58 protein-coding genes and 1 pseudogene (2 of these 59 only partly in view) are annotated in these 54,035 nt (G+C 65.0%); 35 read left to right on the forward strand and 24 right to left on the reverse strand.

Going from position 1 to position 54,035, the window contains the following annotated elements; genetic code table 11:
- The 8 genes from AB4099_RS02465 to leuD all read left to right on the forward strand — a co-directional run.
- On the forward strand, positions 1 to 146 hold the end of the coding sequence (locus tag AB4099_RS02465; protein ID WP_441476915.1) for a hypothetical protein. Its footprint begins 241 nt before the window's first position; only the last 146 of its 387 coding nucleotides appear in the window; its start codon lies beyond the left edge, outside the window; the stop codon is at positions 144 to 146.
- 125 nt (positions 147 to 271) lie between these two features.
- Entirely contained in the window at positions 272 to 667 is a 396-nt protein-coding gene (rplS, locus tag AB4099_RS02470; protein ID WP_043233560.1) for a 50S ribosomal protein L19, read from the forward strand.
- Between the two features lie 115 nt (positions 668 to 782).
- Positions 783 to 959: a hypothetical protein gene (locus AB4099_RS02475; protein ID WP_441476916.1), complete on the forward strand. Its 177-nt coding sequence runs from the start codon at positions 783 to 785 to the stop codon at positions 957 to 959.
- 93 nt (positions 960 to 1,052) lie between these two features.
- Positions 1,053 to 2,471, forward strand: coding sequence for a 3-isopropylmalate dehydratase large subunit (gene leuC, locus AB4099_RS02480; RefSeq protein ID WP_441476917.1), 1,419 nt, complete (start codon positions 1,053 to 1,055; stop codon positions 2,469 to 2,471).
- 22 nt (positions 2,472 to 2,493) lie between these two features.
- Entirely contained in the window at positions 2,494 to 2,739 is a 246-nt protein-coding gene (locus tag AB4099_RS02485; RefSeq protein ID WP_441476918.1) for a hypothetical protein, read from the forward strand.
- Positions 2,739 to 3,212, forward strand: coding sequence for a metallopeptidase family protein (locus AB4099_RS02490; protein ID WP_113512192.1), 474 nt, complete (start codon positions 2,739 to 2,741; stop codon positions 3,210 to 3,212). The genes AB4099_RS02485 and AB4099_RS02490 overlap by 1 nt, the downstream gene beginning before the upstream one ends.
- Positions 3,213 to 3,218: 6 nt before the next feature.
- Positions 3,219 to 3,848 (forward strand): LysE family translocator, encoded by a 630-nt coding sequence (locus tag AB4099_RS02495; RefSeq protein WP_113512194.1) that lies wholly within the window; start codon positions 3,219 to 3,221, stop codon positions 3,846 to 3,848.
- A 59-nt stretch (positions 3,849 to 3,907) separates the two neighbouring features.
- Positions 3,908 to 4,510: a 3-isopropylmalate dehydratase small subunit gene (gene leuD, locus AB4099_RS02500; protein ID WP_043233564.1), complete on the forward strand. Its 603-nt coding sequence runs from the start codon at positions 3,908 to 3,910 to the stop codon at positions 4,508 to 4,510.
- Between the two features lie 6 nt (positions 4,511 to 4,516).
- Here the strand turns inward: leuD and AB4099_RS02505 are convergent, their stop codons facing one another.
- From AB4099_RS02505 to AB4099_RS02515, 3 genes are all read right to left on the reverse strand, one after another.
- Positions 4,517 to 5,779, reverse strand: a complete 1,263-nt coding sequence (locus AB4099_RS02505) for a DUF1501 domain-containing protein (protein WP_441476919.1) — start codon at positions 5,777 to 5,779, stop codon at positions 4,517 to 4,519.
- Positions 5,780 to 5,784: 5 nt separating this feature from the next.
- Positions 5,785 to 7,206, reverse strand: a complete 1,422-nt coding sequence (locus AB4099_RS02510) for a DUF1800 domain-containing protein (RefSeq protein WP_113512196.1) — start codon at positions 7,204 to 7,206, stop codon at positions 5,785 to 5,787.
- A gap of 155 nt (positions 7,207 to 7,361) precedes the next feature.
- Positions 7,362 to 8,165, reverse strand: a complete 804-nt coding sequence (locus tag AB4099_RS02515; protein WP_441476920.1) for a DUF4394 domain-containing protein — start codon at positions 8,163 to 8,165, stop codon at positions 7,362 to 7,364.
- Between the two features lie 201 nt (positions 8,166 to 8,366).
- On the opposite strand from AB4099_RS02515, the gene AB4099_RS02520 reads away from it, so the two are divergent.
- Both AB4099_RS02520 and AB4099_RS02525 read left to right on the forward strand, forming a co-directional pair.
- Entirely contained in the window at positions 8,367 to 8,930 is a 564-nt protein-coding gene (locus AB4099_RS02520) for a sigma-70 family RNA polymerase sigma factor (RefSeq protein WP_113512200.1), read from the forward strand.
- Positions 8,927 to 9,703: an anti-sigma factor gene (locus AB4099_RS02525; RefSeq protein ID WP_113512202.1), complete on the forward strand. Its 777-nt coding sequence runs from the start codon at positions 8,927 to 8,929 to the stop codon at positions 9,701 to 9,703. The genes AB4099_RS02520 and AB4099_RS02525 overlap by 4 nt, the downstream gene beginning before the upstream one ends.
- Before the next feature lie 18 nt (positions 9,704 to 9,721).
- Here AB4099_RS02525 and AB4099_RS02530 read toward each other — a convergent pair whose 3' ends face one another.
- From AB4099_RS02530 to dapB, 3 genes are all read right to left on the reverse strand, one after another.
- Positions 9,722 to 10,813 (reverse strand): ATP-dependent DNA helicase, encoded by a 1,092-nt coding sequence (locus AB4099_RS02530; protein ID WP_043233569.1) that lies wholly within the window; start codon positions 10,811 to 10,813, stop codon positions 9,722 to 9,724.
- An 80-nt stretch (positions 10,814 to 10,893) separates the two neighbouring features.
- Positions 10,894 to 12,570 (reverse strand): methyl-accepting chemotaxis protein, encoded by a 1,677-nt coding sequence (locus AB4099_RS02535; RefSeq protein ID WP_113512204.1) that lies wholly within the window; start codon positions 12,568 to 12,570, stop codon positions 10,894 to 10,896.
- A gap of 161 nt (positions 12,571 to 12,731) precedes the next feature.
- A complete protein-coding gene (gene dapB / locus AB4099_RS02540; RefSeq protein ID WP_441476921.1) occupies positions 12,732 to 13,535 on the reverse strand; it encodes a 4-hydroxy-tetrahydrodipicolinate reductase in 804 nt (267 codons plus the stop codon).
- Between the two features lie 92 nt (positions 13,536 to 13,627).
- On the opposite strand from dapB, the gene AB4099_RS02545 reads away from it, so the two are divergent.
- Positions 13,628 to 14,488, forward strand: a complete 861-nt coding sequence (locus AB4099_RS02545; protein ID WP_441476922.1) for an alpha/beta fold hydrolase — start codon at positions 13,628 to 13,630, stop codon at positions 14,486 to 14,488.
- Positions 14,489 to 14,494: 6 nt separating this feature from the next.
- On the opposite strand, the gene AB4099_RS02550 is transcribed toward AB4099_RS02545, so the two are convergent.
- On the reverse strand, positions 14,495 to 15,079 hold the full coding sequence (locus AB4099_RS02550) for a GNAT family N-acetyltransferase (RefSeq protein WP_441476923.1): 585 nt from the start codon (positions 15,077 to 15,079) through the stop codon (positions 14,495 to 14,497).
- 91 nt (positions 15,080 to 15,170) lie between these two features.
- On the opposite strand from AB4099_RS02550, the gene AB4099_RS02555 reads away from it, so the two are divergent.
- On the forward strand, positions 15,171 to 15,785 hold the full coding sequence (locus AB4099_RS02555) for a LysE family translocator (RefSeq protein ID WP_441476924.1): 615 nt from the start codon (positions 15,171 to 15,173) through the stop codon (positions 15,783 to 15,785).
- Between the two features lie 16 nt (positions 15,786 to 15,801).
- Here AB4099_RS02555 and AB4099_RS02560 read toward each other — a convergent pair whose 3' ends face one another.
- A complete protein-coding gene (locus AB4099_RS02560; RefSeq protein WP_441476925.1) occupies positions 15,802 to 16,497 on the reverse strand; it encodes an SDR family oxidoreductase in 696 nt (231 codons plus the stop codon).
- 33 nt (positions 16,498 to 16,530) lie between these two features.
- Entirely contained in the window at positions 16,531 to 20,130 is a 3,600-nt protein-coding gene (locus AB4099_RS02565) for a hydantoinase B/oxoprolinase family protein (RefSeq protein ID WP_441476926.1), read from the reverse strand.
- 232 nt (positions 20,131 to 20,362) lie between these two features.
- Between AB4099_RS02565 and AB4099_RS02570 the strand changes: the two genes are divergently transcribed.
- From AB4099_RS02570 to AB4099_RS02585, 4 genes are all read left to right on the forward strand, one after another.
- Positions 20,363 to 20,911, forward strand: coding sequence for a TRAP transporter small permease (locus tag AB4099_RS02570; protein WP_441476927.1), 549 nt, complete (start codon positions 20,363 to 20,365; stop codon positions 20,909 to 20,911).
- 4 nt (positions 20,912 to 20,915) lie between these two features.
- Positions 20,916 to 22,223 carry a TRAP transporter large permease gene (locus tag AB4099_RS02575; RefSeq protein ID WP_441476928.1) on the forward strand — a complete coding sequence of 436 codons (1,308 nt, stop codon included), beginning with the start codon at positions 20,916 to 20,918 and terminating at the stop codon, positions 22,221 to 22,223.
- Between the two features lie 35 nt (positions 22,224 to 22,258).
- Entirely contained in the window at positions 22,259 to 23,254 is a 996-nt protein-coding gene (locus tag AB4099_RS02580; RefSeq protein ID WP_441476929.1) for a TRAP transporter substrate-binding protein, read from the forward strand.
- A 96-nt stretch (positions 23,255 to 23,350) separates the two neighbouring features.
- Positions 23,351 to 23,908 carry a winged helix DNA-binding protein gene (locus AB4099_RS02585; protein ID WP_113512222.1) on the forward strand — a complete coding sequence of 186 codons (558 nt, stop codon included), beginning with the start codon at positions 23,351 to 23,353 and terminating at the stop codon, positions 23,906 to 23,908.
- A gap of 68 nt (positions 23,909 to 23,976) precedes the next feature.
- Here the strand turns inward: AB4099_RS02585 and AB4099_RS02590 are convergent, their stop codons facing one another.
- Complete coding sequence (locus AB4099_RS02590) at positions 23,977 to 24,597, reverse strand: NAD(P)H-dependent oxidoreductase (protein WP_441476930.1); 621 nt, start codon at positions 24,595 to 24,597, stop codon at positions 23,977 to 23,979.
- 80 nt (positions 24,598 to 24,677) lie between these two features.
- Between AB4099_RS02590 and AB4099_RS02595 the strand changes: the two genes are divergently transcribed.
- The gene (locus AB4099_RS02595) at positions 24,678 to 25,328 is read left to right on the forward strand and encodes a TetR/AcrR family transcriptional regulator (RefSeq protein WP_441476931.1); all 651 of its coding nucleotides are present in this window, start codon (positions 24,678 to 24,680) and stop codon (positions 25,326 to 25,328) included.
- Positions 25,329 to 25,617: 289 nt separating this feature from the next.
- On the opposite strand, the gene AB4099_RS02600 is transcribed toward AB4099_RS02595, so the two are convergent.
- Positions 25,618 to 26,160 (reverse strand): SRPBCC family protein, encoded by a 543-nt coding sequence (locus AB4099_RS02600; protein WP_441476932.1) that lies wholly within the window; start codon positions 26,158 to 26,160, stop codon positions 25,618 to 25,620.
- Entirely contained in the window at positions 26,153 to 26,485 is a 333-nt protein-coding gene (locus AB4099_RS02605) for an ArsR/SmtB family transcription factor (RefSeq protein WP_441476933.1), read from the reverse strand. The genes AB4099_RS02600 and AB4099_RS02605 overlap by 8 nt, the downstream gene beginning before the upstream one ends.
- A gap of 147 nt (positions 26,486 to 26,632) precedes the next feature.
- On the opposite strand from AB4099_RS02605, the gene AB4099_RS02610 reads away from it, so the two are divergent.
- The 6 genes and pseudogenes from AB4099_RS02610 to AB4099_RS02635 all read left to right on the forward strand — a co-directional run bounded on the left by AB4099_RS02610 (position 26,633) and on the right by AB4099_RS02635 (position 31,635).
- Positions 26,633 to 27,520, forward strand: a complete 888-nt coding sequence (locus AB4099_RS02610) for a DMT family transporter (protein WP_113512230.1) — start codon at positions 26,633 to 26,635, stop codon at positions 27,518 to 27,520.
- Between the two features lie 169 nt (positions 27,521 to 27,689).
- The gene (locus AB4099_RS02615) at positions 27,690 to 28,820 is read left to right on the forward strand and encodes an iron-containing alcohol dehydrogenase (RefSeq protein ID WP_441476934.1); all 1,131 of its coding nucleotides are present in this window, start codon (positions 27,690 to 27,692) and stop codon (positions 28,818 to 28,820) included.
- A gap of 146 nt (positions 28,821 to 28,966) precedes the next feature.
- A complete protein-coding gene (locus tag AB4099_RS02620) occupies positions 28,967 to 29,440 on the forward strand; it encodes a hypothetical protein (RefSeq protein ID WP_441476935.1) in 474 nt (157 codons plus the stop codon).
- Positions 29,441 to 29,497: 57 nt separating this feature from the next.
- Positions 29,498 to 30,120 (forward strand): annotated as a pseudogene (locus AB4099_RS02625) (ribonuclease T2 family protein).
- A 31-nt stretch (positions 30,121 to 30,151) separates the two neighbouring features.
- Positions 30,152 to 31,003 carry a 23S rRNA (adenine(2030)-N(6))-methyltransferase RlmJ gene (locus tag AB4099_RS02630; RefSeq protein ID WP_441476936.1) on the forward strand — a complete coding sequence of 284 codons (852 nt, stop codon included), beginning with the start codon at positions 30,152 to 30,154 and terminating at the stop codon, positions 31,001 to 31,003.
- A gap of 29 nt (positions 31,004 to 31,032) precedes the next feature.
- Positions 31,033 to 31,635 (forward strand): glutathione S-transferase, encoded by a 603-nt coding sequence (locus AB4099_RS02635; RefSeq protein WP_441476937.1) that lies wholly within the window; start codon positions 31,033 to 31,035, stop codon positions 31,633 to 31,635.
- A gap of 185 nt (positions 31,636 to 31,820) precedes the next feature.
- On the opposite strand, the gene AB4099_RS02640 is transcribed toward AB4099_RS02635, so the two are convergent.
- On the reverse strand, positions 31,821 to 32,516 hold the full coding sequence (locus tag AB4099_RS02640; protein ID WP_441476938.1) for an outer membrane protein: 696 nt from the start codon (positions 32,514 to 32,516) through the stop codon (positions 31,821 to 31,823).
- 375 nt (positions 32,517 to 32,891) lie between these two features.
- Between AB4099_RS02640 and AB4099_RS02645 the strand changes: the two genes are divergently transcribed.
- Positions 32,892 to 33,680 carry a glycosyltransferase family 2 protein gene (locus AB4099_RS02645; protein ID WP_441476939.1) on the forward strand — a complete coding sequence of 263 codons (789 nt, stop codon included), beginning with the start codon at positions 32,892 to 32,894 and terminating at the stop codon, positions 33,678 to 33,680.
- A complete protein-coding gene (locus tag AB4099_RS02650; protein WP_441476940.1) occupies positions 33,673 to 34,419 on the forward strand; it encodes an SDR family oxidoreductase in 747 nt (248 codons plus the stop codon). Before AB4099_RS02645 ends, AB4099_RS02650 begins: the two co-directional genes overlap by 8 nt.
- Positions 34,420 to 34,528: 109 nt before the next feature.
- Here AB4099_RS02650 and AB4099_RS02655 read toward each other — a convergent pair whose 3' ends face one another.
- From AB4099_RS02655 to AB4099_RS02675, 5 genes are all read right to left on the reverse strand, one after another.
- On the reverse strand, positions 34,529 to 34,816 hold the full coding sequence (locus AB4099_RS02655) for a hypothetical protein (RefSeq protein WP_441476941.1): 288 nt from the start codon (positions 34,814 to 34,816) through the stop codon (positions 34,529 to 34,531).
- A 90-nt stretch (positions 34,817 to 34,906) separates the two neighbouring features.
- Positions 34,907 to 35,680, reverse strand: coding sequence for a peptidoglycan editing factor PgeF (pgeF, locus tag AB4099_RS02660; protein ID WP_441476942.1), 774 nt, complete (start codon positions 35,678 to 35,680; stop codon positions 34,907 to 34,909).
- 20 nt (positions 35,681 to 35,700) lie between these two features.
- Positions 35,701 to 36,795 (reverse strand): class I SAM-dependent methyltransferase, encoded by a 1,095-nt coding sequence (locus AB4099_RS02665; RefSeq protein WP_441476943.1) that lies wholly within the window; start codon positions 36,793 to 36,795, stop codon positions 35,701 to 35,703.
- Positions 36,792 to 37,631 carry a prolipoprotein diacylglyceryl transferase gene (gene lgt, locus AB4099_RS02670; protein ID WP_441476944.1) on the reverse strand — a complete coding sequence of 280 codons (840 nt, stop codon included), beginning with the start codon at positions 37,629 to 37,631 and terminating at the stop codon, positions 36,792 to 36,794. The genes AB4099_RS02665 and lgt overlap by 4 nt, the downstream gene beginning before the upstream one ends.
- A 188-nt stretch (positions 37,632 to 37,819) precedes the next feature.
- Positions 37,820 to 38,836, reverse strand: a complete 1,017-nt coding sequence (locus tag AB4099_RS02675) for an NADP-dependent oxidoreductase (protein WP_113512267.1) — start codon at positions 38,834 to 38,836, stop codon at positions 37,820 to 37,822.
- A gap of 154 nt (positions 38,837 to 38,990) precedes the next feature.
- Between AB4099_RS02675 and uvrC the strand changes: the two genes are divergently transcribed.
- The 5 genes from uvrC (at position 38,991) to AB4099_RS02700 (ending at position 43,536) form a co-directional block, all read left to right on the forward strand.
- Positions 38,991 to 41,012, forward strand: coding sequence for an excinuclease ABC subunit UvrC (gene uvrC / locus AB4099_RS02680; RefSeq protein ID WP_113512272.1), 2,022 nt, complete (start codon positions 38,991 to 38,993; stop codon positions 41,010 to 41,012).
- Between the two features lie 66 nt (positions 41,013 to 41,078).
- Positions 41,079 to 41,690: a CDP-diacylglycerol--glycerol-3-phosphate 3-phosphatidyltransferase gene (gene pgsA, locus AB4099_RS02685; RefSeq protein ID WP_043232683.1), complete on the forward strand. Its 612-nt coding sequence runs from the start codon at positions 41,079 to 41,081 to the stop codon at positions 41,688 to 41,690.
- A gap of 26 nt (positions 41,691 to 41,716) precedes the next feature.
- A complete protein-coding gene (moaD, locus tag AB4099_RS02690; protein ID WP_113512320.1) occupies positions 41,717 to 41,968 on the forward strand; it encodes a molybdopterin converting factor subunit 1 in 252 nt (83 codons plus the stop codon).
- Between the two features lie 19 nt (positions 41,969 to 41,987).
- Complete coding sequence (locus AB4099_RS02695) at positions 41,988 to 42,443, forward strand: molybdenum cofactor biosynthesis protein MoaE (protein ID WP_441476945.1); 456 nt, start codon at positions 41,988 to 41,990, stop codon at positions 42,441 to 42,443.
- Positions 42,444 to 42,447: 4 nt separating this feature from the next.
- Positions 42,448 to 43,536: a DUF1176 domain-containing protein gene (locus tag AB4099_RS02700; protein WP_113512282.1), complete on the forward strand. Its 1,089-nt coding sequence runs from the start codon at positions 42,448 to 42,450 to the stop codon at positions 43,534 to 43,536.
- Between the two features lie 40 nt (positions 43,537 to 43,576).
- Here AB4099_RS02700 and AB4099_RS02705 read toward each other — a convergent pair whose 3' ends face one another.
- A complete protein-coding gene (locus tag AB4099_RS02705; RefSeq protein WP_441476946.1) occupies positions 43,577 to 44,464 on the reverse strand; it encodes a branched-chain amino acid aminotransferase in 888 nt (295 codons plus the stop codon).
- A 184-nt stretch (positions 44,465 to 44,648) separates the two neighbouring features.
- On the opposite strand from AB4099_RS02705, the gene AB4099_RS02710 reads away from it, so the two are divergent.
- The 3 genes from AB4099_RS02710 to AB4099_RS02720 all read left to right on the forward strand — a co-directional run bounded on the left by AB4099_RS02710 (position 44,649) and on the right by AB4099_RS02720 (position 47,444).
- Positions 44,649 to 45,155: a MarR family winged helix-turn-helix transcriptional regulator gene (locus tag AB4099_RS02710; protein ID WP_441476947.1), complete on the forward strand. Its 507-nt coding sequence runs from the start codon at positions 44,649 to 44,651 to the stop codon at positions 45,153 to 45,155.
- A 107-nt stretch (positions 45,156 to 45,262) separates the two neighbouring features.
- Positions 45,263 to 45,991, forward strand: a complete 729-nt coding sequence (locus AB4099_RS02715; RefSeq protein WP_113512290.1) for a response regulator — start codon at positions 45,263 to 45,265, stop codon at positions 45,989 to 45,991.
- Between the two features lie 106 nt (positions 45,992 to 46,097).
- Positions 46,098 to 47,444, forward strand: coding sequence for an ATP-binding protein (locus AB4099_RS02720; protein WP_441477656.1), 1,347 nt, complete (start codon positions 46,098 to 46,100; stop codon positions 47,442 to 47,444).
- Between the two features lie 108 nt (positions 47,445 to 47,552).
- Here the strand turns inward: AB4099_RS02720 and AB4099_RS02725 are convergent, their stop codons facing one another.
- Positions 47,553 to 48,461, reverse strand: a complete 909-nt coding sequence (locus tag AB4099_RS02725) for a LysR family transcriptional regulator (RefSeq protein WP_441476948.1) — start codon at positions 48,459 to 48,461, stop codon at positions 47,553 to 47,555.
- A gap of 99 nt (positions 48,462 to 48,560) precedes the next feature.
- On the opposite strand from AB4099_RS02725, the gene AB4099_RS02730 reads away from it, so the two are divergent.
- Together AB4099_RS02730 and AB4099_RS02735 are read left to right on the forward strand one after the other, a co-directional pair.
- Positions 48,561 to 49,184 carry a glutathione S-transferase gene (locus AB4099_RS02730; RefSeq protein ID WP_441476949.1) on the forward strand — a complete coding sequence of 208 codons (624 nt, stop codon included), beginning with the start codon at positions 48,561 to 48,563 and terminating at the stop codon, positions 49,182 to 49,184.
- A gap of 6 nt (positions 49,185 to 49,190) precedes the next feature.
- Positions 49,191 to 50,123, forward strand: coding sequence for a pyridoxamine 5'-phosphate oxidase family protein (locus AB4099_RS02735; RefSeq protein WP_441476950.1), 933 nt, complete (start codon positions 49,191 to 49,193; stop codon positions 50,121 to 50,123).
- 7 nt (positions 50,124 to 50,130) lie between these two features.
- Here the strand turns inward: AB4099_RS02735 and AB4099_RS02740 are convergent, their stop codons facing one another.
- The 4 genes from AB4099_RS02740 to proC all read right to left on the reverse strand — a co-directional run.
- A complete protein-coding gene (locus AB4099_RS02740) occupies positions 50,131 to 50,490 on the reverse strand; it encodes a tRNA-binding protein (protein ID WP_441476951.1) in 360 nt (119 codons plus the stop codon).
- Complete coding sequence (locus AB4099_RS02745; protein WP_441476952.1) at positions 50,487 to 52,463, reverse strand: methyl-accepting chemotaxis protein; 1,977 nt, start codon at positions 52,461 to 52,463, stop codon at positions 50,487 to 50,489. The genes AB4099_RS02740 and AB4099_RS02745 overlap by 4 nt, the downstream gene beginning before the upstream one ends.
- 101 nt (positions 52,464 to 52,564) lie before the next feature.
- The gene (locus AB4099_RS02750) at positions 52,565 to 53,314 is read right to left on the reverse strand and encodes a TetR/AcrR family transcriptional regulator (RefSeq protein ID WP_113510833.1); all 750 of its coding nucleotides are present in this window, start codon (positions 53,312 to 53,314) and stop codon (positions 52,565 to 52,567) included.
- Positions 53,315 to 53,380: 66 nt separating this feature from the next.
- On the reverse strand, positions 53,381 to 54,035 hold the 3' portion of the coding sequence (gene proC, locus AB4099_RS02755) for a pyrroline-5-carboxylate reductase (protein WP_441476953.1). Its footprint extends 167 nt past the window's final position; 655 of the gene's 822 nt are visible here — the last part of the coding sequence; its start codon lies off the right edge, out of view; its stop codon occupies positions 53,381 to 53,383.

Below are 54,035 nucleotides of genomic sequence, written 5' to 3' on the forward strand. Positions count from 1 at the left end.
TGACAGTTGGCGTGGCGCTGGTGCATTCCGGAAACGCGATTGGCGATCCGATCGCCGGCGTGGGAGCCCTCGCGGTACTGGCGGACATGGCTCTGTTCGGCTGGCTGGTCTTCAGGCAGGAGCAGGCGGGCATGGCAGCGAAATAGCGCGGCACCGGCGCCTCAATTCCCTCGACAAACTTCGCCCTCTCCTGTATCGCCAGCCCCTCAACTGAAAACAGCGAGCCGTAACGCCCGCGTGAACACACGCGACAACGGCCATGGAGAGACCCATGAATATCATCGAGCAGATCGACCAGGAACAGATCGCCAAGCTGAGCGCAGGCAAGGAGATCCCGCATTTCCAGCCCGGCGACACCGTGCAGGTCAACGTCAAGGTCAAGGAAGGCGAGCGCAGCCGCGTTCAGGCCTATGAAGGCGTCGTGATCGCCCGCAACGGCGGCGGCCTGAACGAAGCCTTCACCGTCCGCAAGATTTCCTATGGCGAAGGTGTCGAGCGCGTTTTCCCGCTCTATTCGCCGAATATCGATTCCATCAAGGTTGTGCGCAAGGGCAAGGTCCGTCGCGCCAAGCTGTATTACCTGCGCGATCGTCGCGGCAAGTCGGCCCGTATCGCCGAGCGCGTCGAGGCCCGGCCTGCCAAGGGCGACAAGTCGGCCGCCAAGTAAGCGCCACTGCGCTGTTGTGAATACCGGAACGCGGTCCCTTGGGGCCGCGTTTTGCGTTGGTCGGCCCGGCGTCGGCTTCGTTGCCGGCACAGTTTGGAACTGCTAGAACATCGTCATGAACACTGTCCTGCCCAGTGATGATGACTGCTGCCGCATCGTGCGCCGCGAGGCGAACCTGCGCCGCATCCCGACGACGCAGGATTTTGCGGCGCTGCATGACCACGCGCGCCTGCCCTGGCGCTTCTTCGGTCGTTTCACGACCTCGGCGGCAGCGGGCCTTAGGCGCGCCTGAGACCGGCCCGTTGGCCGGCGACAGGCTTTTTGCGTTGCGCCAGCCGGCCTTGAGCGCCGGCATCACAGATTTCCACGACCGAGGCTTATCGACATGACGTCGTCCACCGCCCCCCGCACGCTTTACGACAAAATTTTCGACGACCACATCGTCGACCGCCAGGAAGACGGCACCTGCCTGCTCTATATCGATCGGCATCTGGTGCATGAGGTCACGAGCCCGCAGGCCTTTGAGGGCCTGCGCATGACCGGCCGCAAGGTGCGCGCGCCGGAGAAGACTCTGGCCGTCGTCGACCACAATATCCCGACGACCGACCGCAAGGCCGGCATCGCCGAGGAGGAGAGCCGCATCCAGGTCGAGGCTCTCGCCAAGAACGCCAAGGACTTTGGCGTCGAGTATTTCAACGAGCTCGATATCCGCCAGGGCATCGTCCACATCGTCGGTCCCGAACAGGGCTTCACCCTGCCCGGCACGACGATCGTCTGTGGCGACAGCCACACCTCGACCCATGGCGCCTTCGGCGCGCTGGCGCATGGCATCGGTACGTCGGAGGTCGAGCATGTGCTCGCCACCCAGACGCTGATCCAGAAGAAGGCGAAGAACATGCTCGTCCAGGTGGACGGCACTCTGGCCAAAGGCGTCACCGCCAAGGACGTCACCCTCGCCATCATTGGCGAGATCGGGACGGCGGGCGGCACCGGCTCCGTCATCGAATATGCCGGCGAGGCCATTCGCGCCCTGTCGATGGAAGGCCGCATGACGGTCTGCAACATGTCGATCGAAGGCGGCGCGCGTGCCGGTATGATCGCGCCGGACGAGAAGGCTTTCGCTTATCTCAACGGCCGGCCGAAAGCCCCAAAGGGCACTGCCTGGGATGAGGCCATGCGCTACTGGGAGACGTTGCGCACGGACGAGGGCGCGCATTTCGACCGTATCGTCAAGCTCGATGCCGCCAACCTGCCGCCGATCGTCTCCTGGGGCACCAGCCCCGAGGACGTGATCTCGGTCGCGGGAAGCGTGCCGAACCCGGATGACATCGCCGACGAGACCAAGCGTTCGTCGAAATGGCGCGCGCTCGACTATATGGGCCTGAAGCCCGGCACCAGGATGACCGAGATCCCGCTCGACGTGATCTGGATCGGCTCCTGCACCAATGGCCGCATCGAGGATCTGCGCGCCGTCGCCAAGATCGTCGAAGGCAAGACGATCGCCGGCTCGCTCGACTATGCCATGATCGTCCCCGGCTCCGGCCTGGTTAAGCAGCAGGCCGAGGAAGAAGGTCTCGACAAGATCTTCCTCGCCGCCGGCTTCGAATGGCGCGAGCCCGGCTGCTCGATGTGCCTCGGCATGAACCCCGACCAGCTCAAGCCCGGCCAGCGCGCCGCCTCGACCTCGAACCGCAATTTCGAGGGCCGTCAGGGCTTCAAGGGCCGCACCCATCTGGTCTCGCCGCAAATGGCCGCAGCCGCTGCGCTCGTCGGTCATTTCGTCGATGTGAGGCAGATGGGCTGATGCGCGAGCGGGGACACAGGTCATGACCGGCGATCCCCGCGAAGCCGCCCGGGCCGCCAAAGCCAAGGCAGTGCTGGAGCGCGTCAAGCGCGACGAGGAGGGGCTGCTGAGCTCCTCTATGGGCCGCGCCGCCGATCACTTCTCCGGCCGGGACGCCCCTGAAGGCGACACTGTCGAACTCTGGGGCAGACGCATCGGTCGCGCGCTGTCGCTCGTCGGTGTCGTGCTGCTCGCCTGGTGGCTGGGGCATCAGCTCAAGATCTGGTGATGGGAACCGTGCCTTCGATCAAAGCATCCGCCAGCGCCTCGGCATCCGCCGAGGTGTCGTCCGCTGTTGCCTGGGACGACGTCAAGGCGCCCAGCGCCGCTGATTTCGAAAGCCTCGCACAGACCGCCTATGATCGCCTGCCGGACGAGTTCCGCGCGCTCTGCGCGGACCTGATCATCAACGTCACCGAGTTCCCCGAGGACGATGTGCTGAAGGAACTCGAGATCGAGAGCCCCTTCGACATCCTCGGCCTCTTCACCGGTGTCGGCCTGCCACAGCAGGGCTCGGGCCCGCAAACGGGCCAGATGCCCAACATGATCCATCTCTATCGCCGTCCGATCCTCGACTACTGGTCCGAACATGACGAGAGCCTGGGCACCATCGTCACCCACGTCCTGGTCCATGAGATCGGCCATCATTTCGGCTTTTCGGACGAAGACATGGAAGCGATCGAAGCCGGGGCGGAGCGATAGACGATGATGGACGATCTGATTCGGCATCTGCCGAGCCTGGCCCTGGTCTACTCCGCGTTCTTCCTCGCAGTTGCCAGCCCGGGCCCGAGCAATCTTGCCGTGATGGCGACGTCGATGGAGCGCGGTCGGCGCGCCGGAATGACGCTCGCACTCGGCGTCACAACCGGCTCCCTGACCTGGGGCATCCTGGCCGCCATTGGCGTCTCGGCCGTGATCGTGGCTCATCCCGGTGCGCTCTATGCCATCAAGATCGTCGGCGGCGTCTATCTGCTCTATCTGGCCTGGCGCTCGGCGCGTTCAGCGATGCGGGTAGACATGCCCCCGCCGAAAGCCACGGTTTCGGGGCGTCGCGTCTATTTGCGCGGCTATCTCATGCACCTGACCAACCCGAAGGCGATCTTGAGCTGGACCGCGATCATCGCGCTCGGCTTGCGACCGGAAACACCCGTGGTTGTGGTGCATGCCATCATCATCGGCTGCCTGCTGATCTCGCTTCTGATCAATCAGGGGTATGCCCTGCTGTTTTCGACCGCCTCCATGATCGCAGGCTATCGCAAGATCCGCCGTCGTGCAGAGGCCTGCCTTGCCGCCTTCTTCACCTTCGCCAGCTTCAAACTCCTGACGGCGCAGCTGTGAAGCGCGTTGTCGGCCACGTCACGATATCCTAGCCAGAAAGACCTGTTGGAGCCCTCGCCATGCAGCCCTTCACCACCCTGACCTCAACCCCGGCGCCGCTGAAGGTGATCAATGTCGACACCGATATGATCATCCCCAAGCAGTACCTGAAGACGATCAAGCGCACCGGGCTGGGCACCGCGCTGTTCGCCGAGATGCGCTACAACGAGGACGGCGCAGAGAACCCCGATTTCGTGCTGAACCAGCCAGCCTATCGCAAGTCGGAGATCCTGGTCGCCGGGGACAATTTCGGCTGCGGCTCGTCGCGCGAGCATGCTCCCTGGGCCCTGCTCGATTTCGGCATCCGCTGCGTGATCTCGACCTCGTTTGCCGATATTTTCTACAATAACTGCTTCAAGAACGGCATCCTGCCGATCGTGGTCTCGCCCGAAGACCTCGAGAAGCTCTTCGACGACGCCGATCGCGGCTCCAACGCGACGCTAACGGTCGATCTCGCAAAGCAGGAAATCAAGGGCCCCGATGGCGGCACGGTGACGTTCGACATCGACCCCTTCCGCAAGCACTGCCTGCTGAACGGGCTCGACGATATCGGCCTGACCATGGAGAAGGCGCCGAAGATCGACGCCTTCGAGGCCAAGCTCGCCAAGCGCGCCTGGGCCTGATCGAGATCAGACGACCAAGCCCGGCATCGGCGCAATATCGCCGGTGCCGGGAAATACCTTCTCGGCCAGAACCGGTCCCGACAGGCCGAACAGATCGGTCACGACACCCTTTGCGACCGCCCGGATATCCGTGGTCGGCCTCAGGTCGCGCTGCTCCCAGAGCTGCTCCGGTTTCAGCCCTGGCCAATCGGCGATCACACGGCCGCCCCTGACCGCCCCACCGACCAGGAACGCGACGGTACCGGTCCCATGATCGGTTCCGACCGTGCCGTTGACTCTGGCGGTTCGACCGAACTCCGTGACAACCATCACGACCGTGTCCTTCCAGACCCGCTTCAGCCCGGTCTCGAACACATTGAACGCACCATCGAGCCCACCGAGCAGCCCGGCAAGCCGCCCCTTGGCGCCGCCTTCATTGGCGTGGGTATCCCAGCCCTCGAAGGCCAGCGCCGCGATGCGAGGACCGTCATCGGCACCAACGAGCCGCGCCGCTCCCTCCGCGATCTGGACCATGCCCTGGGGATTGCCCGGGCCGCCACGTGCTCGCATCCTGTCGCCGCCCATGCCCTGGCCGAGCACGATCGTCTCGGTCTCGATCGCCCGCGCAAGCACGTTCGCCAGCATGGGGTCACGCTGCCCGTAAAGGTCGCCCAGTCGCTGGATCAGATCATCTCCGGCGCGCGGCATCACCGGCGGCGCCCAGCCCAGCACGGGGGCCTGGCCCCTGACGATCAATGGTGGCACCACACCAACCCCGAGCACGCCGTGACGCGCGATCGCCTCACCAGCCGGCAGCGCCGCAATCATGCGGTTGAGCCAGCCGCTATCGACGCGCCCCGGGCCTTGCTGACCGCTTTCCAGCACATCCTGCCCATCGAAATGCGAGCGCTCGCGATAACCCGTCGCTGCCGCGTGCACGATCGCGGCATACCCCTGGCCGTAGAGCCGGGCGAGGTTGGGCATGGCGGGGTGGAGGTGGAAGAAGCCATCGAGCGGCAAGGCCGCATCCGCTCCATCGCGCTGCAGCGCGATATCCTGACGCAGATCGGCATAATTCGGATCGCCGATCGGCGGAACGGCGGTGAGGCCGTCGAGCGCACCACGCAGCACCACGGTGATGAAGCGCGCATCCCGACTTCCGGCCGCCGCATGGGCGAATTTCGGCATGAATGACCAGGCGAAGAGCGCGCTCGCCGCCCCCAGCACGGACCGGCGTGATGGTGTCATCGCCTCGCAATCATCGTCATCGTCGCGGATTGCGTCTGACATCTGGCTCACCTCCGCTGGAATTCGGGCGACATCAGCAAGAGCGCGATCGCCTGCGGCTTGCTCTCGGCGCGGGCCACCGCCTGTTTGGTCTCGGCTGAAGCGAGCGGGCCGAGCACGGCCTCGAGCAGGGCCCGTGGATCACTGGCAGCGCCAGCCGCCTGACGCCCCCACACAGCCGCGACATCGATCCGCGTCTTGATGCCTTCAGGCGTTGCCCATGCATCGTTGTTTCCGGGAAAACCATTCGGACCGGAAGGCTGCCAGAGGGGCTGGCCCATCGTCGCAAGCGCCCCTGCAATGGGACCGAACTCCGGCTTACGTCCAAGCGCCCGCAGCATCGCCAGCAAAAGCTCCTGCGGCTGGCGCAGCTTCGCGGCCTCCGTACCCCATGCTTCGTTCGACTGAATGAGAGCGGCCGATACCGCGGCGAGATCGCCCTCCGTACGGCGCCAGGTTTCCACCAGCTGGGAAACGAGCGCCGACGGGGGATCATCCGCCACGAAATGCCGCGCGAGCTTCAACGCGACATGCCGGGCTGTCGCGGGATGACGCGCGAGGTCGAGCAGCGCGAGCCTCCCCTGCTCCGCCCCGGCCTCTTCATAATCCTTGCCGAGCAGCGGATGCACCCCAGGCTCATGCACGCCGGCATTGAAGGCAAAGACGCCGGGAAAACCGAGCCGGCCGTCGCGGCCGGCAATTGTCCAGCCCGTGATGATGCGGGCCAGACTGGTCACATCGGCTTGCGAATAGCCGCCGGAGACACCCAACGTATGCAGTTCCATGATCTCGCGGGCGAGGTTCTCGTTGAGCCCGCGGCCACGGCGCTTGCCCGCCGGAGAGTTCGGTCCGATCGATTGCTGATTATCGAGATAGATCAGCATGGCCGGATGGCTCTCGACGGCCAGGAGCATGTCTTCGAACCGGCCAAAAACATGGGGGCGTATCGCCTCACGCTCATAAGCCCCGGCCAGCACCCGCACGAAGTTGCCTTGCGAGACGGAGACGCAGAAATGGTTCGACCAGAACTGCGCCAGCCGTTCGCCAAAACCGGCGAGCGGTTCCAGCCCGGCACGCATCCGCGCGGCCACCTCGTCGCGATAGATCCTTTGCGGCAAGGGAGGCTCGGGAGGCGCCGACGCCCCCTCCCCTCCGTTCATCCCGCCCGGGGCCGGTATCATCGCCGCCTGCATGGCCGGGCGCGGGGCCTCACGCTCGGCCTTCTCCTTATCCTGGAAGGCATAGAAGGCAGATCCGATCTGCGCCTGCCCGACGAGATCGAGGCCGATCGGAACGGGAACGCTCCTGCGCTTGGCCTCATCGAGAAACAGATCCCGGGCGTCGCCGCCGATCGCCGCCAGATCGCCGGGACGCAGCCCCAGGCCGAAGCGCTGCAAACCGAGAATATTCAACCGCGAATCGCGCGCCATCGACGACTCCCTCGCCTTGAGCAGGCAAAGCCGAGCATCCGGGTCAACTATGGCGAAAATCGCATGCCCGATGCCGCGCGCCGAGATAGAACATCGAAAGGCCGCCACGCCCTGCGGCGTGGCGGCCCCTCCGAGGCGGTTTTGGTCCCGCTTGCCTACATCGCCGGCAGCGCCGCGACGTCGCGCACCGGCCCGTTCAGCCCGGTGACCTTGCCCACCATCGAAGCCTTGCCCGTTGCGAGATCGACCTTATGCAGGGTGCCGTCCGCCAGCAGCCAACCGGTATTGGCGCCTGACGCATCCGTCTCGATATCGAAGGCGATCGCCTTCGCTGTAACGCCGAGCTTGCCGACAGCGCCCAGCACGCCGTCGTTCGGCGGTGCCTGTTTCAGCAACCCGCCAATCTTGCCGTCGATATCGTAGAGCGCCGTCTCCTTGGTGCCCTTCACAGAGTTGGAATAGGCGCCGGCAACGACCATCGGCGTCTCGCCCTTGTGCATGTCGGTCTCGGCGAATTTCAACGTGCCGTCGACCGTGGTCTTGCCATCCTCGACATTGACGCGAAGGTTGGTGCCGTCGGCGCCGATGACGCGCAACCGGTCGGCGGCCGGGTTGAAATCGACGGTCGCCATGGTGCCGGCGGCAAGCGGGGTATCCATCTTCGACTTCATCGTCGCTTTCCCGCTCGCCGTATCGACCGTGAAGATCGTGCCGTCGGTCGACAGCGCGTAGAGCATTCCGTCGGCGGGGCGGACATCGATGCCGGCGATCTTGCCGGTCACGCCAGTGACCTTGATGGACTTGCCCGCCTTCTGCGTCGCCGTATCGATCATTGTCAGCGTGTCGTCGCCCGTCAGGGCGGCGAGGGTTCCGGCAGGGGCTGCCAAGGTCGCGGCGAAGGAAGCCCCCAGAATCGTGGAAGCAATCAGCGCGAGGCGTGTGGCGCGTGCAATCTGCATGTTATCCTCCGAATCGTCTGTCGCATTGTTTCGAGGGCTGTTCGCCGCCTGATCCGGCGCGGCACCCAATTGGGGTAAGCTTGCGGCACAGGGGCGGATGCGACGGAAAAAACAAAAAACTGAGACGCATCCGAAGCTGGCTGAGCCGCGTATTCATCTATTCGCGCACGCCTCGGGCACTGCGCCGAGGAGGAGACAGGGATGGCGATGAACACCGTAGTGCCGCCAAAGGCTACGGACATCGAAACCGCGCTGCGCGACTGTGCCTCCGGAGATAAACTTGCGCTCAAGCGCATCTACGACGCCGAGGCCGCGCGTATGATCGGGGTGGCCCAGCGTCTGCTCAAGCGGCGCGCGCTGGCCGAGGAGGCAGTGCAGGATGCCTTCGTCCTGATCTGGCGACATGCGACGCGGTTCGATCCGCAGCGCGGTGCCGGCCTGACCTGGATCTACGCGATCCTGCGCAACCGCTCGCTCTCGATCCTGCGGGATGAGAAGCGCACGGAAACCACCGATATGCCTGTCGCCGAGGAAACCGCGAGCGAAGAGGACGATCCTGAGACGGTGATGTCGAAACTGTCCGACGCCAAGGCACTCCGCGCCTGCCTGGAGACGCTGCCGCCGCAGCGGCGCGGCATCGTGCTGCTTGCCTTCGTCCAGGGGTTGACCCATGGCGAGATCGCGGGGCGCCTCAAAATGCCGATCGGCACCGTCAAATCCTGGATTCGCCGCTCCCTGATCTCGCTCAAGGAGTGCCTCGGATGAGCCCCTCCTCCACCAGATCTCTCGGCCCGGAGGAGCGCACCGCGCTGGCGGGCGAATATGCGCTCGGCCTGATCGAGGGGGCCGACCTCACGGCCTTCGACCAGCAGCTCGAGGCCGACCCCGATCTGGCTGCAGCGGTCGAGCGCTGGCGCGTTCACTTCGCGGCCATCGATGCCACCGCCGCGCCCATCGAGCCGCCAGCGGCGCTATGGAGCCGGATCGAGACCGAGCTGGCGACGGTCGCGCAGCAGGCGGCTCCCACAAGCATGAGCAGCGTAGCACCGGCTCGGGCGTCGCGCCCCGCGGCGCCAGCAGCCAGCCGCCTGTCCGATTGGTGGAACAGCCTCTTCCTCTGGCGCGGCGCAGCAGTCGCCGGAGCGCTGGCGACAATCGTTCTGGCTGCAGGTCTCCTCAACGCCCTCGATCGGGCCAGGCGCCAGCCCGTGATGGTCGCAGTGCTGATGACCGAGGCCAGCGTCGCTGCAGCAGTCGTCAACACCTTCGCCGACGGCAGGGTCGAGATGGTGCCGCTGCAGGCGATCCATGTTCCCGAAGGCAAGGCCCTCGAAATCTGGACATTGTGGGACCGCGCGGTGGGCCCGCGCTCGGTGGGACTGATCGAGCGTGCCCGCTCGACCCATCTCAGGCTGGACCAGCTGCCGCTTGGCAAGGATCAGCTCTTCGAGATCACCCTGGAACCCGCGACAGGCTCGCCGACAGGGAGGCCGACCGGCCCCATCATTGCCAAGGGGACCACGGCGCAGGCCCTGTGAACCCCACGGGCTCTGCCGCTACACCACCACCGTGATCGTCTCGGCCGCACGCGTCAGCCCGGTATAGAGCCAGCGCGCCCGGTGCTCGCGAAAGGCAAAGGCCTCGTCGAAGAGGACGATGTCATCCCATTGCGAGCCCTGCGCCTTGTGGACCGTCAGGGCATAGCCGAAGGTGAATTCATCGGTGTGCTTGCGCAGCTCCCACGGCACCTCCTCCTCGGTGCCGTCGAAGAAATTGGGCATCACGGAGACCTTGACCGGCTTTCCTCCGGTATCGTCCTCCGGCGTGACCCGCATCGTGATCAGGCCCTTCTTCGAGGTCTTGAGTTCCTGCACGATCCAGGAGCCGCCATTGAGCAGGCCCTTGCTCTTGTCGTTGCGCAGGCAGACGAGCTTCTCGCCCGCGACCGGCACGGTGGAATCCCGCCCCATGAGCTGCCGGATGCGGGCATTGTAGAGCCGGCGCGTCTTGTTCATGCCGACCAGGACCTGATCGGCGCCCAGCACCAGCTCGGAATTGACCGCATCGCGGCGAATGACCCGGCTCTCGCCATAGTCGCCGACATCGAGGCGCCCTCCTTCGCGGACGATCATCGACATCCTGACGATGGGATTGTCCGCAGCCTGGCGATGGACCTCGGTCAGCATCACGTCCGGCTCGGTCTCGGTGAAATACCCGCCGCCCTTGACGGGGGGCAACTGCGCCGGGTCGCCGAGAACGAGGACCGGCGTGCCGAAGGAGAGCAGATCCTTGCCCAGCTCCTCGTCGACCATCGAGCACTCGTCGATAATGATCAGCCCGGCCTTGGCCGCGTTGCTCTCGCGGTTGAGCACGAAGGTCGGGCTTTCCTCATCGACGCCACGCGAGCGGTAGATCAATGAGTGGATGGTCTGGGCGCCATCGCAGCCCTTGTTGCGCAGCACCAGTGCCGCCTTGCCGGTGAAGGCGGCGAAGACGACCGTGCCATCGACACCCTCGGCAATATGGCGCGCGAGCGTCGTCTTGCCTGTGCCGGCATAGCCGAACAGCCGAAAAACCTGAGGCTCGCCAGCCTGAAGCCAGCGTGCGACCGCGCTCAGCGCGGCATCCTGTTGCGGCGACCAGCTCATCGCGGCGGAATCCGATATGCGACCATGCCGCACAAAGGCGCGAGTCGCTCGCGCAATGCAAGTACAAGAACAGAACGGGATCAGGCGGCGCGCAGGCGCCTGACGAATTCTTCCGCCTCGCCCTGCAGCGCAGCGATGCGCTCGTCGAGGTCGCGGGCCCCGAACGCGCCCCTGCCCGCCTGCTCGACAGTCTGAGCATTCGCCTCGGCGATCTCCGCCATTGCGCCCGCAGCCGTTTCCGTCACACCCGAAATACGCGCGACCGTGTCCCCCAGCGAGCCCATCAGCTCGGAATGCGAGGCGACCATGGTCGAAATCTCGGTGCTGGCCTGTTCAACGGCACCGACACTGGCGACGATGCCCGAAACCGCCTGCGCCGCCTGCGACAGCGCCGCGTTGACCGCTGCAATGCGCCGCACGATCTGCGCGGTCGCGTCGGCCGTCTGGCCCGCCAGCGCCTTGACCTCGCTCGCGACGACGGCAAAACCCCGGCCATGCACGCCCGCGCGCGCCGCCTCGATCGTTGCGTTCAACGCAAGCAGATTGGTTTGCCGAGCGATCGTCTCGATGATGTCGACGACATCGCGGATTTGCCCCGCATTCTCGGTCAGACGCAGGACAAGGCCGGAGGTGCCAGCGGCATCCTGCGTCGCCACCGTCGCCGTTTGTGAGACACGGTGCACTTCCGCATTGATCTGGCCGATCACCTGCTCGAGGCGCAGAGCCGCCTCGGTAATGCGCCGCGCCTCAAAGCCCGCCCCGTCGACGGCGGAAGCGGCAGTGCCCGTGCTCTGCGAGACCTGCTGCGCCCGCACCGCAGAATCCTGCTGTGCCGTGCGCAGAGCTTCGCTCAGCCCGGCGATGTCGTGGAGCAGGGCGCCGATCCGATGTTCGAATTCCTCAGCGATGCGGCCGAGCTCGTCAGTTCGCTGGTTCTGGTGGAACAGCGCCCGGTCGGCCTCGGCATCGCGCGTGACCAGGGTTGCCCGCACTTCGCTCAGCGCCCGCACCGTGCGGGCAAGCTGGCCAATCTCGTCGCGGCGCCGGACATGCGGCACCGTGATGACGGCAGACGTCGCCGTCGCAGTGGCGATTGTGGCCATCAGATCGCGCAGGGGGCGGGTGAGCTGGGTCCGCAGCAGATACATCGCCAGCAGCGCACAGGCGAGCGGCAGGCCAACCGCCGTCGCGATCACCCGCAGGCGCAGCGCGTGGGCTAGTCCCGCAGCCTCAGCTGCACTGAGCTGTGCGCGCCGGTCCAGGCCGTCGGCAAGCTTCGACGTGACGAGAATGATCTGGCGGACATTCTCGCGCACCGCCTCGGCCGAGGCCTCGATGAGTGCAGCCTTTGCCGAGACCTCACGCCCCATCATGACGATGTCGCGCTGGAACGAAATGAACGTCCTGATCCGGGCATCCAAGGTCGGATTGGCGTCGCGCAGCTCGCGCGGCAACGAAGAGATCAGACTGGCCCGCGCCGCATCGACCAGTTCCACAGCTCCATCAAGAGAATCGAGCGCGGTCTCGATCGCACGCGGCGTCGCTGCGTCATCGAAACGGCTGAGTAGCGAGGCCTGCGCCACGCGGTTCGAGAGCAGCGCTGCGCGATTGACCAAGGCCATGCTCGAGAAGGCGTCGCGATCGATTTCGCGGACCGCGTCAAAGCCCCGAACCGCGCTGAACAGCCCGAGGCCAGCGGCAATCCCCATGAGCGCAAACAGCATGGTGATCTTCGCCGTCAGCCCCAATTGCCGCATCGCGTTCCCCCTCGTCGTAGCGCGCCCTTCCCTTCGCAGATGCGAACGAACGCTAGGTTAACAAGACAGGGGGAACACAATAAAAATCAACAAGTTAGCCGGATATTGACCGGACAGCCGAAGCTGCTTCGATTGCGAAAAACAACGGCAGCGCCGGTTGATCAGGCCATCAGGCTGTCCAGGCCACGGCGAAGCCCGACCTGGTCCGCAACCCGCCGCGCCGCCAGCAAGGTGCCGCCGACATAAGGCGCAGCAGAGGTGCCGGCATCATGCCGGATCACCAGCCGCTCGTCGGGGAGGCCGAAGACCGCCTCGCAGGACAGGACGAAGCCCGGCATCCGCAGCGAATGGACCTGCACCGCATGCGGCGCACCTATTGCCGCGCCGCGCGTCTCGCGGGCGCCGCCAAGCTCCACAACCGGCTTCGAGGTTCCGGCCATACGCTCGACACTGAGCGTCTCGGCGAGCTCGCGCCCGGTTCCGGACGGCGTGTCCGGCTTCGACGCGGAGGCGTAGTCGATGATCTCGATATCCGGCACATATTTCACCGCTTCGCGGGCAAAGCGGCGCAGCAGCGTCGCGGTGATCGAGAAATTGCCCGCGGCAAGCACGCCGACGCCAGCCTTGAGCGCAGCGGCCTCGATCTCCGCATAATCCTCGCCGGTCATGCCCGATGCGCCAACGACGACATGGCGCCCCGCCGCGACGGCTGCCAGTACATTGCCTTTCACGCTGTCGGGCTTGGTAAAGTCGATCAGGACATCCGACGGCACGGCGAGCGCCTCCCTCACGGTTGCAAAGATCGGCTTGCCATTGGCTGGCTGCCCGGCCGCCTCGCCGAGATCGCTGCCTGCTGCCTTGCGCGAGACGCCCGCCACCAGCTCGAGGTCAGACGCGGCCTCGATTGCGGCGACAAGCGCCTTGCCGACCCAGCCGGTGCAACCGGCAAGCGTGATCCGGATCATGGGAAACTCCCAACATGAGGTCGGAAACAATTGAGTTCGATCATCGGCCCCTTACAATTCAAGGCCTCGATGCGGTGGGGGGAATCGAACCGATGCGTGTCACTGTCAACGGAGTGCGCCTCTATGTCGACATCGAAGGTGCGGGGCTCACGCCCGATGGCCCGGCCATGCGGGAAAAGCCAACGCTGATCCTGCTTCATGGCGGTCCAGGCGCCGATCACAGCATCTACAAACCCGGTTTCTCCGGCTTAAGCGATATCGCCCAGATCGTTTATTACGATCACCGCGGCTGCGGCCGCAGCGAAGACGGCCCACGTGAGAGCTGGACATTGGACCAGTGGGCCGATGACTTGAAGGTGCTCTGCGACACGCTCGGCATCGAAAGACCGATCATCCTCGGCACGTCTTTCGGAGGCTTCGTCGCGCAGGCCTATGCGACGCGCCATCCCGGGCATGCCGCCAAGCTGATCCTGATTTCCACGGCCGCCAAGTTCGATTTCCCGGCGGTCTACGCAGCCTTCGAACGGGTCGGTGGTCCAAGAGCCAGTCAGGCCGCCCGGAACTACTGGTCGGCGCCAGCGCCTGAGACGCGTGCGCCCTATACTGAGATTTGCTTTCCGCTCTACGCAGCGCAACCGCACACCGGATCGAACGATTGGGTACAAAGGCTCATCTCGCGCAACGAGACAGGCGTCTGGTTCAATGGCCCGCACAACGAACAGGGTCGCTTCGATTTTCGCGCCGCGCTGGGAACTGTGAATTGCCCCGTCCTCGTCATGGGAGGCGAGGAAGATCCGATCACGCCGATTGCCTTCAGCGAGACGATCGCAGCGAGCCTTCCGCCCGAATGGGTTCGTTTCAAGCGCTTCGCTGGTTGCGGCCACGGCATTGTCGGCGACAATCCGGAGGCCGCTTTCGCGACGATGCGAGATTTCATTCTCGACGAAGCGTGAAATCGCTCAAAGCGCGAACCGCATCAGCGGCCGACCCTCCTTCTGCCGCGCGACCTCGACGAAACCGGCCCGCAGGAAGACCCGCTCGGGGCCGACGTAAAGGCCTTCGCTACTGCGCTTGAATTCATGGTGCATGGGGGCAGCCTCAAGCAGGCGGGCGCCGCTCTCGCGGGCGAACACGATCGCGCCATCGAGCAGGGCCGCGGTGACGCCCTTGCCCCGCCACGACTTGCGGACGAAGAAGCAGGATGCCGCCCAGACCCGCTCATCCTCGGCCGGCGCATCCGGAAGCGGCGTCGAGGCGCGGCGTGGATTGTTCCATTCAGGAATGTCGCGCCGAGGGCCGACCTGGAGCCAGCCGACACAGGTCTCGTGTTCATAGGCCAGGACACCAGGGGGCGGCCCCTTGCGAACCCGCTCCTCGAACAACTGCCGTGCCCCCTCGCCCAAGAGTGGCAGGCGCTGCTTCTGGGGCATGCGGAAATGGTTGCACCAGCAGCCATAGCAAGCCCCCTTCGGGCCAAAGAGATCCTCGAGATCCCGCCAACGCTCGACCGCCAACGGCAGAACTTTGAAGGCAGAGGCCAACATTCTCCCTGTTCCTTTCGCCGGCAGCACAAAGGGTCTCGACTCATTGGCGGCTGGCTGAGATGACTCCACAATCGAGAGGGAGACTGCCGCCATGTCCTTCGAGCTCTTCGCCGCTTATCTCGTTGCCTGCTTCATCATCGTCATCGTGCCGGGCCCGACCGTAACGCTGATCATAGCCAACAGCCTGAAGCATGGTACCCGCGCCGGGCTCCTGAATGCGGCAGGAACCCAGCTCGGCCTCGCTATCATGATCGCGATCGTCGGCATCGGCCTGAGCTCGGTCATCGCGGCGATGGGCCATTGGTTCGACTGGGTGCGGCTCGCCGGTGCCGCCTATCTGATCTGGCTCGGCTGGAAGATGCTCCGGGCCGGCGGCGCCGAGGACGGCACCGTACAAGCCCGTGCGCCACGCGGCGGCTTCTTCCTACAAGGCGTCCTGGTCGCGCTCAGCAATCCGAAGACACTGCTCTTCTTCGGCGCCTTCTTCCCGCAATTTCTCGACCCCGCCCGCGATCACGTCACGCAGATCGCGATCATGGGAATGACCGCGATGCTCTTCGCCGCGCTCAGCGACAGCGGCTATGCGCTGCTGTCCGGGCGGGCGGGACGGTTTCTGTCGCAGAAGCGCGTGCGCCTGCTCTCACGGGTCAGCGGCGGCTTCCTGATCGGCGGCGGCCTATGGCTCGCCTCGTCGCGCGCCAGTTGATCCGCCGCCTCAAGCCTCACCAGGCGATCGCTTCGCCCTTCCAGGTCCGGAAGCTGTTGGTGTCGGAGATGCCGGACTGGCCGATCGTTGCGATCAGGCCTGCGGCGCTTTCCGTTGGTGGGATATCGGCTCCGCCACCGCCCATATCGGTCTGCACCCAGCCCGGATGGAACAGCAGGATACTGACGCCGCGCTCGCGCACGGCGTTCCCGAACACGACCATGGCCATGTTCACGGCCGATTTCGACGAGCGATAAGCGAGCGCGCCCGAGGGATTGCCGGCGATCGAGCCCATGCGGCTGCTGATCGTCGCGATCTTGCGCCCTTGCGAGGCCTCGACATTGGGCAGGAATGCCTGTGCCACGCGCAGCGGCGCATAGACATTGACCTCGAACACGTCGCGCCAGGCCTCGAAATCCATGTCCAGCGCGCCCTGCTTGTCGCGCGGGCCGTAGACGCCGGCATTGTTGACCAGGACGTCGATCGGTCGGTCGGCGAGGGCAGCCTTGGCAGCGGCGACGCTCGCATCCGACGTCACATCGAGGGTGATCGGCGTGACGAGCCCGCCATGCTTGGCGACCAGCGCCGCAAGGCCGGGGCTTGCCGGATCGCGCGCGGCGGCGATGACATGGTCGCCACGCGCCACCAGGGCGGTCGCAAGCGCAAGGCCGATGCCGCGATTGGCGCCGGTGATCATCCAAGTCTGAGGCATATCCATCTCCCGTGTGGAGACAGGACCTAAGCCTCAGCCCTTCGCTTTTCCATAGCCTCCCGCCGTCGGCGTGATCACGGTTACTGCCTCGCCCGCCTCAAGCAGCGTCTGGTCGCTCGGCTTCAGTTCCTCGACGATGCCGGAAAGCCGGCGGACGATCGTCTTGCCGAGCTGCCCGGCCTCGCCCCCCTTGACGCCGAAGGGGCGCACACGGCGATGCGAGGCGAGGATGGCGCAGTCCATCCGCTCGCGGAAGCGGATGGTGCGGCTGGTGCCGTCGCCGGCATTCCATTCACCCTTGCCGCCGGAGCCGGGGCGAATGTGGAAATCCTCGAGCACGACGGGAAAACGCGTCTCGAGGATCTCCGGATCGGTCAGGCGCGAATTGGTCATGTGGACATGCACGCCGGAGGTGCCGTTGAAACCCGGGCCTGCCGGCGAGCCGGAGCAGATCGTCTCGTAATACTGATACTGATCGTTGCCGAAGGTCAGGTTGTTCATTGTCCCTTGCGAGGCCGACATCGCCTCGAGCGCACCGAACAGCGTATTGGTGACGGCTTGGCTGACCTCGACATTGCCGGCAACGACAGCGGCTGGGTAATGCGGCGCCAGCATCGAGCCTTCCGGCACGACGATCCTGATCGGCCGCAGGCAGCCCGCATTCATGGGAATCGCGTCATCGACCATGACGCGGAAGACATAGAGCACCGCCGCACGGGTCACCGGCGCAGGCGCGTTGAAATTGTCCTCGCGCTGCGGCGAGGTGCCGGTGAAATCGACCGTCGCCTCGCGCCGCAAACGATCGATCGTGATCTTCACCTTGATCGCGCAGCCCTGATCCATCGGATAGGTGAACTCGCAATCATGCAGCTTGGCGAGCAGCCGTGCGACGCTCTCGGCCGCATTGTCCTGGACATGGCCCATATAGGCCTGGACCACGTCGAGGCCGAAGGAGCGGATCATCTTCTTCAGCTCAGCCACGCCCTTCTCATTCGCAGCGATCTGCGCCTTGAGGTCGTTGACGTTCTGCACGACGTTGCGGACGGGATAGCGCGCGCCGGTCAGCAGCTTGACCAGCTCCTCCTCGCAGAAGCGGCCCTGATCGACGATCTTGAAATTGTCGATATAGACGCCCTCTTCCTCGATATGCGTCGCCAGCGGCGACATCGAGCCGGGCGCCACGCCACCGACATCGGCATGGTGGCCGCGGCTCGCCACCCAGAACAGGATGTTCCTGTCCTCGGCATCGAAGACCGGGGTGCAGACCGTGATGTCGGGCAGATGCGTGCCGCCATTATAGGGGGCATTGAGGCAGTAGACGTCGCCGGGCCGGATGACGGGGTTGTTCCGGATCACCGTCTCGACCGACTTGTCCATCGAGCCGAGATGCACCGGCATATGCGGTGCATTGGCGACGAGGCTCGCAGTCGAGTCGAACACGGCGCAGGAGAAGTCGAGCCGCTCCTTGATGTTGACGGAATAGGCGGTGTTCTGCAGCGTCACGCCCATCTGCTCGGCGATCGACATGAACAGGTTGTTGAAGATCTCGAGCATGACGGGATCGGCCCTGGTGCCGATCGCGGCATTCTGCACCAGCGCCTTGCTGCGATGCAGGACGAGATGGTCCTTGGCCGTCAGCTTCGCAGTCCAGCCATCCTCGACGACGACTGTCTGGTTCGGTTCGATGATGATCGCAGGTCCCGCGACGCTCTGCCCCGGAGCCATCGCCTCGCGCCGCACAATCGCCGCCTCGTGCCACTGCCCCTTCGAGAACAGGCGCGTGCGTTCGGCAACCGCCGGTTCACCGACCTGCTCCCCAGCCGCCGCCTCCTCGAACCTGGCGCCCCCGCCAACGGCTTCGACCTCGACCGCCTCGACGACCAGCGCCTTGGTCTCGTCCATGAAGCCGAAGCGCGCCTTGTGCGCGACCTGGAAGGCTTCCTGCATTTCCGTCCGGCTGCCGGACGCAATCGCGATCGCCGTATCGGTGCCGGCGTAGCGGATATGGGCACGGATATGGATGGCGATCTCGCCATCCGGCACGCCTTGCCCGATCAGTTCGGAACGCGTCTCGGCGCCCAGCCGTTCGGCCACCTCCGCCATAGCAGCCTTGACCTCGGCATCGAGCGGCACATCGAGCGCGGCCGTCCGCGTCGAGCGGATTTCGGCGAGCCCCATGCCATAGGCCGAAAGCAGGCCGGAGAACGGGTGCAGCAGCACGGTCTTGATACCGAGCGCATCGGCGACAAGGCAGGCATGCTGTCCGCCCGCACCGCCGAAGGAGTTCAAGGCATAGCGGGTGATGTCATAGCCGCGCTGCACCGAGATCTTCTTGATCGCCTCGGCCATGTTGGCGACAGCAATCTGGATGAAGCCATCGGCCACCTCTTCAGGGCTGCGGTCATCGCCGACCTCGGCCGCAAGCGTCGAGAACTTGGCGCGGACCGCCTCCACATCGAGCGGCTGATCATGCTGCTCGCCAAAAATCGCCGGGAAATAGGCCGGAATCAGCTTGCCGACCATGACGTTCGCGTCGGTGACCGCGAGCGGGCCGCCGCGCCGATAGGCGGCCGGCCCCGGATTGGCGCCGGCCGAATCCGGGCCGACGCGGAAACGCGCACCGTCGAAATGCAGGATCGACCCGCCACCGGCCGCAACCGTATGGATCAGCATCATCGGCGCGCGCATCCGCACACCGGCGACCTCGGTCTCGAAAGCGCGCTCGTACTCGCCGTCGAAATGCGCGACATCAGTGGAGGTGCCACCCATGTCGAAGCCGATCACCTTGTCGAACCCGGCCGAACGCCCGGTCTCGGCCAGGCCGACGACCCCTCCGGCGGGGCCTGACAGGATCGCATCCTTGCCCTGGAACAGCTCGGCCGCTGTGAGGCCGCCGGACGACATCATGAACATCAGCCGTGCGCCGGTGCGCCCGATGTCGAGCTCTTCGGAAACCTGCGCGACATAGCGCCCGAGGATCGGCGAGAGATAGGCATCGACCACAGCTGTATCGCCACGCCCGACGAGCTTGATCAGCGGCGAAACCTCGTGGCTGACCGACACCTGCGGAAAGCCGATCTCCCGGGCGATGCGCGCTGCAATCTGCTCATGCTGAGGATGGCGATAGGCGTGCATGAAGGCGATTGCCACGGCGCGGAAACCGGCATCGTACTGTGCCTGCAAGGCCGTGCGGATCGCGGCCTCGTCCGGAGCCTGCTCGACGACGCCATCGGCCAGCACGCGTTCCGAGATCTCGACCACCGCCTCGTAGAGTTGCTCGGGCTTGATGATCTCCTTGGCGAAGATATCGGGCCGCGCCTGATAGCCGATGCGTAGCGCATCGCGGAAGCCCTTCGTCGTGACGAGCAGGGTGCGGTCACCCTTGCGCTCGAGCAGGGCGTTGGTCGCAACGGTGGTGCCCATGCGCACCTCGCCGATGCGTCCGGCAGGGATGACCTCGCCGGCCTTGAGGCCGAGATGGTCGCGGATGCCCTGGACGGCGGCATCGCGATAGGCACCCGAATTTTCCGAGAGCAGCTTCCTGGCGTGAAGCTTGCCTGCCGGATCGCGGCCGATCACGTCGGTGAAGGTGCCGCCGCGGTCGATCCAGAAATCCCAATGGCTCGCCGTCATGACACTCTCCCCAGCGTGACGTGAATTCACTTCGACAATTCATCGATAAATCGTCGATGAAATATTGACAAGGCGAATTCGGCGACTACGATCGCAATTGTGACCGGAACATGGCTGAGGGGCCGGGCCGGTCGAGGGAGGATGCGATGACAGGATCGACCCTGGCAATCGGGCTCGGCATGCGCCGACAGCCCCGCACGGCGGCAAAGCCGCACTCCGGGCGGAGCGCCCGATGATCCGCACGATCCTCGACAAGCTCTATCTCTTTGCAGGTTACGCGGCGGGTTTCTTCCTGGTCGTTATCTTTGTCCTGATGATGGGTCTCTCCATCGGGCGCGAAATCGGCTTCAACATCCCCGCCGGTGATGATTTCGCGTCCTGGAGCATGGCGGCGCTGGCCTTTCTCGGCCTTGCCCATACCTTCAAATCCGGCGAGATGATCCGGGTCGGCTTGCTGATCGATCGTTTCAAGGGCCGCACGCGCTGGGCCTTCGAGGTCTTCTCGCTCGTGCTGGGCCTCGGCTTCACCGGATTCTTTGCCTGGCACGCCGTGGTGATGACCTGGCAATCCTATGAGTTCAACGACGTTGCCGGCGGCGTCGTGCCGATGCCGCTCTGGATTCCGCAACTCGGCTTCTCCGGCGGATTGGTGATCCTCTTCATCGCCTTCGCCGACGAGTTCGTTCATGTCGTCCTGCGCGGCAACGAGCCCCGCTACGAGAAGCCGCCCCCGCAAAGCGACGAGGAAGTCGTCGAGCGTGCCATGCAGAGCGGGGTCTGACGCCATGGCGATGATCGAGATTTCCGCGCTACTGCTCGTCCTGCTGGCCGTCTTCCTCGCCGGCGGCGTATGGATCGCCATCTCACTGATGGCCTGCGGTTGGGTCGCGATGCAATTCGTCGGCGGCGGCATCCCCGCCGGCTCGGTGCTCGCCACGACGATCTGGGGCAACAGCGCCTCCTGGACGCTCGCCGCCTTGCCGCTCTTCATCTGGATGGGCGAAATCCTCTACCGCACGAAACTCTCGGAAGAGATGTTCCGCGGCCTCGCACCTTGGCTCAACTGGCTTCCCGGCCGGCTGATGCATGTCAACGTACTGGCCTGCGGCATCTTCGGCTCGGTCTCGGGCTCCTCGGCGGCGACCTGCGCCACTGTCGCCAAGATCGCCCTGCCGGAGCTGAAGAAGCGCGGCTATGACGAGACGGTCAGCCTCGGCTCGCTCGCCGGCGCCGGCACGCTGGGTATCCTGATCCCGCCTTCGATCACCATGGTGGTCTATGCCGTCGCGGCCAATGTCTCGATCATCCAGGTCTTCCTCGCCGGCTTCCTGCCGGGCCTGCTCGTGATGGCGCTCTACTCCGGCTACATCATCGTCTGGCACATGCTGAACCCGGACAAGGCGCCGCCGCCGGAGCCGAGCATGCCGCTGCGCGAGAAGCTGCGGGAATCGGCCAATCTCATCCCCTGCATGCTGCTGATCGCGCTCGTCTTCGTCTCGCTGCTGATGGGCTGGGCGACGGCGACCGAATGTGCGGCCTGGGGCGTTCTCGGCTCCTTCGGCGTCGCCTGGTGGTCGGGATCTCTGACCCGTGAAGCCTTCTGGGCCAGCGTGATGGGCACCACCCGCATCACCTGCATGATCATGCTGATCCTGGCCGGCGCCTCCTTCATGTCGACCTCGATGGCCTATACCGGCATTCCGGCCGCCTTGGCGGAATGGGTCGACAGCCTGCATCTCTCGCCCTACGCGCTGATCGCGGCATTGACGGTGATGTACATCGTGCTCGGCGCGGCGCTCGACGGCATCTCGATGATCGTCCTGACCACGGCCATCGTCATTCCGATGATCAAGCAGGCTGGTTTCGACCTGGTCTGGTTCGGCATCTTCCTCGTGCTCATCGTCGAGATGGCCGAGGTCTCGCCTCCGGTCGGCTTCAACCTCTTCGTGCTCCAGACCATGTCGGGCAAGGATTCCAATACGGTGGCGCTCGCCGCCCTACCCTTCTTTTTTCTACTGGTCGCAGCGGTCGCGATCATTACGATCTTCCCGCAAATCGTGATGATCCTGCCGCAACTGGCCTTTCCGGGATGATGCAGCGTCAACAACAAGGGAACGGAGACACCATCATGAATCGCAGCGACTTCATTAAGGGCTTTCTTGCAGCCGGCGTCGCGGCCGGCGCTCTGGCGCTCGGCGCGACAGCGGTCTCGGCACAGACCAAATGGAACCTTCCGAACGCCTACCCGACGGACAACCCGCACACCGAAAACCTCGTCGCCTTTGCCAAGGATGTCGAGGCGGCGACCGGCGGCAAGCTGACGATCACGGTTCATGCCAATGCCGCTCTGTTTAAGGCACCCGAGATCAAGCGCGCCGTCCAGACCGGCCAGGCCCAGATGGGCGAAGTGCTGATGTCGATCCACGAAAACGAGGATCCGATCTTCGGCGTCGACGTCGTGCCGTTTCTGGCGACCAGCTTCCCGGAGTCGAAAAAGCTCTATGCGGCTTCGAAGCCGGCGATCGAGAAGAAGCTCGCGAGCCAGGGCATCAAGCTGCTCTTCATGGTGCCGTGGGCACCGCAGGGCGTCTACGCCAAGAAGGACCTGAACTCGACCGACGACATGAAGGGGCTGAAATGGCGCTCCTACAATGTCGGTACGGCGCGGCTTGGCGAAATGCTCGGCATGCAGTCGGTGACGATCCAGGCCGCGGAACTGCCCCAGGCACTCGCCACCGGCGTGGTCAACTCCTTCATGTCGTCAGGCGGTACGGGTTTCGACTCCAAGGTCTGGGAATCGCTGACGCATTTCTATGATGTGCAGGCCTGGATCCCGAAGGATGCGACCTTCGTCAACAAGGCGGCCTTCGACGCCTTGGACAAGTCGACGCAAGACGCGCTGCTCAAGGCGTCTGCCGCTGCCGAGGAACGTGGCTGGAAGGCCTGGGAGGCCAAGACCGGCTGGTACCTCGAGCAGCTCAAATCCAAGGGCATGAAGGTGCAGGCGCCGAGCACGGAACTCGCCGCGGGCTTCAAGAAGGCCGGCGAAACCCTGACCGCCGACTGGCTGAAAAAGGCCGGCGCCGATGGCCAGGCCGTGATCGACGCCTACAAGAAGATGTAAGCCTGACTGGTACGATCCCTCACGAACGGCCGCTTCGCGCGGCCGTTCGCACGTCCGGCGCCGCCATGGCTGCCTTGCATGAGAATGCCACAGACGATGTCCACATCAGCTCCCTTGCCTCCGAAACCACCGGCTGAGCTGGCTGATACGCTGCTCGGCCCGATCGTCTCCTCGGGCCACCTGGCCTCAGGCGCGATGCCGGCGCTCTCCGAGTTCGAGTTCGCCCTCAGCATGACGGTACATGCCTTCCAGCGCTGGATGCTCCGCGCCATGACCTCGGCCGGCATTCCGGATCTCACGCCGGTGGACGTGCTCGTGCTGCACAACGTCAACCACCGCGGCAAGCCAAAACGCCTCGCCGATATCTGCCTCGTCCTCAATATCGAGGATACCTATGTGGTGAACTACGCGCTCAAGAAGCTCGAACGGCTGAAGCTGATCAAGAGCGGGCGCAAGGGCAAGGAAAAGACCGTGGCGATCACTCCGGCGGGGGAGGATGCCTGCCGACGCTACGCCCAGATCCGCGAGCAGCTCCTGGTCAAGTCGGTGCTGGCGCTCGGCATGGATCCCGCACGCCTCTCGGAAATCGCGGCGACCATGCGCTCGCTCTCAGGCCAGTACGACCAGGCCGCACGGGCCGCCGCGAGCTTGTAGTCACGCGCCGAACCCCATTCGCTGGATTTCGCCTCGGGAAAGCGACTGTTGCACGACGGAAATCGTCGTCAGGCGGCGGCCTGCGCCGCGGAAGGCCGGAACGCCTTGAAGAGATCGCGGCCGATGGCGCGCGCCGTCTCCAGAGGCGCAGCCGGATCATCCCTCCCGGAACCGAGCAGGAGCTCAGACGTCACGACAGGGGCGCCGCAATAGTCGAAGATTCCGTGGTCGATCTGCGTTTTCATTGCACCGAAATAGCCGTGTCGCGCATAGGTTCGCAGGCTGGCGCCGCCGATGGCGACAAGATGGACCGGGAGATGGCCGAGCTTCTTGACCATCGGTGTATCCGGGCCTTCGTCATAGGCCCAACCATTGGCGAAGACGCGATCGATCCAGCCCTTGAGAAGCCCTGGCATCGACCACCAATAGACGGGATAGACCAGGACAAGGGCATCGGCGCGATCGATCCGCACCTGCTCGGCGGCAATGTCGGCCGGCGTTGACACCTCGCGACGATGAACGGCGAGATCGGCCTCGGTGAAGCGTGGATCGAACCCTTCGGCCGCGAGATCCGCGATTTCGAAGGAATTGCCTGGCCCGGACAGGGAAGCCCCTTCTCCGACATGGGCCGCAACGGCATGGCTGAGCGACGTGCGATCAGGATGGGCGACGACAATGAGCGCGTGCATTTCAAGAAACACCGGTTGATCGATTGCGGCGGAAACTCAAGTGATATATACTTTTAGTAAGTTACTTTTGGTATATAAATATGTCAAGTGCCAGACCGACTGATCACCCACCAGCTCTGCCGCCGCGTCGCCGCCTGGCGCGGGAAGACCGCCATCGCCAGCTTCTGGATGTCGCGTGGCGGCTGGTCCGGGAAGAGGGAACGGAGGCATTGACGCTCGGGCGGCTGGCCGAGCGGTCCGGCGTGACAAAACCGGTCGTCTACGACCATTTCGGCACACGCAGCGGGCTGCTGGCAGCGCTTTACCAGGAGTTCGACGCGCGCCAGACGGCACTCATGGATGCCGCGCTCGACGCGAGCGAGCCGACCCTGGCAGGCAGGGCAGCGGTCATCGCGTCATCCTATGTCGACTGCGTACTCCTCCAGGGCCGTGAGATCCCTGGCGTGATCGCGGCACTTGCCGGCGCGCCCGAGCTCGCAAAGCTCAAGCGCGATTACGAAGCGATCTTCATGGGGAAGTGCAGAGCCGCGCTCGCGCCCTTCGCCGGCTCCGGTACGATTGCTCCAGCGGGCCTCTGGGCGCTGCTCGGTTCAGCCGAGGCCCTGTCCTCTGCCGCCGCGGCGGGAGACATCACGGCCCAGCAGGCTCAGGACGAACTCTTCGATACGATCGTCGCGATGGTTGCGAGAAACGTGCGCAGCGGTTCTCCGCAGGTCGGCAAGGGCATCTGAGCTTCCGAACCCTGCGGCGACTGTCCTCACGGCCCGCTCACCCGGCCTCAGAAACCGCTTCGGACGTGGACTGGCCGCCAAGGCGCTTGGCGGCAACATGCCAGCGGGCGCCGCGCTCGCCCGAGATAGCGGCAACCGGCAGCCCATCGATCCGACGGCATGGTCGAGTTCACAACTTGCGGACGGCATATCCCGCCGAGCGGATCGGGCGCCACCCGCGTTCCTGACGCGGGCTGCGCCATCTCGGGAGCGGCCCGTGCCCGGCACCAGGACGGCATGAGGCCCCGCCCTACTCCGGCAGGCTCGCAAAGAGTGCGGCGTACTCACCCTCGAGCGTCGCCTGCCGGGACCAGAAGCCACGCGGCTTCTGCCCTGCAAGCTGGTCCTCGAGCAGGCCGAGATGCATATGCCAGCCGCCGGAGACATTCGTCATCGCAGCCTTGTCGGCGAGCTTGCGATGGGTCAGCACGAGCAGCACTTTGCCATCCCTCGGACTGAGCTCGAAGGTGACCTCCGAGCGGGGATTGCCGTCCCCCTCCCAGGTGAAGGCAAGCGCATGTGGCGGCTCGCAGCGGGTGATCGTCCCGGTCGCGAGAAATCCCTCGTCATTCACCTCGCGATAGCGCTCCGGCGGCGGTTCGTCGGTGATCTCCGAATGCTTGAACAGAAGCTTCGTCTCGCCGCCGACGCGCAGGTCGAAATCACCAGAAGCTAGCCAGGTGCCGCGCTTGCCGGACTCCGTCAGATAGGCCCAGACTCGTTCGACCGGCCCCGGCAGGAGCCGCTCGAACCGCACCGCGCCACTTTCAAGAACAGTGCCGTAATCACTCATCCGTCTCTCCCTCATGACTATCGGCTTGCGCCAGTTCCTGCCCCAGTATGTCGAGTCGCGAGCCCCAGAAGCCGCGGACCTTCTTCACCCAGAGATCGAATGCATCGAGCCCCTCGGGATCGAGCCGGTAGATGCGACGTTGGCCGCTGATTTCGACCCTGACGAGGCCAGTCTCCTTCAACACCTTCAGATGCTGGGAGATCGCCGGCGCGCTGATACTGAATCGCGCGGTGATCTCACCGGCCGCCAGGGCACCTTCACCGAGCATCTCGATGATGCGGCGGCGCGTCGGGTCGGCGAGAGCGATGAAGCGGTCCATGGCCATGAATTTAATTCATTGCTTAATTAAGTCAACGACTAAATTAAAATCCCCTGCCCTGCGCGCACAACCCCTGCGCGTGGCGCCACTTGCCTCGCAGAGCGCGAAAGGCGACAGGAAGCGCCCACACGATAGGTATCCCTGCAGACCACCATGCCCACCCAAAACGCCACCTTGACCGGCATCACCATGATGCTGCTCGGCATCCTGCTGTTCTCCGTAAATGACGTGCTGGGGAAATGGCTGGTCGCAACCTACACGGTCGGCCAGGTGGTGCTGCTGCGCAGCATCGCCGCGCTAATCGTGATCGCCCCGTTCGTGGTGAAGCAGGGCATTGGTCGCACATTGCGCCCGGAGCGCCCCTGGCTGCAGATACTGCGCGTGACGCTCGGCTCCTGCGAAGTCGCGCTATTCTATTGGGCGGTATCCTACCTGCCTTTGGCCGACACCATGACACTCTGGCTCGCCGCTCCAGTCTGGGCGGTGATCCTGGCTGCACTGCTCCTCGGAGAGCGTGTCGATGCCGGGCGCTGGCTCGCGGTCGTCGTCGGCTTCGTCGGCGTCGCCGTCGCGCTGAACCCGTCCGGCCAGAGCCTGACCCTTCCGGCCATCATCGCGCTCGTCGGCAGCGTCTCCTTCGCGGCCATGATGATCATGGGCCGCCAATTGCGCGGCACGCCGGATGTGACGCTCGTCGCCTGGCAAACGCTGGGCGCCTTTGTCATGGGGCTGATCCTGCTGCCCTTCGGCTGGACGACGCCGAGCCTCGCCCATATCGGCCTGCTCGGCCTGCTGGGCATCGTCGCCATGGCCGCGCATCTCTGCGTCACACGCTCGCTCAAGCTGGCGGAGGCCTCCGTGGTCGTTCCTTACCAGTATACGTTGATCGTCTGGGCCCTGATCTTCGGTTGGTTCATCTTTCACGACTGGCCATCGCTCTCGATGCTGATCGGCTCAGGCCTCATCGTCGTTGCCGGCCTCGCCCTGCTCGTGCTTGAGCGGCGGGCGGGAAAGACCACCGAAATGCTCGACCCGCCCTGAGGCGCGTCGAGCCCCCGCTAACGAGCAGATCCCCGACATTCTCATGCATTCACCGCGCCCTCCGCGCTCGGGCGCGGCAGTCGACGCCTGTCCGTGGCCATGCCACACCAAAGGCTCATCTCAATCAGGCCGAGCCGCTAGACGAGACGAGGCCCCCGCGAGGACGCCCATGGCCCTGATCACCTATCTTACCACGACCCGGTTCGGCTTCGGCGAGGTCGCCGGCATCGATGCCGATCTCACCGCGCTCGGCCTGCACAGGCCGCTGATCATTGCGGACAAGGGCGTCGTCGCTGTCGGTCTGGTCGGCACGGTTCAGACGCATTCCCCGGCCTTGCAGGCCGCCCCGATCTTCGATGCCACGCCGAGCAACCCGACAGAGGAGGCCGTGCTCGCGGCACTGGCGCTCTATCGCGAGAACGCATGCGACGGGCTTGTCGCCATTGGCGGCGGCTCGCCAATCGATCTGGCCAAGGGCGTGGCGCTGCTCGCAGGTCATGATGGACCACTCGAAACCTATGCGGCGATCCTCGGCGGCATGCCGAAAGTGACCGCAGCGGTCGCGCCGGTGATCGCGATCCCGACCACCTCGGGCACCGGCAGCGAAGTCGGGCGCGCCGCGCTGATCACCCTGACGGATGGACGCAAGCTCGGCTTCATCTCGCCACACCTGATTCCAAGGCTCGCGATCTGCGACCCAGAACTCACGCTCGCCCTGCCTGCCTGGCTTACCGCCGCAACCGGTATGGATGCGATCACCCATTGCATCGAGACCTATCTCAGCCCGCGCGAAAACCCGCCCGCCGAGGCGATCGCACTCGACGGGCTGAAGCGCGCAGTCGCACATATCGAGCGGGCCGTGACCGATGGCTCCGATCGCGAAGCCCGCAAGGAAATGATGATGGCGGCCCTTCAGGGCGGCCTGACCTTCCAGAAGGGCCTCGGCGCGGTGCATGCGCTCTCCCATCCGCTTGGTGGCCTCAAGGACATTTCGCTTCACCACGGCACGCTGAACGCCGTATTGCTGCCGGCAGTGCTGCGCTTCAATGAGCCGGAATGCGGCCTGAAATACGTGGAGATTCGCCGCGCGCTCGATCTCGCTCCCGACACCGACCTCGCCAACTGGATCGCCGACCTGGGCCAGCGCCTCGGCATGCCGGCCTCGCTCACGCAAATGGGCGTCCCGCGCAGCGTCGTCCCCACCATAGCCGAAGCTGCGGTCAAGGATCACTCCACGGCGAGCAACCCGCGCGCGGCGGCTGCCGCCGATTATGTCGCAATTCTGGAGGCCTCCTTCTGAGCAGCAACGCGCTCTACGCAGCCGGATCGAAAATGACACAGTCGTGGTCCGGTTGCCCTTCACTGGCGCCAATCACCTTGACCCTCCCCCGTCCGAACGTCATCGTGCGGCATCAGATTCACCTAGCCTGCACGAGGCTTGCCCCTATGCGCCGCGCCCTGCTGAAAACCACCCTCGTCGCAGCGACTTGTCTTGCTGCGACCATCAGCGTCGAGGCTACGAGCCGTCGTTATGTCGACCCGGCAGATCGGGCGGAGGCACGGATCATTCCGATGTACGGCAACCTGCCAGCCTGTGAGGACCCCGCCGTCCTCAGCGAGATCACAAGCTGGTTCAACTCGCGTGAGGCCAAATTCTGGGGGCCGCTGCAGGCGGTCGCCTATGATCGCATCCGGCCCATCGGCTTCCGGCCTTGGGGCGACGATTTCATCCCGCGCCGCTTCTGCACGGGGCGGATCGCGTTGAATGACGGCTCGCTGCACCGCATCGACTACTCCGTGCGCGAGAACCTGGGCCTCTTCGGCTACACCTGGAACGTCAACTGGTGCGTCAATGGCCTCGATCGGGGCCTTTCCTACGCGCCCAATTGCCAGATGGCCCGGCCCGGCCCCGAACGGTAACATCGGGCGGTGAGACTCGCGCGCGCCTGGCTGTCGATGCTGGCGCTGCTTGGCCTTATGGCCCCGGGCGCGCAAGCGCAGGGGCAATATGGCCGCGGCGGCGTTCCCGGGGATTTCGATTTCTACGTGCTCGCCCTGTCATGGTCGCCGGGCTTCTGCGAACTGGACGGCGGTCGCGGACGGGCTCGCGAGCAATGCGAGAGCGGCGCCAATCTCGGCTTCGTCGTGCACGGCCTCTGGCCGCAGAATGAGCGCGGCTACCCCACCGATTGCGGACCGGCCGGCCGCACGCCTTCTCGCATCGCCCTCGACCAGGCGGACGGGCTGTTCCCGTCCGAGGGGCTTGCCCGCTACGAATGCGCAAGCACGGCACCTGTTCGGGCTCGAGCCCGAACGACTATTTTTCGGATGTCCGGCGCGCCCGCCAGAAGGTCGCGATTCCTCCGCCGCTGCAGAAGGCGGATCGCGATCAGAACTGGAGCGCGATCGACCTCGAGCGCGCGTTCGCCGCGGCGAATCCAGGCCTGCGCAGCGACATGATGTCGATCTCCTGCAAACGCGGCGTGCTGCAGGAAGTCCGGATCTGCTTCAGCAAGGACCTGCGCAATTTCCGCACCTGCCAGGAGGTCGACCGCTCCGGCTGCCGCACGCGCGACATCACCGTGAAGGCTCAACGCTGACAGAGCGCTGCGAGGCGGCTAAGACCGCTTCATGAATTACCATCACAGCTTCCACGCCGGAAATTTCGCCGACATCCTCAAGCATGTCGTGCTGATGCGCATCCTGACCCATCTCGGTGCCAAGGATACGCCCTATCGCGTCATCGACACCCATGCCGGTGCCGGCCGGTACGATCTCGGCTCAGAGGAAGCGCTGCGCACGCACGAATGGAAGGACGGCGTGGCCCGACTCGACCAGTCGCCGCTCGCCTCCAGCGTGGAGGCGTTGCTGGCACCGTGGCGCGAAGCTGTCGCGACCGCCCGGGAACGCCATGGCACCGGCAGCTATCCCGGTTCGCCCTGGCTCTGCCGACACGCCATGCGGGCGGAGGATCGGCTTATCGCCGCCGAACTGCATCCAACCACTTACAAGAAGCTCGCCACGACGCTCGGTCGCGATTCGCGTTGCAAGGCGCTGGCGATCGACGGCTGGACGGCACTGCGCGCCAATGTCCCCCCGAAAGAACGACGCGGGCTCGTGCTGATCGACCCGCCCTTCGAGGAGAAGGACGAGTTCGCGACGATGGCTGCCGAGTTCATCGCCGCGCACCGCAAATGGCCGACCGGCATCTACGCGCTCTGGTATCCGGTCAAGGAGCGCCGGGCCGCCGACGGCCTCGTGAATGCGATCGAGGATGCCGGCATCGGTCGCCTGCTCAGGCTCGAGATCGATGTCGATCGCCCCGAAGCCGCGGGAGGCCTCGGGGCCACCGGTCTGCTTGTGGTTAATCCGCCCTGGAAGCTGGCGGAGGAAGCTCTCCTCCTGTTGCCGGCATTGTGCGAACGCCTCGCGCAAGGCCCGCGGCCGCGCTACCGTTGCGAGCCGATCCGCCCGGACGGCTGAGATCTCCAGAACTGACCGGAATATGACCGATGCTGACCTTGCGCACGTCCCCCGCCTCTCCCTTCGGCCGCAAGGTCAAAATCGCGGCCTATGAACTCGGTCTCCTGGATCGCATCGAGATCGTTTCCGCGGATACGACCGATCCCAAGGACACGTTGCGCGCCCAGAACCCGCTCGGCAAGATTCCAGCGCTGGTGCTCGAGGACGGATCGACACTCTTCGATTCCCGCGTCATTGCCGAGTATCTCGATCATCTCGCCGGTGGCAGCCTGATCCCGCCAGGTGAAGCGCGCTTTGCGCAGTTGCGCCTGCAGGCGCTGGCAGACGGCATCTGCGATGCAGCGCTGCTTCAGGTCTATGAAGGCCGGTTCAGGACGCCAGAGATGCGCAATGCCGCCTGGGTCGAGAATCAGGCCGGCAAGGTCGCACGGGCGCTCGCCACGCTTGAGGCAGCGCCGCCAGCTTGGTCCGGCAAACCCCGAATCGGTGAAATCGCACTCGCCTGCGCGCTGGGCTATCTCGATCTGCGCTTCGACGGAACGTGGCGGGCAGCTCACCCCAAGCTGGTCGCCTGGCTCGACGATTTCGCGGCGAAGGTGCCCTCCTTCGAAACCACCCGCTTCAAGGGCTGACCGACTCCGAGCTAAAGCATCGGCCCGAAAAGTGGATTGCGGTTTTCGGGAAAGCCGATGCAAAGACAAAGGGTTAGATCATCGGACTGGATACGATATCCGGCCCGATGATCTTGTCTCGCACAACAAAAAAACCCGGTGGCCGAAGCCACCGGGTTCGCTCTGAGCCCCGTGAGGGGATCGGACTAGAACTTGTAGTTCAGGCCAGCGCGGACGACCGAGAACTTGGTCTCGACCTTCGAGGTGAAGGTGCCGCCGGGAACGTTGAACGACTCCTTGTCGAGGTCGACGTAGAGATACTCGAGCTTCGCAGTCAGGTTGTTGGTGAAAGCGTACTCGAGACCACCACCGACGGTCCAGCCGTACTGGGTGTTGTCGTTGCTGGTGGCGAACACGCCGTTGGAGATCTTGTTCTTCACGTTGCCGTAAGCGAAACCGCCGGTCAGGTACGGGAGGAACCGGTCGAAGGAGTAACCGACGCGACCACGAACGGTGCCGAACCAGTTGATCTCGCTCGAGGCGCGGAGGTTGTTAGCCAGGTTGACGGCCGTCGACTTCAGGTCAGCGCCCTGGAAATCGGCTTCAGCGCCGAGGACCCACTGGCCGATCTGGTAGTTGTAGCCGATCTGGGCACCACCGGTGAAGCCATCGGGATCGCTGAAGTTGCCGAGGTTGTTGGTGAAGGCGCCCGTGGTCGAGTCGATCTGACCCCAAGCATAACCAGCGTTCACGCCGACGTAGAAGCCGGTCCAGGTGAACACCGGCGGCAGATAGATCGGGGCGGCAACCGGGCCCTTGCGGGACGGCAGGTCGGCAGCAGAGGCGGCGCCGGCAACGACGAGGCCGAGGGCCGCGACGCTCGTAAGCAGGTACTTCTTCATTTTAGACTCCTTTAGTCGTCGCTGGTGCCGGCGTGGCCCGGCGGTGATGTCGATGACGCCTTTATAGCCCGCGCCGGCGTCGATGTCTGTTGCGGCTAAAGCACAGGTACATTGCAGACCGCGGCAAAAATGCGGCACGAATGGGGATGACTAAGACCAATTGTTCAACACGCGTTAATTATTATTAAGCCACTGTGAATGGTAAACCGAATACTAACAGCGCATTGACCATATAGTGGAAGCAAGCAGGGAACGCGCGACATATCCTAAGGTTCCAGACAAAATGCGGCCACAATCTGTCACGGTCCTTCGCTTGCTCGTTCCGGGCTCGCGTGCTTAAGCCTTGCAGCACACTCCACGGAATGGACCAGGTCGGTGCCGCCGCTTTCTATATTCATTATTGCTCGGGATGAAGCCGACAGAATCGGGCGTACCATCGCCGCCGTGCGAGAGCTGAGCGATGACATCGTCGTGATCGATTCAGGCTCGACCGATGGCACGCAGACGATCGCCGAGCAATGCGGCGCCCGCGTGATCTTCAATGCGTGGCCGGGTTACGGTCAGCAAAAGCGATTCGGAGAAGACCAGTGCCGCTATAACTGGCTCCTCAACCTGGATGCCGACGAAGTCGTACCCAGGGAGATGGCCGTCGAGATCGCAGCCCTGTTTGCTCATGGCGATCCGCCTGCCGATGCCTACAGGACGCGCATCGCCGAGATATTCCCAGGAGAGCGCGCGCCGCATCGTTTCACCTATGCCTTGTCGCCGGTTCGGCTCTACCGAAAGGACAAGGGACGCTATTCGCCTTCGCCGGTTCACGACCGTGTCGATCTCTCTCCGGATGCCCGCATCGGCAGGCTGAAGGGCACGGTTCATCATTACTCCGTGCGTTCACTCGGCGAGCAGATGGCGAAATTGAACAACTACAGCGACGCACAGGCCGACGATCTCGACAAGCGCGGCGAAAGCCTTTCGGCCTTCCGGCTGGTCGCCGAGTTTCCGGCCAATTTCGTCAAGGCCTATATTGGCCGGCGTCACGCCCTGCGCGGCGTCTATGGCTTCATGACCGCGATGAACTACGCCTTTTACCGCTACTTGCGCGCCGCCAAACATTGGGAACGGCGCCTCAAGCGTCACTCCGACAAAGATGCACGCAATGGCTGAGGTTGCGCTCGTCACCGGTGGAGCACGCCGGATCGGGCGCGCCATCGTCGAGCACCTGGCGCAGGCGGGCTACGCGGTGGCGATCCACTACCGCACCTCGCAAGCCGAAGCCGAAGCGCTCGCGGCAGACGTGCGGGGTCGGGGCGGCAGGGCCATCACCGTCGCTGCCGACCTGGCCGATCCCGCTGCCGTCGACACCATCATTCCGGCCGCCGAAGCAGCGCTTGGGCCGGTCACACTGCTGGTCAACAGCGCCTCCAGTTTTCTGGTCGATGACATCCGCACGATCGACGTGCCGACTTGGAACCGGCAATTCTCGACCAATCTGCGTGCCCCCTCGGTGCTCTCCGGCGCGATGGCCAACCATCTTCCCGCGGATCGGGAAGGCTGCATCGTCAATATCGTCGACCAGCGTGTCTGGAAGCCGACCCCGCAATATTACTCCTATACCTTGACCAAATCGGCTCTTCTCACGGCGACGACCACCATGGCGCAGGCACTCGCGCCGCGGATTCGCGTGAACGCCGTCGGGCCAGGGCCGACCTTTCCGAATCCGCAGGACGGCGAGGCCTTGCTCGCGCGCGAGGCCGCGGGATCGCTATTGCAAAGAAAGGTCGATGCTGCGGATATCGCAGGGGCCGTGCTCTATCTCGCCCGAGCTCGGTCGGTCACGGGACAAATGATCGCCGTCGACAACGGCCAGCACCTGGCTTGGCGTACCCCTGATATCGTGACCTGACGGACCACCCGACGTCATCTGCGAGACGATGAGCCGCAAGGCGGCCTGGCTCGTCAAACCGGCAAGATGTCGACGCCGCGCGAGCTGCGCGACGTCGGGACTGTGACGCTCAGGCTGTGGCCTTGTTCTTGATCGCGCCGATGATGGCGGTCAGAACCGCGCCACCGGCGCCGCCGGCGATCAGGTTCGACAGGATACCGCCGACACTGAGATTGCCGCCCGCCGCCGCCGCCGTGATGGCTGGCAACAGGATGGGCACCAACTGGCCAAGAACGCCGCCGCCGACCAGACCGGCGATGGTGTTTCCGAGCGTTCCGAGATCGAAGCTGGACGAGGCTTTACCCGCAGCATTGCCACCCAGCGCGCCTGCGACGAGGTTGATCAGAAGCTGTTCCATGAGACCCCCAAAGCCATGATGCATGGCTTTGGGAGGATGACTGCGCCCGTTTGTCGAAGCAACTTGAGATTGAACTGGCCGGAAGCCGACCTATTTCGGTCGCGTCAACGTGATCGCCGAGATCAGCCGGCCGTAATCCGGTTCCTGCCGATGTGTCGTGCGGCGATAGCTGAAGAAGCGCTGCTCGTCGCCATAGGTGCAGAGGCCGAGATCGATGAAGCGGCCGATGCCGGCCTCCTGTGCCTTGAAAGCGATGAAGGCAGGCAGATCGAACATGGCGCGCGCAGGATGCTCCGAGGCGTGGAAGAAGCGCGCATAGGTCGCATTCTCCGACTTGAAGCGCTCGATGAATTCCGGCCCGACCTCATAAGCCTTGGCGCTGATCGTTGGCCCAAGCACCGCCAGGATGCGTTCGCGACGCGCGCCCAACTTCTCCATCGCAGTCACGGTCGCGCCGACAATCCCCGTGAATGCCCCCTTCCAGCCGGAATGCGCGGCGCCGATCACGCCCGCCTCGCTATCGGCGAAGAGGATGGGTCCACAATCAGCGGTAGAGACACCGAGCGCCACGCCGTGCGCCGTGGTCACCATGGCATCGGCCTTGGGCTTATCCCCAAGCCAGGGACCGGTGACGATAGCAGCATCGGCGGAATGGACCTGGTTCACGCTGACGAGATGCGTCGCCTCGACCTTGAGGTGAGCCGCCATGCGCGCCCGGTTCTCGGTGACATGCGCCTTGTCGTCATCCGAGCCGAGGCCGCCATTGAGCGAGGCGTAGATGCCCGAGGATACTCCGCCCTCGCGGGTGAAGAAGGCATGCGCAACGCCGTGCTCGGCGGAAAGGTCGGGCGAAGTGATGAACATGGCGGGTTCCGGCTCAGGCGTCAGCCCTGCTCTGGCATCTGATGAAGGTCAAATCCGGGCAGCGGCGGCAATCTTGAATCCGATAGTGCCAGAACCTTGAACAATTCACCCATCTCGGTCGCGCCAATGGCGGTAAGCCGTGCGAAGGCGGCCTGGATCGCCTCTGCCTGCTCCGGCCGTGCTCTGCGCGAGAGCGCCTGCGCACGTTCCGCCAGCCCCAACGCCAGCAGAAACTCGCGCTGCGTTGCCGGTCCATGCGTCGCAGCCTTGGCCCGCCGCGCAGCCTGCGCCATCCGTTCAAAATCGACGTGAACCGTGAGATCGGCCTCACCGATATGGGCCAGCGGATGAACCATCCGATGCCGATGGACCGCCTGAAGCGTATCTCCGAAGCCTGAACGCGCGGAGCCGTAGTCGACGAACAGTGCAGCGCCGCCTTGCTCGGCGAGATGGCAGCTCACAGTCGCCATGACATCAAGCGCTGCCGTCGGCTGTTCGAAGATGCTTCCCTCCGGAGCGGAGATGCCAAGTGCGGGCTCCGTCGCCTGCGCGAGGCCGAATGCCAGCTCGCCTGCGGCATCGGTTCCGACCAGACGCTCGCGCCAGCCGTCTCCGGCCCGCACGAATTGATCGAGCGGCAGCGCATCGAGGAACTCGTTGGCGAGGAGGATCGTCGGCCCGTCCAGCGCAGTCCCGATGCTGTCGTGCCAGACCGGTTCGGTCGCCGAGGCCAAGGTTCGAGCCTGAGCCTGCCGCAGCACGGGGCTCATCTCGACGAGATGCACGGAGAGAGCCTCGCGAAAGCCCGGAACGATCCGCGCGGCCCGCAGCACATCGGCTATCAACGTGCCACGGCCCGGTCCAAGCTCGACGAGGCGCAGGCTCGCAGGCTCGCCCATCATCTGCCAGACCGCACCGGCCCACAGCCCGATCAGTTCCCCGAACATCTGGCTGATCTCGGGCGCCGTCGTGAAGTCCCCCTCAGCACCGAAAGGGTCGCGAGTCATGTAGTAGCCGTGACGGGGATGGCCGAGGCACAGCGCAATATAGCGCGAGACGCTGAGCGGGCCCTCGTCCTGGATCAGGCGGATGAGCTCCGCCCTGAGCGCATTCACGCGCCCGGCCGCCTGGCGCGCAGCGCCAGATAGAGCCCGGCGAGGAAGAGCGGCACGGACAGCAGCATACCCATGGTGATGCCTCCGCTCAGCGCATCGACGCTTCCACCGAACAGGAAGCCGAGCTGCGGATCGGGCTCGCGGAAGAACTCGCAGACGATGCGCGCGACCGCATAGCCCATGCCGAAGACACCCGCGACGAGGCCGGGTCGCTTGAAGCCGCCGGCCCGGACGACGAGCGCGAGCAGGATGAAGAGCAGGATCCCTTCGCCCAGCGCCTCATAGAGCTGGCTCGGATGGCGCGGCAGCGGCCCGGCATTGGGAAAGACCATGGCGAAGGGCAATTCCGGTGCCGGCCGGCCCCAGAGCTCGGCATTGATGAAATTGGCGATGCGCCCGAGGAAGAGCCCGATCGGAACGACGGCGGCGGCAAGATCGAAGACGCTCAGCGCCGGATGCCCGCGCCGGCGCGCAAACAGGAACAGCGCCGTCGCCGCCCCCAGCAACCCGCCATGGAACGACATGCCGCCCTGCCAGATCGCGATGATGTCCTGTGGCCGGGCGAGATAGCGCTCAAGGTCGTAGAACAGCACGAAGCCGATGCGCCCGCCGAGCACCACGCCGAGCGCGACCCAGAGCAGCATGTCGTCGAGCTCTTCCGCCGCGGGATGCTTCGAGCTTCCCCAGAGCGCAGGAGACGAGACCAGCCGGCGTGCATACCACCAGCCGCCGATCAGCCCCACGACATAGGCGAGGCCATACCACTTGACCGAAAGCGGTCCGAGCTGCAGCGCGACCGGGTCGATCACCGGGAAGGGAATGGCGAATACGGGCATGGGCAAGGGTCCGGTGGCGGAGGTCACAGTCTCGCTCAGGCGGTTGCGCACCGCCCATCACGCGTCCTCTCGGGCGACCCAAGGGACGCTCGGGAGGACTGCGCGAAGGAAAACCTGCCGCGACATGGCCGGCTGGAGGCGAAGTGGTCAAGCAAAAAGGGCGCCGGTATGCACCCCGCCTGCCCTGCTCAGACCTTGATGATGAGCTTGCCGAAATTCTTCCCGTCGAGCAGGCCGATGAACGCCTCAGGCGCCTGGGCGAGGCCCTCCACGATGTCCTCCTTGTATTTCAGGGCGCCTCCGGCGATCCACTCGGACGCCTCCCGTTCGAAGGCCGGGCGCTGCGCGACGAACTCACGCTGGATGAAACCACGGATCGTCAGGCTCTTGGTCAGGACCTGGCGCATGACGATGGGCAGCCGGTCCGGGCCCTCGAAATCACCCGTGCTGTTATACTGCGCAATCAGTCCGCAGACCGGAATCCGGGCAAAGCCATTCAGCAGCGGAAACACCGCGTCCCAGACCTTGCCGCCGACATTCTCGAAATAGACGTCAATGCCATTCGGACAGGCCACCGCCAGTTGGTCGGCGAAATCAGGAGCGCTGTGATCGACGACGGCATCGAACCCGAAGGTCTCGCGGATAAAGGCGCATTTCGTCTCGCCACCCGCGATCCCGACGGCGCGAGCGCCCTTGATCCGCGCGATCTGCCCCACGGCCGATCCCACAGGCCCGCTGGCGGCTGCCACGACCACGGTCTCCCCCGCCTTGGGCTGGCCGATCGTCAACAGGCCGGCATAAGCGGTGAAGCCTGGCATCCCGAGCACGCCCAGCGCTGTCGTGATCGGCGCGGCGGCCGGATCGATCTTGCGCAGATGGGCCCCGTCGGCCACCGCGTAGGACTGCCAGCCGGAATGCGAAAGCACGATATCGCCTGGCCTGAAGTCGGGGTGGCGGCTCTCCAGAACCTCCGCAACGGTGCCGCCTTCCATCACCTGACCGATCGCCACCGGAGCGGCATAGGATTTCTCATCGCTCATGCGTCCCCGCATATAGGGGTCGAGCGAGAGATAGAGGATGCGCAGAACCACCTGGCCATCGGAAGCCTCCGGAACCGCAGCGTGCTCGAGCCTGAAATCGCTGGGGCGCGGCCGGCCGACTGGGCGACCGGCCAGAACGATCCTGAGATTATCCTGTTGGGGCATGGGGTTTAGTCCTCCCTCGAGTGCGTCGTTTGGATTGGTCAGTTCATATGGGAGCAACGTTGCTCGGCGAGCACCACCTCACCCGTGCATTTTGCCACAGGGCGGCGCACGCTCCTGACATGACGAAACGCCTCGGGCATCTTACATCGGGCTCATGAATCGCCAGCGCACCGACGACCTGCCGGAAGACGAGATCGAGGACGAGGAGGATGGCCTCCCGCTCCCAGATGCAACCATCGATGCCGGCGAGACAACGCCCTCCGAACTGAAGCACGGCATCGAGGTCATCGCCGGCTTCGCCAGGCACCTGCCGAACAAGCCCGGCGTCTACCGCATGTTCGACCGGGCCGGCGAGGTGCTCTATGTCGGCAAGGCCAAGAGCCTGAAGAATCGCGTCACGGCCTATGCGCGCGGGCTTGCCCATACCAACGCTGTCGCCCGGATGATCTCCGAGACAGCGAACATGGAATTCGTCACGACGGGGACGGAAACCGAGGCGCTGCTGCTCGAATCCAACCTGATCAAGCAGCTCAGGCCGCGCTATAACGTCCTGCTTCGCGACGACAAGTCCTTTCCCTATATCCTGCTGACGGGCGACCACCCTGCCCCGCAGATCGCCAAGCATCGCGGCTCGCGCCAGCGCAAGGGCGATTATTTTGGGCCGTTCGCATCGGCCCAGGCGGTGAAGCGCACGATCGACGCATTGCAGAAGGCGTTCCTGCTGCGCTCCTGCTCCGACAGCTATTACGAGAACCGCACGCGGCCCTGCCTGCTCTTCCAGATCAAGCGCTGTGCCGCACCTTGCACGGGCGAAATCTCGCATGCCGATTATCAGGCACTGGCTGATCAGGCGCGCGATTTCCTGTCAGGCCGTTCCTCGACCGTGAAGCGGACGCTGTCGGAGCGCATGCAGGCGGCGGCGGAGGCTCTCGAATTCGAGCAGGCGGCGCGCTACCGCGACCGACTGGCGGCGCTCTCTGCGGTCCAGGCCGGTCAGGATATCAACACCCAGGGGGTCGAGGAGGCGGATGTCTTCGCCATCGATGAGCAGGCCGGGCATTTCTGCGTCGAGATCTTCTTCTTCCGCAACCACCAGAACTGGGGCAATCGCGCCCTCTTCCCCCGTGCCGACAAGAGCCTCACGCCGGCCGAGGTGCTGGCCTCCGTCGTCACCCAGTTTTACGATGACAAGCCGCCGCCACGCCTCGTCCTGCTCTCGCATGAGGTCGAGGAGATCGACCTGATCGGCGAAGCGCTCTCGGCCCGCGCCGGCCGCAAGGTCGAGATCGCGGCGCCCAAGCGTGGCGAGAAATTCGATCTCGTCGCCCACGCCCGGAAGAATGCGCATGAGGCACTCTCCCGCAAGCTCGCCGACAATGCCGGGCAGCAGAGCCTGCTCGTCGCGCTAGGCGAAGCCTTCGGGCTGCCCAAGCCGCCGCGCCGCGTCGAAGTCTACGACAACTCCCACATCATGGGGACGAATGCGGTCGGCGGCATGATCGTCGCCGGCCCGGATGGTTTCATGAAGAGCCATTACCGCACCTTCAACATCTCCTCCGACACTATTGCCGGCGACGATTTCGGCATGATGCGAGAGGTGCTGAAGCGGCGGTTCTCGCGATTGGCGAAGGAGAGCATAGCAGCGGAGGGCGGCGACACCGTCGATCTCGCAGCGGCCGAATCTCCCGCTCCGCCCCCCGAGGCTCAGGACGAAACCGCTTTTCCCTCGCGCCCCGATCTCGTCATCGTCGATGGCGGAAAGGGCCAGTTCGAGGCCGCGCGCCTGATCATGGCCGAATGCGGTGTCACCGATATTCCGCTCGTGGCCATCGCCAAGGGCGCCGACCGCAACGCCATGCGCGAGACGTTCTTCATGGCCGGCAAGGAGCCGTTCAAACTGCCGCCGCGCGATCCGGGCCTCTATTTCATCCAGCGCCTGCGCGACGAGGCGCATCGCTTCGCCATCGGCACGCATCGCGCCAGGCGCAAGCGCGACATCACCAAGAACCCGCTCGACGAGATTGCGGGCATCGGCCCCTCGCGAAAACGGGCGCTCCTGCTGCATTTCGGCACAGTCAAGGCGATCCAGCGCGCCAAGCTCGACGACCTGATGCGCACGCCCGGCGTCAATGCCGCCACCGCCAAGGCGGTGCACGATTTCTTTCACGATGCGTAGGGCTCGTACACGCCTCGCGGGATTGCGTGTTGACGCTGTCACAAGCGCGCTGCTTTGGTGTTCCCCGTGACGATTCTTCCAGATGCCATCAGGCGGCGGGGCCCTTGGTCCCTGCCAAATTTGCTGACCTACGGCCGGATCGCAGCGATTCCGGCGCTGGTGGCGCTGCTGTTCTGGCCGCGCGACGACTGGATGCGCTGGATCGCCCTGGCGATCTATGTCGCGGCGGCCGTAACGGACTATCTCGATGGCTGGATCGCCCGGGCCTGGAGCCAGCATTCGGCGATCGGCCGGATGCTCGATCCCATCGCCGACAAGCTTCTGGTCTGCGCCCTGCTGCTGATGCTGGTCGCGGACGGCACGATTTATGGCTGGTCGCTCTGGGCGGCCATCGTCATCCTTTGCCGCGAGATCCTGGTATCGGGCCTGCGCGAGTTCCTGGCCGAGCTGCAGGTCAGCGTTCCCGTCAGCAAGGTGGCGAAATGGAAAACCACGGCGCAACTCCTGGCGCTCGGCTTCCTCGTTGCCGGCCCCGCCGGCGACAAGGTTCTGCCCTATAATACGCAGATCGGCATCGTCATGCTGTGGCTGGCGGCAATTCTGACCATCTATACCGGTTGGGACTACCTTAACTCCGGAATCCGCCATCTGGTGGACGAGGACGAACGCGCATCATGATCGACAGCCAGGCCGAGACCCGAACCCTGAAGCTCGTCTATTTCGCCTGGGTCCGCGAACGCATCGGCGTTGCGGAAGAGACGGTGGAGGTGCCCCACGAGGCACGGACCGTGGCTGACTTGGTGGATTGGCTGAGAGGGCGCGACGAAGGCTACGAGATGGCCTTCGAGAATGCCGCGATCGTGCGCGCCGCCATCGACCATGTCCATGTCAAGCCGGAAGCCTCCCTCGCAGGCGCCCGGGAGATCGCCTTCTTCCCGCCGATGACGGGCGGCTGAGGCAAGCCGGGCCCACGCCATGACTCCGGTCATCCGCATCCAGCGCGAGGATTTCGACCTCAACGCCGAGGTCGAGGCGCTGACCCGCGACCGGACCGATATCGGCGCAATCGTCACCTTCGCCGGGCTTTGTCGCGATGAAGGTGGCAAACTGGCAGCGCTCGAGCTCGAGCATTATCCCGGCATGGCCGAAGCCGAAATCGGGCGCGTGGCGGCGGAGGCAGTCGAGCGCTGGCCGCTCAATGGTCTGGTCGCCATCCATCGTTACGGGCTGATCAGGCCGGGCGGGCAGATCGTGCTAGTGGTCGCCGCTTCGCGCCATCGCCGCGCCGCCTTCGAGGCCGCCGAATTCCTGATGGACTATCTCAAAACCCGCGCTCCCTTCTGGAAGCGCGAGCATCTGAGCGACGGCACCATCGGCGGATGGGTCGAAGCCAGGGCCGACGATGATACCGCCGCAGCACGCTGGAACTGAATGAATGTCTGGCCGACCGAAGCCCCCGCTGATCTCCGCAGTCGGCGTAGCCACTCTGCTCGGCCTGGGCCACGCCCAAGCCACCGAAACGGGCACCAGGACCTTCCGTGACTGGATCGCCGGATGCGACAATCTCAGGAGCTGCACGGCCCTGTCGCTGCCCGCGGAAGCAGCGAGCGATATCGGCGTCCTGAAGCTCGAGCGCTCGGCCGGACCGGCCGGCGCAGCCTCGCTCTCCCTGCGTCTCAGAGGCGAGCAGCTCAAGGCGCCGCTCACCGTACAATTGCTTCTGGATGGCGCCCCCTTCCCTGCCGCGGGCAAGAGCCTGCCCGCCCGTCGCGACGGTGAGGACAGCGCAACCGTTCCGCTGTCCGACGCCGATACCGAGGCCCTCATCGCCGCAGCGCGAAAGGCGACCCGGCTGACGGCCAAGCTTGCCGGCAAGACCTATGACATCTCGCTCGCCGGCTCGGTCGCCGCCATGCTCTGGATCGACGAGCAGCAGGGCAGGCTTGGCGGCACGAGTGCGCTGATCCGCAAGGGCCCGGCCACGGCCCTGCCTGCGGTGCCGGCCCTGCCTGTGATCGCCGCGCGGGCGACTGCCGGATTTCCTGCGCCTGACGCCAAGGCGACGAAGGCCATGGCGGTTGCGCTGCGCAAGCACCTCAAGCAGCGCGACCCCGATCTTTGCGATGACGGCGGCGACGCGGACTCAGATTCGGACAATGTCTGGTCGCTTGACGCCTCTACGAAGCTGGTTGGCCTGCTCTGCTCGCGCGGCGCCTACAATGTCACGACCGGCTTCTGGAGCGTGACCGGCAATGATGTCGCGAAGGCCAGGAAGGTCGCGTTTCCCCAGCCCGGCGCCAACAGCGACAATCTTCTGATCAATGCCAGCTTCGACCCAGCGACCGGACAGGTCGGCTTCTTCGGCAAGGCGCGCGGCATCGGGGATTGCGGCAGTGCCGGTACCTATGCCTGGACCGGCTCGGGCTTCGTTCTGACCGCCTTCAGCGAGATGCCGGAATGCCGCGGCGTGGATCCGGAAGACTGGCCGACGCTTTATCGAAGCGACGTGAAGCTCGCCAAATAGCAAAAGGCCCGATCTCTCGACCGGGCCTTTGTTCGATCGCTCACGCTGCCTTGGAGGCTGGCCTCACCGCAGCGGAATAATCCTCCATGATCACCTTGCCCATATTGCCGGTGATGAACTTGTAAGGCCCGATTTCGGAGACCAGCGTCACCTCGGCAGCCGAGCCGGTGATGAAGCATTCCGAGAAGCCCTCGAGCTCCTCCGGGCGGATCCTCCGCTCGACCACCTCGAAACCGCGTGCCCGGCACAGATCGATCACGGACTGGCGGGTAATGCCATTCAGGAACCTGTCGGCGGTCGGGGTGTGAACCACACCATCCTTGATAAAGAAGATATTGGCGCCGGTGCATTCGGCGACATTGCCTTCCCAGTCGAGCATCATCGCGTCGGCATAGCCGGCCCGCTCCGCCTTGTGCTTGGAGAGCGAGCAGATCATGTAGAGTCCGGCCGCCTTGGCGTGGACCGGCGCGCAGGCCGGGTCGGGACGGCGATAATCGGCAATGTCGAGACGCACGCCCTTCAGTTTCTGGGCCATGTCGAACATGCTCGGCCACTCCCACACCGCGATTGCGGTATGGATGCTGTTGTTGATGCCGGACACCGCCATCATCTCCGAGCCGCGCCAGGCGACCGGGCGGAGATAGGCATCCTTGAGGCCGTTCTCCTTGAGGCAGAGATATTTGGCCGCGTCGATCTCGGCGACCGAATAGGGGATCGTGAAATCCATGATCTCGGCCGACTTGTGGAAGCGCTGCGAATGCTCGGTGCACTTGTAGATGACGCCGTCATAGGAGCGCTCACCCTCGAAGACGCAGGAGCCGTAATGCAACCCGTGGGTCAGTACGTGCACCTTGGCGTCCTTCCACGGCACGAGCTTGCCGTCGAACCAGATCACGCCGTCGCGCTGGTCGAAAGGAATGACAGACATGGGGCAACTCCTCTGCGAGTCTTCATGCGCCGAACTGGGCCACAAGGGCGAAGGGCGCGCAAGCACTGAACAATTACTGCGCTGCAGCAACCGAAAGCGACATAATCAGTCGCCCCGGATGCTTGACCGGTAATCTTCCGTCTGAGATATGTCAACATGGCTGACGTAAAATATGGAGCGCCTCGTGACTGACACGCAAGTCCGATCGACCGATGCGCCCCGGCCCGCGTCCGCCGAGGACGTACCCTACGACCTGATCGAGCTCTTCTTCTTTGCCTATCGCGATTTCGTCAGCGACCCCGACCGCATCCTGGCGGATTACAACTTCGGCCGGGCGCATCACCGCGTGCTGCATTTCGTGCAGAGGCGCCCGGGCCTGACGATCGCCGAACTGCTCGACATCCTGCAGATCACCAAGCAGAGCCTCAACCGCGTGCTGAAAGAGCTTGTCGAGACCGGCTTCGTCGAGTCCCGCATGGGCACGCAGGACAAGCGCCAGCGCAACCTCTATCCGACGGAGACCGGCAAGGAGCTGGCTGTGAGGCTGGCGCGTCTCCAGGGCAAGCGGATCAATGCGGCGCTCAACTCCGTCGGCCCCGAGGCAGGCGAGCAGGTGGCGCGCTATCTCGCGGGGTTGATCGATCCCGCCGAACGCAAGAAGGTAGTGGGCTTTCTCGCTACGCCGGTGTGAGCTGCGCGGCGAAGAGCATCCAAGCCGGACATGGCGCCGTCGCCAAACCGCGGGATCCTGGTTTCCCGGCGGAGATCGCGCTCCGGCTACGAAGAGGACGAAGCCCGATGACCGCAGCCAAGGCCCTGAAGCCCGTCCCTGATGAGGCGCCGCATATCCTCGTGGTCGATGACGACCGCCGCCTGCGCGACCTGCTGGCGCGGTTTCTCGGCGATCACGGCTACCGCGTCACCACTGCCGCCAATGCAGCGGAAGCCGATTCCCGGCTCGTCCATCTGGTCTTCGATGCCATCGTGCTCGACATCATGATGCCGGGCGAGAACGGCTTCGATTTTGCCCGCCGCTTCCGCGGCGGTTCCAACGCCCCGATCCTGATGCTGACGGCGCGCGCTGACAGCGCCGACCGCATCAATGGGCTGGAAATCGGCGTCGATGACTATCTCACCAAGCCTTTCGAGCCGCGCGAGCTCATCCTGAGGCTTGGCAACATCCTCAAGCGAACCATCGTCGTGGATGCCCCGCAATCGGGCAGCCACCCTGATTTCGTCCGCTTCGGCCCGTTCATCTATGGTCTCGCCCGTGGCGAATTGCGCCATGGCGAGGAGACCATTCGCCTCACCGAGCGCGAGCGCGAGATCCTGACGGCCCTGGCCGAGCGCGCGGGCGAGCATGTCCCGCGCGAGCAGCTCGCGGCGCAGGGCTCGGCGGCCAATGACCGCACCATCGATGTCCAGATCAACCGGCTTCGCCGCAAGATCGAGCGCGACCCGGCCGACCCGCTCTATCTCCAGACCGTTCGGGGTGTAGGTTACCGGCTGGTCACGGATCGGGGCTAGATCGATGCAAGGCAGCGCGCGTGGCATGCGCTGGGCTCAGGCTGTCGGCCTCGTTCTCCGGCGGCTCGGGACCGCGATGGAATACATGCGGGCCGGGCTCGCACGCATGCTCAGGCCCGTGCTCAAGCTCGGCGGCCGGCCCCTGCGGATGATCGGCCGCTACATGCCGAAGGGCCTCTATCCGCGCGCCCTCGTCATCGTCATTGCGCCGGTCGTACTGCTGCAGTCGGTCATCGCCTATGTCTTCATGGAGCGGCACTGGCAGACCGTGACCCAGCGCCTGTCCTCGGCCGTCTCGGCCGACATCGCGGCGCTGATCGACGTCTATGAAAGCTATCCGCAGGATGCGCAGGCCAGCGTGCTCAGCCGCATCGCGCTGGAGCGCCTGGGTCTGGATGTCGACATCATCCCGGACGCCGATTTGCCACCACCGGGGCCCCGCCCCTTCTTCTCGCTGCTCGACAGTGCGCTCTCGACGGAGCTGAGCCAGCAGGTCGCACGCCCTTTCTGGCTCGACACGGTCGGCCGCTCCAGCCTGATCGAGATCAGGGTCAAGCTTGGGCCGAACGTGATGCGCGTACTGACGCGGCGCAGCCAGGCCTATGCCTCGAACAGCCATATCTTCCTGCTCTGGATGATCGGTACATCGCTGATCCTGCTGACCATCGCCGTGCTGTTCCTGCGCAACCAGATCAGGCCGATCCTGCGCCTGGCCGACGCTGCGGAGGCTTTTGGCAAGGGACGCGACTCCGATTTCCGTCCGCGCGGCGCGCGCGAGGTCCGACGCGCCGGCAACGCCTTCATAGAAATGAAGCGCCGCGTCGAACGCTCGGTCGGCGAGCGCACCACCATGCTCAACGGCGTCAGCCACGATCTGCGCACCATCCTCACTCGCTTCAAGCTTTCGCTCGCACTGCTCGAACGCTCCTCGGAGATCGACGCGCTGGAGAAGGATGTCGACGAGATGAGCCGTATGCTCGAGGACTATCTCGCCTTCGCCCGCGGCGATGCCGGCGAGGCTGCGGTCGAGACCGATATCCGCGCCCTTTTGGAGGACCTGAAGGCCAATGCCGAACGGCAAGGTCATCAGACCGAGCTCGAAGTCGTCGGCGATCCGCTGGTCGTGATTCGGCCGGACGCGATCCGCCGTCTGCTGACGAATCTCGTCTCCAACGCAGCGCGCTTCGGCGATCGCATTGCCATTCGTGCCACGCACGACGCTCGCTACCTGATCGTGATGATCGACGATGATGGTCCAAGCATCCCCGCCGGATTGCGGGAAGACGTCTTTCGTCCATTCTTCCGGCTGGATGAGGCCCGCAATGTCGACAGTGGCGGCACGGGGCTCGGCCTTGCCATTGCCCGTGACATCGCCCGCGCCCATGGCGGCGACATCATCCTGGCAGACTCGCCGCTGGGCGGCCTGCGCGCCACCGTGCGACTCCCGGTCTGATCCGCAGCGCATCACGCCACGTGAGCACCTGCCGCGAGAGCGCTGCCGTCTCGGCCATCACGGGCTTCGCCGGACCGCTGCGCTAACCACGCTGGCTGCGGTCGCGCCTCACGGAACGCCCTCAGGCCGGATCACGGCCAGGCGCTGAAAATACAGGGCCGCCTGATCAAGGAAGGCCCTTGCCTTCGCTGCCAGATGCTGCCCGCTCGGAACCACGAGATGTACAGGCAGCGGCGCCGGCTCGAACTCGCGCAGGAGCCGCACCAGCGTCCCCGCGGCAATATCGTCTGCCACCTGATAGGACAGCGGCCGTGCCAACCCGCGACCGGCGCGGGCAGCGATCAATCCCGATTCGATCTCGTTGACGATGAACCGGGGCGCGACTGCGACGCTCGCCCCGCGCGCCGATCCGCCAAAACGCCAGAGCATGCCCTGCCCTGCTGCCACGCTGGCAATGGTGTCATGCTGCAGCAAGTCCGAGGGGCGCGTCGGCACGCCACGACGTGCGAGATAGGATGGCGCCGCAACCAGGAGGCGCCTGACCTCGCCGACCTTTCGTATGACCAGCCGCGAATCCGGCAATGGACCAATCCGGATTGCAACGTCCAAACCTTCATCGATCATGTCGAGATTACGATCAGCCAGGACGAGCTCGACCTGCGCCTCGGGATGCAGGTCCAGGAATTCCGTCACCAGCGGCGTGACATGGCGCCGGCCGAAGGCCAGCGGCGCGGTGACGCGCAGCAGACCACGGACGGGCGTCGCAGCGACGCCCGACATCGACGCCTCGTAATCGGCCAGCATCCGTCTGGCGGAGGTCGCGAGCTCGCGCCCGGCATCCGTCGGAGTGAGTTGGCGCGTGGTACGGGCGATCAACCGTGCGCCGACGCGTTCCTCGAGCCCGGCAAGAGCCCGCGTCACCGCCGGGCGCGAGCGCCGCAGCTGCCGGCCCGCACCCGCGAGGCTGCCGGTATCAAGGATGGCGACGAAGATCGCCAGTTCATCGAGACGGTCCAATCAGTGTTCCTATAAATGGAATTATGACTTTCACGGATAGCGTATTTCGCTCTTCGGCCGAAACAAAGAGACTGTGGCCTCACCTCTGGAGGTCATCCCATGCCACAAATCGCCATCACCCTTTACAGCACGCCGCTCTCTGGCCATGGCCATCGCGTCGAGCTCCTGCTGCTGGCACTCGGGCTCGATTATCGCTTTGTAGCGGCACCGGCCGATATGCGCAGGAGCGAAGCTTTCCTCGCGCTCAATCCGCTCGGTCAGATCCCGGTGCTCCAGGACGGGGCGCTGACGCTGGCCGACAGCAACGCAATCATGGTCTATCTGGTGAAGCGCTACGCTCCGGACAGCGCCTGGCTGCCGAGCGAGCCGCTCGCTGCGGCTCAGGTCCAGCGTTGGCTCTCGATCGCCGCCGGAGAGGTCATGCATGGTCCCTCGACCGCGCGGTTGATCACCCAGTTTGGACTGAAGGACGATCCCGCCCGCGCCGAACGGATCTCCTCGCGGCTGCTCACCTTCATGGAAAGTCACCTGGCGGAGCGCACCTTCCTCGCGGCAGAGCAGCCGACACTGGCCGACCTCGCCTGCTATTCCTATGTGGCGCACGCTCCGGAAGGCGGCATCTCGCTCGAGCCCTACCCGGCCGTGAGAGCCTGGACCGCGCGTATCGAGGCCCTGCCCTTCTTCAAGCCGATCCCGCCCTCACCGCTCCCGGCCAAGGGATGATGCGCCATGGACGAGTCCCCCTTCCACCCGGGTGAACGCGAAGCGCAGGCCCGCTCAGGCCAGTTCTCACGTGGAGCCGGCATTCGCAGCTTCATGCCGGATCAGCACAGGACCTTTTTCCCGCTCCTGCCCTATCTCTTCCTCGGCGGACTCGGTCGCGATGGCTGGCCGATCGCAACCGTGCTGAGCGGGGAACCCGGCTTCGTGCAGAGCCCCGCACCAACCCGCTTGCGCATCGCCGCGCTGCCATCGGCCGACGATCCCGCGGCCGCAGCACTGGAAATGGCGCGTCCCGTCGGCCTGCTTGGCCTCGACTTCACGACGAGACGACGCAACCGCGCCAATGGCATCATCGCCGCCCGCGACGGCGTCGGTCTCTCGGTCGAGGTCTCGCAGAGCTTCGGCAACTGTGCGAAATACATCCAGACCCGCATCCCGACACCTATTGCCCGTTCTCCGGAGGGGGTGGAGTCGCTGACCGGATTGGACACGGCGGCCCGGACCGTGATCGGCGCGGCGGACACCCTGTTCATCGCCAGTTCGTCTGGCGCTGAGGGAGGCTTGGCCGCGGGCGTCGACATCTCGCATCGCGGTGGCCGGCCGGGCTTTGTCCGGATCGACGGCGACGTCCTGTCCATCCCGGATTTCACCGGCAACAACTACTTCAACACCCTCGGCAATCTGCTGCTGGAACCGCGCGCCGCCCTGCTCTTCCCCGATTTCGCGACGGGCGACGTCATTCAGCTTCAGGGCGAAACCGAGATTGTCTGGAGCGGCCCGGAGCGCGAATCCCTGAGCGGCTCGCAGCGGCTCTGGCGCTTTCGCGTCGCGCGTGCCTGGCGGCGCGAGCGCGCCCTGCCCTTCCGCTGGTCAGCAGCCGAACCGGCGCCGACCACACTGGAAACCGGGACATGGCAGCGGGAACGTTCTGCTGCCTGAGCCCTCGTCAGTAGAGCCTGCCGCCGTTCGGGACAGCGAGGCTGGGTCCGATCAGCACCACCTCGCCGTTGCCGTCCGGCATGCCCAGCGTCAGGACCTCTGACATGAACTTGCCGATCTGACGCGGTGGGAAATTGACCACCGCGAGAACCTGCCGGCCCGGAAGATCCTCGCAGCGATAGTGCGTGGTGATCTGCGCCGACGATTTCTTCAGGCCAATCTCGCCGCCGAAATCGATCACCAGCTTGAAGGCCGGCTTGCGGGCCTCGGGATAGGGCAGTGCCTCGACGATGGTGCCGACGCGAATGTCGACCTTGAGGAAATCCTCGAAGCTGATCGTCCCTGACGGTTCGGACGTCGTACTCAAAATTCCTCCCAGGCGCGATCATGTGCGCTCGGCTCAAGTTTGCGGGCAGGCGCCGCCCCGGGGTGGGGAGCGGGCTTGCGGCTCGGGGCGGCGCGAGGGGCGGGCGGGACGACGCTCGCCATCTTGCGTGCCATATCCTGCAATCCGGCAACGTCTCCGCCAAGCTTGAAGCGCGCGACCTGGGCCGCAAGGCGATCAGCTTCCTGCGACAGCGCATGCGCCGCGGCCGTCGACTGCTCAGCCATGGCGGCATTCTGCTGCGTCGCCTGGTCCATCTCGTTGACGGCACTGTTGACCTCCTGGAGACCAGCCGCCTGCTCCTGCGCTGCCGAGGCAATCTCGGCAACCAGCGCGGTGACGCGAGTGATCTCGCCCGCCATCCGCTGCAGGGCATTGCCGGTCTGGCCGACCAGTGCGACGCCCTTGTCGACCTCGACGGTCGAAGCGGTGATCAGTGCCTTGATCTCTTTGGCCGCTTCGGCAGAGCGCTGCGCCAGTGCCCGAACCTCGGACGCGACGACCGCGAAGCCTTTGCCGGCATCGCCCGCGCGCGCCGCCTCGACGCTGGCATTCAGTGCCAGCAGATTGGTCTGGAAGGCAATCTCGTCGATGACGCCCACGATCTGGGAGATCTCGTCCGCGGACTTCTCGATGCCGCCCATGGCCGAGACTGCGTCGCGCACGATCTGAGTCGACTGCTCAGCCTCGGTCTTGACTTGAGTGGTCGCCTGGCTTGCGAGGCGCGCGCTTTCGGCGGTCTGCCGCACGGTGGCGGTGAGTTCGTCAAGCGCGGTTGCCGTCTCCTCCACGGATGAGGCCTGCTGCTCGGTCCGGCTGGCGAGGTCATCGGCCGCCTGGCTGATCTCACCCGAGCCTGCCTTCATGCTTTCGGTATTGGTCGCAATCTGGCGCATCGTCTCCTGGAGACGGGCAATCGCGCCATTGAAGTCATCCTTGAGCTTGACGTAGTCGGCCGCAAAGACGTCCGCGATCCGGTAGGTCAGGTCCCCCTCGGCGAGATGTTCAAGGCCCGCCCCGAGCGCACGGACAACCGTTTCCTGCTGGGCCGAGCTCTGGGCTCGCTCGGATTCATTGCGACGACGGTCCAGATCGGCGGCGTCGCGATGCGCGCTCGCCTGCGCCTCGACGCGCTGCTTGTCGGCCTCGACCTCCTCCTTCGCCAGAGCCGCATCGCGGAAGACGACGAGCGCACGCGCCATGCTGCCGATCTCGTCGCTCCGCTCCTGATGTGCGATCGCGCTTTGCAGGTTGCCGGTCGCGAGTTCGTTCATCGTGTCCGAGAGCGAAGTCAGCATGCTCGAAGAACGGCGGCTCAGGAACACGACCAAGCCAAGCATGAGCAGACCGAGCGGAACCAGAACCTTGGCCACGTCGAGCATCATGCCACGGAAGGCCGCGTCGACATCGTCGACATGCAGCCCGGAACCGACGACCCAGTTCCATTTCGGCACCGAGACGACATAGGAAATCTTGAGAGAAGGCTCCTTGTCGCTCGTTCTCAGCCAGAAATAGTCAAGAAATCCGGTGCCCTTTGCCTTGGCGAGATCGACCATCTCCTTGACGAAGAACTTTCCGGTCGCGTCCTTCAACGGCATCATGTCCGTCGTCTCGATCTTCTTGTTGGCATGCAGAACGCTGATGCCGTCGAAGTTGACAACGAAATAGTAGTTTCCGTTGTCGAAGCGCGCTGCCGAGATGGCGTCGAGCGCCAACTTCTTCGCCTCGGGTTCCTTCAGCTCACCCTTTTCAGCCCGCGCCAAGAAGCTGTTGACCGTGGACGCGGCCGCCTCGACCGCGTTCTTCATCTCGGCGCGCTTGAGAGAGATCATCTCGCTGCGGGCCTGGACGAGCGTGAAGCTCACCCCACCGATGGCGAGGACGGCAGCCAGAATGGCGATGAGACCGAACGAACGGCCGATGGACAAGGCAGCAAGCTTCTTCAGAAACGGCATAGAGGAGCCTCGCGAGGTGTGATTCTTCACACTCCCCGGGCAACAACTAAGGCCTTGTTAATTCTGCCCCGTTTTCGCCTCATTTTAATGGCGCGGCACCGCTAGATGGCGGGGGCGAAATCCTCGTTATCCTCGTCCCGGCGGCCGTCGGCACCGCGCTCCCTGCGACGAACCCGCGGGCGCACCCCGCAGAAGGCACGGGCAAGTCCGCGCAACGGAGCCGTGAGCCGATGGATATCCTCGGCTCGCGACATCACCCAGCTCGCAGTCTTCAGTTCGCGATCGAGACGAGCCATCGTCCGGGAGAGTTCCGGCTCGTCGTCGTCGAGCCAGACATCGGCGACACGTGCCATCAGCAGCACCGCGCCCTGCACGCGCACCCCTCCCAGCGCGTCCTCCGTCGGGATCCCCGCCGAGGCCAGCATGTAGCGCCAGGAATTGACCGCACCGCGATTGAGAGCCGCGAGCGCCAGGGGATCGCGCCGCAACGCCGGCATCACGCGCCGCAGGCCAGCCTTGTAAGGGGCAAGCGCGTCGAGGCGGCGCATGACGATATCGAACGTCCGCTCGCGATAGGATTCCTCGGCGAGGTCGTCGGACTGTCCGGCGAGCACCGCATCGTCGACGATACGGGTCAGCCCGCCGAGAATGGCGAGCTTGGACGGGAACAGATTGCGCAATGTCGCAAGCGAGACACCGGCCTCGGCCGCGATATCGCCGAGCTCGATCTCATCCCACGGCCGCGCGGCCGCAAGATTGAAGAGCGCGTCCACCACCGCCTTCCGCGAGTCGGCGGGCGGCGCGCCTGCAGCAGGCTTTTCAGCTTTGGGGGAAGCGGGTTTGCGGGCCATCGGACCTCTCCATTCGCAAAGCGATGACGGAAAGGTAGGTCTGGATCACGGCTGAGGAAAGCCCGTTCAGCCGGAAAGCTCTTCGGCGCGACGTTTCGCGGCAGCCACCGCGCGGCGCATCAGCGGCGCCAGCCCATTATCGGCCATCAGCACTTCGAGTGCTGCGGCCGTCGTTCCGGCGGGCGAGGTCACGTTCTGGCGCAAAGTCGCCGGCGACAGCGGCGATTGATAAAGCATCTCCCCTGCTCCCTCGATCGTCCCACGGGCCAAGCGCTCCGCCGTCTCGGCCGGAAGCCCAGCTGCGACGCCAGCCGCCGCCAGACACTCGACGAGATGGAAGACATAAGCGGGACCGGAGCCGGAAACGGCCGTGACCGCGTCGATCAGATCCTCGGTCGCGAGCCATTCGACCTTTCCGATGCTGCCGAGCAACGCATCCGCCATCGCCCGTTGATCAGCACTGACGCCCCGTCCGGCGGCAGCCGCAGTGACGCCGCGCTGCACGGAAGCCGGCAGGTTCGGCATCGCGCGAATGATTGCCGTCGCATTGGGCAACCGCGCCGAGAGGTCGCCGAGCGTCTTGCCGGCCAGAATGGAAATCAGCAGGGTCTGCGGCTGGATGAACGTCTGGACCGAGGGCGCTGCCGTATCGAGCATCTGCGGCTTGGTCGCGAGCACGAGAACCTCGGTCGGCGGCACCGAGCGCGGCTCGGGGTTGAGC

The organism is Allobosea sp. 2KB_26 (assembly GCF_052115715.1).
Classification (GTDB): domain Bacteria; phylum Pseudomonadota; class Alphaproteobacteria; order Rhizobiales; family Beijerinckiaceae; genus Allobosea.

Bases quoted from the DNA above. Each gene is read 5' to 3' on its own strand.
- AB4099_RS02750 (WP_113510833.1), bottom strand. From the start codon at position 53,314: ATGGCCCGCAAACCCGCTTCCCCCAAAGCTGAAAAGCCTGCTGCAGGC.
- AB4099_RS02595 (WP_441476931.1), top strand. From the start codon at position 24,678: ATGTCAAGTGCCAGACCGACTGATCACCCACCAGCTCTGCCGCCGCGT.
- AB4099_RS02580 (WP_441476929.1), top strand. From the start codon at position 22,259: ATGAATCGCAGCGACTTCATTAAGGGCTTTCTTGCAGCCGGCGTCGCG.
- AB4099_RS02705 (WP_441476946.1), bottom strand. From the start codon at position 44,464: ATGTCTGTCATTCCTTTCGACCAGCGCGACGGCGTGATCTGGTTCGAC.
- AB4099_RS02475 (WP_441476916.1), top strand. From the start codon at position 783: ATGAACACTGTCCTGCCCAGTGATGATGACTGCTGCCGCATCGTGCGC.
- AB4099_RS02650 (WP_441476940.1), top strand. From the start codon at position 33,673: ATGGCTGAGGTTGCGCTCGTCACCGGTGGAGCACGCCGGATCGGGCGC.
- lgt (WP_441476944.1), bottom strand. From the start codon at position 37,631: ATGCCCGTATTCGCCATTCCCTTCCCGGTGATCGACCCGGTCGCGCTG.
- dapB (WP_441476921.1), bottom strand. From the start codon at position 13,535: ATGATCCGGATCACGCTTGCCGGTTGCACCGGCTGGGTCGGCAAGGCG.
- rplS (WP_043233560.1), top strand. From the start codon at position 272: ATGAATATCATCGAGCAGATCGACCAGGAACAGATCGCCAAGCTGAGC.
- AB4099_RS02635 (WP_441476937.1), top strand. From the start codon at position 31,033: ATGCTGACCTTGCGCACGTCCCCCGCCTCTCCCTTCGGCCGCAAGGTC.
- AB4099_RS02605 (WP_441476933.1), bottom strand. From the start codon at position 26,485: ATGGCCATGGACCGCTTCATCGCTCTCGCCGACCCGACGCGCCGCCGC.
- pgeF (WP_441476942.1), bottom strand. From the start codon at position 35,680: ATGTTCATCACTTCGCCCGACCTTTCCGCCGAGCACGGCGTTGCGCAT.
- AB4099_RS02585 (WP_113512222.1), top strand. From the start codon at position 23,351: ATGTCCACATCAGCTCCCTTGCCTCCGAAACCACCGGCTGAGCTGGCT.
- AB4099_RS02615 (WP_441476934.1), top strand. From the start codon at position 27,690: ATGGCCCTGATCACCTATCTTACCACGACCCGGTTCGGCTTCGGCGAG.
- AB4099_RS02720 (WP_441477656.1), top strand. From the start codon at position 46,098: ATGCTCAGGCCCGTGCTCAAGCTCGGCGGCCGGCCCCTGCGGATGATC.
- AB4099_RS02620 (WP_441476935.1), top strand. From the start codon at position 28,967: ATGCGCCGCGCCCTGCTGAAAACCACCCTCGTCGCAGCGACTTGTCTT.
- AB4099_RS02490 (WP_113512192.1), top strand. From the start codon at position 2,739: ATGGGAACCGTGCCTTCGATCAAAGCATCCGCCAGCGCCTCGGCATCC.
- AB4099_RS02590 (WP_441476930.1), bottom strand. From the start codon at position 24,597: ATGCACGCGCTCATTGTCGTCGCCCATCCTGATCGCACGTCGCTCAGC.
- AB4099_RS02640 (WP_441476938.1), bottom strand. From the start codon at position 32,516: ATGAAGAAGTACCTGCTTACGAGCGTCGCGGCCCTCGGCCTCGTCGTT.
- AB4099_RS02515 (WP_441476920.1), bottom strand. From the start codon at position 8,165: ATGCAGATTGCACGCGCCACACGCCTCGCGCTGATTGCTTCCACGATT.
- AB4099_RS02570 (WP_441476927.1), top strand. From the start codon at position 20,363: ATGATCCGCACGATCCTCGACAAGCTCTATCTCTTTGCAGGTTACGCG.
- AB4099_RS02745 (WP_441476952.1), bottom strand. From the start codon at position 52,463: ATGCCGTTTCTGAAGAAGCTTGCTGCCTTGTCCATCGGCCGTTCGTTC.
- leuD (WP_043233564.1), top strand. From the start codon at position 3,908: ATGCAGCCCTTCACCACCCTGACCTCAACCCCGGCGCCGCTGAAGGTG.
- AB4099_RS02520 (WP_113512200.1), top strand. From the start codon at position 8,367: ATGGCGATGAACACCGTAGTGCCGCCAAAGGCTACGGACATCGAAACC.
- AB4099_RS02560 (WP_441476925.1), bottom strand. From the start codon at position 16,497: ATGCCTCAGACTTGGATGATCACCGGCGCCAATCGCGGCATCGGCCTT.
- AB4099_RS02630 (WP_441476936.1), top strand. From the start codon at position 30,152: ATGAATTACCATCACAGCTTCCACGCCGGAAATTTCGCCGACATCCTC.
- AB4099_RS02600 (WP_441476932.1), bottom strand. From the start codon at position 26,160: ATGAGTGATTACGGCACTGTTCTTGAAAGTGGCGCGGTGCGGTTCGAG.
- AB4099_RS02715 (WP_113512290.1), top strand. From the start codon at position 45,263: ATGACCGCAGCCAAGGCCCTGAAGCCCGTCCCTGATGAGGCGCCGCAT.
- AB4099_RS02555 (WP_441476924.1), top strand. From the start codon at position 15,171: ATGTCCTTCGAGCTCTTCGCCGCTTATCTCGTTGCCTGCTTCATCATC.
- AB4099_RS02530 (WP_043233569.1), bottom strand. From the start codon at position 10,813: ATGAGCTGGTCGCCGCAACAGGATGCCGCGCTGAGCGCGGTCGCACGC.
- AB4099_RS02610 (WP_113512230.1), top strand. From the start codon at position 26,633: ATGCCCACCCAAAACGCCACCTTGACCGGCATCACCATGATGCTGCTC.
- AB4099_RS02525 (WP_113512202.1), top strand. From the start codon at position 8,927: ATGAGCCCCTCCTCCACCAGATCTCTCGGCCCGGAGGAGCGCACCGCG.
- AB4099_RS02510 (WP_113512196.1), bottom strand. From the start codon at position 7,206: ATGGCGCGCGATTCGCGGTTGAATATTCTCGGTTTGCAGCGCTTCGGC.
- AB4099_RS02675 (WP_113512267.1), bottom strand. From the start codon at position 38,836: ATGCCCCAACAGGATAATCTCAGGATCGTTCTGGCCGGTCGCCCAGTC.
- AB4099_RS02695 (WP_441476945.1), top strand. From the start codon at position 41,988: ATGACTCCGGTCATCCGCATCCAGCGCGAGGATTTCGACCTCAACGCC.
- AB4099_RS02565 (WP_441476926.1), bottom strand. From the start codon at position 20,130: ATGACGGCGAGCCATTGGGATTTCTGGATCGACCGCGGCGGCACCTTC.
- AB4099_RS02735 (WP_441476950.1), top strand. From the start codon at position 49,191: ATGGACGAGTCCCCCTTCCACCCGGGTGAACGCGAAGCGCAGGCCCGC.
- leuC (WP_441476917.1), top strand. From the start codon at position 1,053: ATGACGTCGTCCACCGCCCCCCGCACGCTTTACGACAAAATTTTCGAC.
- AB4099_RS02535 (WP_113512204.1), bottom strand. From the start codon at position 12,570: ATGCGGCAATTGGGGCTGACGGCGAAGATCACCATGCTGTTTGCGCTC.
- AB4099_RS02505 (WP_441476919.1), bottom strand. From the start codon at position 5,779: ATGTCAGACGCAATCCGCGACGATGACGATGATTGCGAGGCGATGACA.
- AB4099_RS02495 (WP_113512194.1), top strand. From the start codon at position 3,219: ATGGACGATCTGATTCGGCATCTGCCGAGCCTGGCCCTGGTCTACTCC.
- AB4099_RS02700 (WP_113512282.1), top strand. From the start codon at position 42,448: ATGTCTGGCCGACCGAAGCCCCCGCTGATCTCCGCAGTCGGCGTAGCC.
- AB4099_RS02550 (WP_441476923.1), bottom strand. From the start codon at position 15,079: ATGTTGGCCTCTGCCTTCAAAGTTCTGCCGTTGGCGGTCGAGCGTTGG.
- AB4099_RS02575 (WP_441476928.1), top strand. From the start codon at position 20,916: ATGGCGATGATCGAGATTTCCGCGCTACTGCTCGTCCTGCTGGCCGTC.
- uvrC (WP_113512272.1), top strand. From the start codon at position 38,991: ATGAATCGCCAGCGCACCGACGACCTGCCGGAAGACGAGATCGAGGAC.
- AB4099_RS02730 (WP_441476949.1), top strand. From the start codon at position 48,561: ATGCCACAAATCGCCATCACCCTTTACAGCACGCCGCTCTCTGGCCAT.
- AB4099_RS02485 (WP_441476918.1), top strand. From the start codon at position 2,494: ATGACCGGCGATCCCCGCGAAGCCGCCCGGGCCGCCAAAGCCAAGGCA.
- AB4099_RS02655 (WP_441476941.1), bottom strand. From the start codon at position 34,816: ATGGAACAGCTTCTGATCAACCTCGTCGCAGGCGCGCTGGGTGGCAAT.
- AB4099_RS02545 (WP_441476922.1), top strand. From the start codon at position 13,628: ATGCGTGTCACTGTCAACGGAGTGCGCCTCTATGTCGACATCGAAGGT.